Source organism: Deinococcus cellulosilyticus NBRC 106333 = KACC 11606 (assembly GCF_007990775.1).
In the GTDB taxonomy this organism is placed as follows: domain Bacteria; phylum Deinococcota; class Deinococci; order Deinococcales; family Deinococcaceae; genus Deinococcus_C; species Deinococcus_C cellulosilyticus.
Window position 1 is genome coordinate 1 of record NZ_BJXB01000029.1, and the last position, 57671, is coordinate 57671.

A 57671-nucleotide genomic window follows, 5' to 3' on the forward strand; every position below is an offset into this window, starting at 1 on the left:
ACACAGGTTCCATCACCGGACCCCCCTCAACCCGACCTGCACCTTCATCAGCACGTGCACACTGCACATGGGACACACCAGGGCCATGCAGGCCACCATGAAGGGCACGGGCCAGAAATGGTCCAGGAGATGCTGGTCAAAGGCATCCTCTCCCTGATCCTCACTGTACCAGCGGTGCTTTACTCTCCCATCGGGGAGAGCCTGGGCTTTCACGTCATGCCCCCTTTCGGGCTTTCCATGGAGGTCTTCGGGTTTTTGCTGACCACTCCGGTGATCCTGTGGGGCGGGAGCCTCTTCACCCGCAGTGCCTGGGAAGCCCTGAAACACCAGGAAGCCAACATGATGACCCTGATCGCCCTGGGCATCTGGGTGAGTTACCTGTACTCGGTGGCCGCCACCTTCCTCTTCAAAGGAGAAGTTTTCTATGAAGCGGCAGCGATGCTCACCACCTTCTCGATTGCGGGGCACTGGCTGGAGATGCGGGCACGTTTCTCCACCGGGAAGGCCGTGGAGGCCCTGCTCAATCTTGTTCCAGAAACCGCCCGGGTGGTCAGAGGCCACCAGGAATTCACCGTGCCCCTCTCTGAAGTGAAACCCGGAAACACCCTGGTGGTGAAACCCGGGGACCGCATCCCGGTGGACGGTCAGGTCACATCGGGTGAGAGTTACGTCGATGAAAGCATGATCACCGGTGAACCCGTTCCAGTGCTGAAAAAGGGTGGGGACACCGTGGCGGGTGGGACGGTCAACAAGGACGGCTCATTCCACATGCAGGCCCAGAAGGTGGGTTCGGACACCGCCCTCGCGAACATCGTGCGGATGGTGCAGGATGCGCAGGGCAGCCATGCCCCGGCACAGCGGCTTGCGGACACTGCCGGGCGGTACCTGGTGTACGTGGCGCTCCTGGCAGGACTCATCACCTTTACCGTGTGGATGCTCCTCACCGGAAACGTGGTGTTTGCCCTCACTGCTGCAGTGTCAACGATCGTGATCACCTGTCCAGACGCACTTGCCCTCGCCACCCCCACCGCCATCACCGTCGGGATGGGCAGGGCAGCCAGAGAAGGGGTGCTCTTCAAGACGGCCACCCACCTGGAGAACACCGCCACACTCAACACCGTGGTCTTCGACAAGACCGGGACCCTCACTGAAGGAAAACCCTCCCTCACCCGGGTGGTGGCCCTGAAAGGCAGTGAAGACGAGGTGCTTCGCCTGGCAGCCAGTGTGGATCAGCACAGCGACCACCCCCTCGCCAGGGCCATTGTGGAAGGGGCACAGGCAAAAAACCTCCCCCTGCTTGAAGCTTCAGGCTTCCAGAACATCTCCGGGTTTGGGGTGGAGGCCCGGCTGGAAGGAGGGACCGTGCGGGTGGGGAACGTGGATTTGATGCTGCGGGCAAGCATCCCCCTGCAAAACACCGCCCGGATGGCCGAGGAAGCTTCCTTGCAGGGTGAGACGGTGATGTACGTGGCAAGAGGACAGCATCTCATCGGGCTCCTTGGGGTGTCCGATCAGGTGCGCCCCGAAGCAAGAAGGGCCGTGCAGGAACTGCACCGTCTGGGCATCAAAACCGTGATGCTCACCGGGGACAGCGAGCACACCGCCCGGGCAGTGGCGAGGCAGGTCGGGATCGATCAGGTGATCGCCGGAGTGAAGCCTGACCAGAAGCGGGGCCGAATTCAGGATTTGCTGCACAAAGACCGGAAGGTCGCCATGGTGGGGGACGGCATCAATGACGCACCTGCCCTTGCCACCGCCACAGTTGGGATCGCCATTGGGACCGGGACGGACGTGGCCATCGAGACCGCCGGGGTGGTGCTCTTGCAAGACAATCCAGCAGCGGTGCCTGTGGCCATCCGCCTGGCCAGGGCAGTGAAAGGCAAGATTGTGCAAAACCTCTTCTGGGCCGCCATCTACAACGTGCTGGCCATCCCGGTGGCTGCAGGGGTGCTCTACCCCTCCCTGGGCCTCCTCCTGAAGCCTGAGTGGGCAGCCCTCCTGATGAGCATCTCCACCGTCACGGTCACCCTCAACGCCATTTCACTGAACAGGGTGCAGATCAAGAAGGCCTGACCCGCAAGAAAATGAAGGCACCCTGCAGAGGGTGCCTCTTTTGCATCTGACCCCTCAACTGGAAGTGGTTTTCAGTCCCATCATGGCGACCAGCAAGACCACAATGCACCCCACCCGGGCAGCAGAAAGGGCTTCACCAAAAAACACCCAGCCGACCAGCACGGTGCCTGCCGCACCCAGACCCGTCCAGATCAGGTACGCGGTGCCCAGTGGAACATGCCTCAAGGCCCGGGACAGCAGGTGAAAACTCAGGTAGGCGGCCAGCATGGCCAGACCTTCCCTCCAGGAGAGCACCAGGGGGTGCCTGGGGGGGTGCAGGCTGGACAGTTTCAGGGCCACCGTGAACACCACCTCCAGCACCCCGGCCAGGGCCAGATCCAGCCAGGCCCTGTTCATGGCAACAGCCTCAGGCCGACCAGTGCGGTGGCTGCCAGCAAAAGAAAGAAAACCCGGCGACCCCTGCAGCGTTCACCGAACCACAAGGTGCCCACCAGGGTGGTGCCCACGGCTCCCACCCCGGTCCACACGGCGTACGCGGTGCCCATCGGCAATTTCTGCAGGGTGTGGGCCATCAAAAGCACACTGCACAGCATGAAAAGGTAGAACAGCACTGTCGGAATCAGGTGCTTTTGCCCGTCTGAAAGTTTGAGGAAGGTGGTGGCGAGGGTCTCCAGAACCCCGGCCAGCATCAATTGCATCCATGCCATGTGTCCTCCAGGTGGGTCATGGCCCACCAGCCCACACTCTAAAAAAGCCCCGTGACGTCTTGACGACTGATGAAAGGCATTTCTGTGACCGCTAAGATGTGGGGCGTGAAGGTCCTGATCATTGACGATGAACAAAAATTGGGCGGTTTGCTCGCTGAAAACCTGCAGGAATTCGGGCTTGAAGTGAAAGTGTGGCCCACCGGGGAAGGTGCCCTGGAACAGTTTCACCTGTTCAAACCAGATCTGGTGGTGCTGGATGTGATGCTGCCCGGTGTGGATGGTTTCACCCTGTGCCGCAAGATCCGGCAGGAGAGCCTCACCCCGATCATCATGCTGACCTCCAGAAGCGCGGAGAATGACCGCATTGTGGGACTGGAGCTCGGAGCGGACGATTACGTGGTGAAACCTTTCTCCCTCCGGGAACTGGTGGCCCGGGTGCGCACGCAACTCAGAAGACAAGAAGCCCTGCGGCAGGTGCAGGCTTCACCGGGCAGGAGGCTCAGTGTGCTGGACTGCACCGTGGACCTCGATGGGCGCACTGTGCAGGTGAAGGGTGCGCCTGTGGAGGTGACCCGAAGGGAGTTCGAGTTGCTGCACTGCCTGATGGAGCACCCCGGACGGGTGTTCACCCGCAACCAGTTGATCGAGCGGGTGTGGGGCGGGCAGTTTGAAGGTTTTGACCGCAGTGTCGACGCTCTGGTGAGGCGCCTCAAAGAGCACCTCGGCAAAGGCGCCCTGCTGTCCGGTGCGATTGTGGCGGTGCGCGGCGTGGGGTACAAACTCCAGCCATGAAACTGCGGCCACCCCACCCTTCAGAGGGCAGGTTCTCCCTGAGGGACTCCCTGCTCAGGTCCTTTCTGAAAGTGAACCTCACCTTGCTGGGGGTGCTTTTCCTCTTGTTGAGCCTGCCCCCGCTGGGCCAGCGTCTCTTTGCGGAGTCCAGCGAAGCACACCTGAAACGCCTGATGAAAGAGGCCCGTCCTATCGTGCAGGTGTTGCGGGAACTTCCCAGAAAGCAGCAAATGCAGGTGCTGGAGTGGCTGGAACCCAACCAGTTGAGCCTGGACCAGAGGTCACGCGGCTCCAGGGAACTCAGCATGGACATCTACAGCATCGATGTCTCGTTCTTTGCTGGGCAGGACCAGGTGAGCCTGCTGGAAGATGGCAAGGTGGTGTGGAGCCAGCTCCTCACGCCCGGAGATGCCCCTGCAGGCTGGCCTGGGCAGATGCAGCAAGGGAATGCCATCAGCACCGTGAACCTCTCAGCCTGGCGTGAACGCATCAAAAACATGCCCGACTGGCTGCTGAACTGCAGCGCGGGACACACCTGGATCACCCCTCTGGGAGAAGGCCGGCACCTGGCCATCACCACCTTGCATGTGCGCAAGGAATGGCTGGGGATCAGTTCGGTGGTGATGTACCTGCTGGTGTTGCTGGGCTGGTTCATCCTGATGGCCCTCCCGGCCACCCTGGGGGCACTGCTGGTGTCGGGTTTCTTTGCGCGCCGTGAAGCCAGAACCCTCAGTCGGCCCATCGAGGACCTCTCAAATGCGGCCCAGAAGATGGCCTCTGGAGATCTGCATTTGCAGGTGCCGCTTTCCGGACCTGCAGAATTGCGGCAACTGGGTCACGACCTCTCTTCACTGGGGGAAAGCCTGTCTTGCACCCTGCAGGACCTGCAAAACACCCTCGGGCAGCAGCGGGCGTTTCTGCAGGACATCTCCCATGATCTGCGCACCCCCCTCAGTCACGTGCTGGCCTTCAGCGAGGACCTCAGTGACCGTCTGGAGGGGAGCCCTCTGGAGCAGAAAATCACCATCATCCACCACGAGGCACAGGCCCTTCAGCGCATGCTGGATGACCTGTTTGACCTGATGCGCATGGAAAGCCCTGCCTTTCGTCTGCACCTCGAAACCCTGAATGTGGGGGAGGTCGTGCAACACTCTGTGGAAGCGTTTCACCAGCAGGCCAGGGGCCAGGGGGTGGGCCTGCATGCGAAGCTGCCTGAGGGTCCGGTGCTGCTGCACCTCGACCGGGTGCGTTTGCAGCAGGTGCTGGGTCACCTGCTGTCCAACAGTTTGCAGCACACCCCCGAAAAAGGCCACATCACCGTGACCCTCTCTGAACAAGACAGATGGGTGACCTTGATGGTGCGAGACACTGGACGGGGCATTCCTGCAGAGCACCTCCCCCATGTGTTTGAACGTTTCTACCGGGCAGAGCCTGCAGCAGGCGGACGGCATGCAGGACTTGGCCTCACCCTGTGCCAGCAGCTCGTGCAGCAGATGGGTGGCACCGTTTCCCTGAAAAGCACCCCTGGAGCGGGCACCGAGGTGACGGTCAACTTCCCTGCAGCCCGCATGAAAGAAGTCTTCACAGGGACGCGCCAGCAACCATCAGACCCACCTCCTTCTGGGTGACCACCTCAGCCTGCCAGCAAAAGCTGGTGCACTGAACTGGTGTCATTTCACATAAAGATGGCATGTTAAACTGACCATTGATCCTTTCAGGTCAAACGCAATCATAGGAGAAGTCATGAAATCAATGCAAGTGTATGTTCTGGTGTCCTCTGTGCTCGCCCTCGCCGCTTGCAATCCCACCACACCTGCAGGCCCAGCAACTTCCGTGGTGGTGAGTGAAGCACCCGGATTCAAAATCAATGCACAAACCCAGTTGACCGCAACCCTCAAAGACAAAGACGGCAAGGTCACCTCCGGGAACGTCACCTGGACCTCCAGCAACCCGGATGTTGCTGTGGTGGACGGCCAGGGCAGGGTCACCGCCAAAAACTTCGGCACCGTCAAAATCACCGCCACCGTCAATGGAATCAGTGACAGCACCAACGACACCAAAACCTACGGTCTGCGCGTCCTTGGTGGCAGCAGCAACACCGGACAGACCGCCTTCATGTACAAATTCCGCACCCGTACTGGACAGAAGCCTGCGAACCCGACGGCACCCTATCGCATCGATGGACCCGCAAGCTGGGATGATGGCGTCTTCACCAGCAACCTGACCCTCAACAATGCCTCCACCTCTTACTACACCCGCCTGATCACCAGTAAAGGGGTGCCGATCCCCGCGGTGACCGGAGCTTACAAATTCACCCTCACCGTGGATGGTGAAACCTACACAGACACCTTCAACGTGAACATCAACAACAAACTTCCAGCCATCACCGGGGTGACCGCAAAAGCTCTGAGCTTCAGTCAGGTTCTGGTCACCTGGAACGATGTGCCGGGAGCAGAATCCTACCTGCTGCGCATCTACAATGTCACCGACAACAAAATCCTGTCCTTTGCGTATGTGGATGACAGCCTGAACGACAGGGAAGTGACTTTCACCAACCTGACCCTGGATGCCAGCAAAGTCTACGAAATTGAACTCACGGCCTTCACCAGAACCCCGGATTCTGACCATTTTGAGGACGTGCTCACGGGAGATTTCCATTACTCCCAGATCGAACAGACCATCGTGATGCCCTGAGAGGCACCTGCAAAAAAGAGGATGGAGTCAAACCCATCCTCTTTTTTGTGAACCGGTCTTCAGAGAGGCCACCTGGGATCAACGGTTTTTTCGCTGTACTTCGCTGTGCCCACCGTGCATGTCACGGCATCCTGGGGTCATGTGTGGGATCGGCATACATGGGTGGGCAGCCCATGGTTTTCGCCTGTGGGCGCAGCTCAAAATGCCAGGGTTCATTCTGGTAGATCTGGCACAGCCCGTACCTGCTGCCGTGCCTTGAAAGCCAGAGGGCAGCAGAGGCAGGCCCGAGGTCCACGGCCTCGCCTGAGACGTGGGGGGAGGTGTCTGCTGTGGCCACCCAGCGTGCAGCTTCCCTTTCTGATCCGTACCTGCTGATGGCCTCCTCAAGCAACTGGTGCTGGTACTTGCGGGACCGCCATCCACTGTTCACCCCAAAAGTGACCCCTTCTTCAGCGGCATCTGCGGCTGCCTCGCGGAGTGCAGAGCGCAGTTGTGGGCGAAGCCTCACGACGGCAGGATGACGTCCATCAAACAGGGTCAGGTGCCCGTGCACCACCCCCTCTGCTTCACTGGAGGGGTCCTGGTGGAGCCCGGGGGAGGATGGGGAGGTGGATTCAGGAGCCTCTGACGGAACGGGAGTGGTCCATGGTGGAGAAAACCATCCTGTGGGCGCCGAGAGGAAAGCCACCAGGACAGCAAGAAGCCCTGTTCGGACCAGACGGGTGTGGGGGTGTGGGGCGCGTTCATTCATGCCTTCACTAAGCAAGAAAGGATGTTGCAGGCGTGTATGGGGATTTCGATATGCCCACGATATGCAGGTCCCGATAGAATGGAGCTCATGCGAGTGCTGATCGTCGAGGACGAAGCTTACCTGGCAGAGGCCATCCAGCAGGGCCTGCGTCTGGAGGCCATCGCTGCCGACATTGCCCTGGATGGGAACACGGCCCTGGAGCTGCTGGCCGTGAACATGTATGACATCCTGATTCTGGACCGAGACATTCCCGGTCCTTCCGGGGATGACATCGCCAGACGTGTGGTGAAATCCGGAAGTGGCCTGCCGATCCTGATGCTCACTGCTGCCACCCGACTGGACGACAAGGCGTCAGGGTTTGAACTCGGGGCTGATGACTACCTCACCAAGCCGTTTGAGCTGAAAGAACTGGTGCTCAGGCTCCGCGCCCTGAACCGCAGGCGTGCTCACAGCAGGCCCCCGGTGCAGGAGATGCTGGGTGTGAGGCTTGATCCATTTCGCCGGGAGGTGTACCGCGAGGGCCGCTACGTTCCATTGACCCGCAAGCAGTTTGCAGTGCTTGAGGCGCTCATGCTGGCCCAGGGCGGGGTGGTCAGTGCCGAGGAACTCCTGCACAGGGCCTGGGATGAGGGTGCCGATCCTTTCACCAATGCGGTGCGCATCACGGTTTCCGCCCTGCGCAAGCGGCTTGGGCAGCCCTCTTTGATCCAGACGGTGCCCGGGGTGGGTTACCGCATCCACAGGGGAGCAGACGCAGAAGGTGCGGAAGTGGATGGTGAATAGGCCACCCGGACTGAGCGTTCGCCTGAAACTGAAGTTGAGTTACGCCGGGTTCCTCATGCTGGCAGGCACCCTGCTGCTGGCGGTGGTGTGGGTGTTTCTGCTGCGTTACGTGCCCGAAAAAATCCACATTCAGGCCGTGCCCCAGACCGAACGTGTGGCCCCCTCCACGGGGCGACCCTTCCCGGATGCTCCGCGGTCTCTGTTCGTGCCCAACCGTTCGGATCTGGAAGAGGCATTTGTGCCAAAAGCGACCCTGGCACTGGTGTTCTTGCTGGTGTTTGGTCTGGTGGGCGGGTGGATTCTCGCAGGAAGAATGCTTTTTCCCCTGACCCGCATCACCCAGGCCACCCGACTGGCAGCAGAAGGGTCCCTCTCCCACCGCATTGCCCTGGAAGGCCCCTCAGATGAATTCCGTGAACTTGCGGATGCTTTTGATGGCATGCTCGAAAAACTTGAGGCCCACGTTGCCGAGCAGCGCAGGTTCGCCGCCAACGCCTCCCATGAACTGCGCACCCCCCTTTCTGTCACCCAGACCCTGCTGGAGGTGGCCCGCAAGGACCCTGGAAAGCTGGAAGGTGAGCTTGTGGAGCGCCTTCACGAGGTGAACCTGAGGGCCATCCACCTCACCGAAGCTTTGCTTCTGCTCAGTCAGGCAGACCAGAGGTCCTTCACCCGCGAAAGGGTAGACCTTTCTCTCATTGTGGAAGAAGCTTCCGAAACCCTCATCCCTCTGGCCGAGAAAAGAGGAATCACCCTGGAGGTTTCCGGTGACGTGACCCCCACCCCGGGCTCTCCCCTGCTGCTGAGGCAACTGGTGATGAACCTCATGCAAAACGCCATTGTCCACAACCTGACAGCGGGCGGAACCGTGTGGGTCACCACGGGCCGCTCTTCCAGTGGGGTCATGCTCTCCGTCGAAAACACCGGGGAGGTGCTCTCCCCCGAACAGGTGTCCACACTGGTGGAACCTTTTGTGCGAGGCACCGGACGCATCCACTCCGACCATGCAGGGGTCGGTCTGGGTCTGGCCATTGCCCGCAGCATCACCCAGGCACACGATGGGAGGCTTTCCCTCACTCCCAGAGCTGCAGGAGGACTCCACATCACGGTGCAGTTGCCTTCACATCCACATGAACGTGACAAACCAGAAAAAGGCCTCAGGCCCTGAAGACCCGGCGTGTGGAGAAGCAAAGACCCTCCTGAAAATCAAAATCTGCTCTCAAGCACTCCAGTATCCCAGAAGACTTTGCAAGTGCCTCAGGGCACAGGAACAGAAGAGGCTTTTCTTTTGCGGGAACGCACTGCAGCCTGGGCTTTGCTTTTCTTCTTGTGGCACACCGTGCACAGGGTTTGCAAATTCTCCAGGCCGCACTCTCCGCCTCCGTCTTCCACGGCCACAATGTGGTCCATCTGCCAGCCCATCATTTTGGGTGTGTCCAGTCCGAATTCGGTGGCCACTTGCTGCAGGTGGCTTTGCAGGTGCTGTTTCAGTTGCTGAGGACTCAAGATGGCCTTCACCCGTTTTTCTTCGGCCCTGACCTGACGGGCAATCCGGGAGTCGCGGGTGTGGGCATCCACACCACATTCAGCGCACACGCCCCGGTCCCGCTCAAAGACTTTCTTTCTGGCAAAAGACGGCATCGAGCGGATCAGCCAGTGGTCCTGACAATCCTGTGAGCACCAGCTGCGCCTTCTGCCGGAGAGAGGGGTGGAGCACAGGCGGCACAACCGGTTTCCATTTTCATCGAAACGCTCAGCAGGCAACTCGGACTGCGGGGTGAAACGCCGGTACCCGGGGGGTTTCTGGCTGTGGGCCACCCGTGCAGTTGCAGCCTTCTGGCGCTCAGCTTTGCTGCTTTTCTGTTTTTGCCTGAGCACTTTTGGCAGGCGAACTTTTCTCACATTGGGCCTTCTCTTGAACCTCAACCTTGAGCAGTCAGGGTTGAGTCGGGGGTTCTACTTTCAGTGCATCTGGGCCAGCTGGATCAGGTTGCCGCAAGTGTCATCAAATACGGCGGTGGTCACCGGTCCCATGTGGATGGGAGGCTGGGTGAAGTGCACCCCGGCTTTCACCAGCCGGTCATGCTCTGCCTGGACATCTTTCACTGCAAAGGAGGCGCAGGGAATGCCGTCATCCACCAGGGCTTTCTTGAAAGGGCCCACAGCAGGGTGTGCATCAGGCTCCAGCAAGAGTTCAACCCCTCCTCGGTCTTCGGGGGACACCACGGTGAGCCAGCGGTAGGCCCCTGCCGGGACATCGGTCTTCTTCTCGAAACCCAGGATCTCCGTGTAAAACTTCAGGGCTTTTTCCTGATCGTCCACAAACACGCTGGTCACAACAATTTTCATGGGTTTGCCTCCGGGGGTGTGGGTTTCAGCCAGCGTTCCACAATCTGGTTGAGGGGTGCAGTGTTGACGTGATGGTGTTTGTAGCGGCCCTGCCGGGTGACGGTGAGAAGTCCAACCTCTTCCAGCACAGCGAGATGCTGGGAGACAGCTTGCCTGGTCATGCTCAGGTTGGATTTGACGCTGAGTCGGGCACAGATTTCAAAGAGGGTCTGACCGTCCCGTTCACAGAGGGCATCAAGAATTTTTCGCCTGGCGGGGGTGGCGAGGGCTTCAAAGAGGTCCGGCACCCGCCGAGTATAGGCAAGTTGTGACTTGCCTGTCAAGGCAAGACCGCTGGGTGGTGCACCACCCAGGTCAACCTGTAACCTCCACACGATCATTGAGCCAGGCCACCCCCACCACCCGGGCGTCCACCGGTAGGGTTCGGTTTCTGGCTTTGTGAACCAGAACCTGCTCCAGGGCAGCCGCCAGGGGTTCCCTGGGCAGAGGCATTGCCTTGTCATGACCTGGCGGTTCATTCTCAAGAAGGCTTTCCAGCATCTCCGGTGGATTGACCTGCCACTGGCTGCCATCAAAGTGCATCAGCACATACTCTTCCCTGAGGATCATGCCCTGGTCGTTTTGCCAGACCAGCACAGCCCCCACCAGAACCCCACGGCCGTGCAAGGTAGATACGGGTTCCGAAAACTCCACTCCAAGGGCCACCTTCAGCAGATGCCTGAGCAAGGGATGACCGATGTCCAGATGGGTGGTTTCCCTGGAGCGCAGTGCAAGGTTGCGATTGAAGGTCACCTTCAGGTTGTGCCGGATGCCCGTCTCCTTGCGAACCTGCTCGGGAAGTTTGAGTTCCCACACCTCACCCCTGTGAAGGCGGCTCGTAACCTCAATCCCGGTGATCTTGACCATGCCCTCCAGGAAGTTCTGCAGGTGCTCAGGGGTCACCTGCAGCTGATCTTTCATCCACTCCTGACTGAATCCAGAAGCGTGACTCAGAAGTTCTTGTTGCCTTGCGGCGGCATCACGTGCCAGAAACAGAGCCTCTTCCAGCTGACTGCGGGTCTGTTCGCGTGTGGCATGTGCCGCCTGTGCGAGCAGGTCCTCCACCTGCAGGGCAGAGGCCAGTTGACCGAGAATTTCGTCTTGCAGACCGGCCCCGTAATCCCCACTGACCTTGCAGAGGTCCGCCGTCACCTGACTGAGGCTCTCATACATGGTGGAGAGGATTTCACTGTCCAGGGTGTCCGCAGATTGCAGATTGAACACCACCACGTTCCGGTCCTGCCCGTAACGGTACAGGCGACCCACCCGCTGTACCAGCCGCATGGGATTCCACGGCAGATCGTAATTGACCATGATGTGGCAATTTCTTTGCAGGTTCAGGCCCTCTCCACCAGCCTCAGTGGAAATCAAAAACTGGGCTTCGGAATTGAAATCCTCAATGACCTGCCTGCGCTCCTCAAGGGACATTGAACCGTTCAACAACCGCACCTTGCCCGGATGCTTTTTCTCCAGGGCTTTGCAGATGTCTTCCTGGGTGGACCGGTACTCTGTGAAAACCAGCAGCTTCTCGTGAGGGCTTTGTTTCAAAACCTGGGGCAGAACATGCTCCATCAGGGTTTGTTTTTTGCTGTCGGTCGGGACCAGCCTTCGGCCCAGATCAATCAGGTCCTTGAGCAAATGTTCCTCTCCCACGAAAAAGGGTGTGCTGTCGGTCCGGGAGTCGGCCTGTTCCTCTTGCTCCACATAACGCTCATCTTCAACCAGGTTGGTGTTTCTGGATTCATCTTCATGGTTCAGTTTCTGCAGTCGCCTTTCGAGGGCGGAGGTGATCGCTTCAAAGCTGCTGGAGGCCAGTTTGCGGTACACGGTCATCACAAAACCAATGGCCAGACCCTTGTGGCCCAGTTCACGGCTGCGGGCATAACCGTTTTTCAGGTACAGCCTGAGTTGCCGGTCAAATATCTTTTCTGTTTCAGAGAGAGGCACGTCCACCCGGTGGGTGGACTTGTGTTTGAAGAGCAGCTTGCCGTCCTTGTCGGTGACTTCCGACTTGCGGTTGCGGATGATCACATCCCTGAGCACTTCCGGCTGGATTTGCACCCGATCCAGCTGCCGCCGCCAGGCTTCACCGGGCCGCAGCAGTTCCAGCAAGGCCCGGAAACGGTCCATCTTGCCCTGGTGCGGGGTGCCGGTGAGAAGCAGCACATTGCGGCTGCGGTTCCTGAGGTGGCTGGCAAGTTCGTATCGTTCAGAAGCCACAAAACTGTTGCCGTACTGAGAGCGGGTGAGGCGGTGTGCCTCATCGAAAATCACGTAATCCCAGTCGTCGGCGGCCAGCAGAGTCTCCAGGTGATTTTCCTGCTTGGCCCGGTCCAGGGAGACAATCACCTGATTTTTGCCATGCCAGTGCCGGGGGTCCTGAATGAAAAAGTCCTGCCCGTAAATCTGGAAGTCCCTGAGGTTGAATTTGGAACTCATTTCCTCCTGCCATTGCCGGGTCAGACCCGCGGGCACCACAATCAGGAAGCGCCTGAGGCCCCTGGATTGCAGGGCGGTGATCAGCAGGCCCACAGAGATGGTTTTCCCCAGGCCCACATCATCGGCAATCAGCCAGTTGAGGCTTCCCGATGTCAGAATGCGGTGGACCAGAGACACCTGGTGGGGCAAGGGGTCAATGTCCAGTTGACTCAGGGCCCCAGTGTTGTGCTGCCAGTGCTGGATCAGGTGAGCCAGTTGTTGCAACCGGAACCGTTCCGGGTGATGCCCTCTGGGGAGCCGTCCCTTCGCCAGCAGGGTGTAAGGGGAGGTGTTCACCCGCACGCACTGCCAGGGAAACCAGTGGGTGTCGTTTGTCTGGTAAAGGTGGACCAGCACCTGCTCCATTCCTGCAAAAACCCGCTGGGTGATGATTTTGCCTTCACCCAGCCGATCTGAGAGGTTCATGCGGTAAACCGTCACCTCGGCACCCACCATCAGGCCACTGCGCAGTTCCTGCACCGGCAGGTGGCTCACCATCTGGTCGTCCCACTGCACTTTGGCTCTGGGTGTGGGGTGCTGCACCACTTCGAGAACTTTGGCCCGGCGTTCGGGTCGGCTTCGGTGTTTGATCAGGGTTCCGGGAACGGGAATCACATGGCCTCCAGCAGATGGTGAACATACACATTCATGTCGATGTGGGGTGGACAATTGCGGATCAGGTGGATCAGCACAAAACACGCACTGGTCTCTCCCCTGAACCAGGGATGATCAGCGTGCAAATCCAAAATGGCCTGCATGGTGAGTTCAATTTCGGTCATGTCCGGCAGGCCATGGAAGCAGGCCACAAACTTCAAGGCATGGTCCCAGGACAGCAGATGCGGTGTGGCCCTCAGCTCTCCATATTTCTTCCAGCTGTACCAGAAGTGATGAGATTCGCTGACCAGGAGGCGGGTGCGGTATGCCAATTCGATGGCTTCGATGCTGTGTCCAGCCTCAATCAATTTCTGCAGGGTGTGGACCCTTTTCCCAATGATTTTCAGGTCAAGTGCTTCAGCCAGGAAGTCAAAGGCGTGACTGACATCATGCCTTAAAGCCAGGTCAGCAGCCCGCTGTTCAGCGATTCGGGTGGTGGTGAGACGTCCATCATCCACTTCACTGGCAGGCTCTGCCACCCCGGTCTCGTCGTCGAGATCCCAGAGGTCAATGACGAAGACGGCCTTGACCTCTTCAGGGCCAGAATCCTGGATCGTTTCAAATTCCAGATCCTGGAACTCTGGCAGGGGGTCGTGCTGCAACACCGGCCCGTCCATAAAATCCCAGGGCTCAGGGAGGTCCAGATCAGGGTCCACCTCCAGCCCATCCAGATGTTCTTCATCCGTCGGTGAAACCTGAACGAATTGCAGCTCGGAACGCCCGTCCAAAACTTCAACGTTCTCCAGCAGAGCCAATCCCTGAGCATTCTGTTCGAAAACATCTGGGCCCAGAATTTCATGTGGATGGATCATTTCATCCAGATCCGAATGGGCCACGGAACATTCCAGGCCGGCCTGCTTCAGTTCTGGAAGGAAATCCAGGAGCGGTGACTGCCACAGTGCACGCCTGAGGGGTTCAAAACCCATGTGGTTTCTGGGGGTGAGGACCTCCATCCGGTGGGTCAGACCCTGCACCTCTTCTTGAAGGTGGTTTTGCAACACCTGCCATCTGTGTGGGCTGGTTCCAGGAAAGTACTCGATCAGGGCGTCCAGTGCCATCTGAATCAGCTGGAAAGTCGGGATTTTTTCGAAAGCCTGCTGGTACTCCTTCAGCTGTGAGAGACTGTATTTCAGCAGCAGGATGTCCTGTTCACTGGGCATGCAGCTTTCAAGGGCCACCTGCAGGGTCTTTGCAGATGCCCGCAAATGCTCCAGTTTTTTCTGCTGGTCCAGGCAGGCCTGCTGGTGGTTTGTGCATCCCGGTTTCCAGTGCACCTGCAACTGATTGTCCAGCCGACTGAGGGCCTTTTGCTTGCGGGCCAGAATCGTTTTCTGTGTTGCCGTGAGCGGACCCTTTTTTTCCTGAAGTTCTGCCATCTGCTTCTTCAGCAGGTCCAGGGTGCCAAAATCTGACACCCGCGCTTCACATTCCTGAATGTCCTGCAAGATGGATTTGCGTTTCTCAAAGAGGGTCTGCCACACCTGCTGGCGCTGTGCGGCCTGTTGCCTGAGGTGATGCAGGTCTTCATTGAGGCTGCTCCGCAAACCCGTGGGAACATGCACAATGTGCTTGACCGGCACATGCTGCAGATGCCGTACGATTTCTTCAAGCACATTGAGCCGGTTGCTCGCTTGCTGCAGGGCTTTTGCAGTGATCTGCTGGGCCTGCTGAAGCTGTGAAAGCCACCCTGGAGTGAGCAACCTGGAGCCGTCGAACAGTTGCCTGGTTTGTGGGTCCAGCAAAAAGACAGAACCATTGACCGCTGCAGGGTGTGCACGGGTGGCCTCTTCAACCATCGGTACTGGGCTCTCGGTGAGGGCAAGGTCTTCTGAGAACAGACCTGTGTCCTCCACCTCTTCAACTTCAAAAAAGAGGGCCAGTGGGGAAGTGAACGCTTCGCTGTCCCACAGGCCAGGCTGATGAGAGGAGGCAGGTGTTTTCACCTCAGGGATGGGCTGCACGGGCTCAAAGAGCTGCACGGGCTGAAGAAAAGCCTCGTCCAGCAAGTGGTCATCTGATGACTCAACCTGTTCTGTAAATGCCAGGCCCTGTCCTTCTGATGGGTCCAGAAACACCGGATCCAGGTCCAGTTCTGCTGAAGGGGCAGAGGACAAAAGTTCATCAGAAGACAGGTCCAGTGCATCGACTTCAAGGGTGCTTCTTTCTGTGTGAAGGACCTCTGATTCGATGCCCAGCGCATCCAGCTCTGTCACAGCTTGCAACTGGACCGTTTCTGTTTTCTGGTGTTGATCCTGATGGGCCAGCAAAGTGAGACGCATGGCAAGCACCTGCAGCAACTGGTGTTGCAGGGTCACTGAGTCATTTGCCTCCGTAGTCAATTCGGGGGTGTCTTCCCGCGCCGGCTCCACCTGCAAGAAAACATGCAAGCTGTGCTGCGTTTTGGGGAAAACAGGGGCTGCAAACCCTTTATGTTGGTTGGGCGGGTCCAGCAATCTCAGAGCAACAGCAAGACCCGCCACCTGATCTCTGGCGGCGCTGAACTCCTGCTGTGCCTGGGTCAGGGAACTGATGTGTGGAAATTTCTGCTGAATGTCCCTGAGCAAGGCGTCGTGCCTTTCCAGGATTTCCCTGGCCTCAAAAGCCGCCTGGTAAAGTTCACATTGAGACCGGTGAAATTTGAGCACCTGTTGCTCTTCAGGGGTGAGCCGTATTGTGAGACGCTCCCGGTGCAGGGCGTCTTTCTCCTGTTGCAGGCTTTGCAACCTCGTGTGACATCCCTGCCAGCCCTGTTCCAGGGTGGTCGCTCCGAGTTTTGCCAGGAAAGGCTGAAGTTCACGTTGCAGGGTTTCCATTTCCGTCTGCTTGCTTTTGTGTTCCGCCCGGTACTGGGGCAACAGCAATTTCATGCGGTGACCGAAGCCCTGCTGACCGAGTTCCTCTTGCAAGACCATCCAGCGGGTCAGCGCTTGCAGGTGAACCTGATGTTCTTCGATGCTCGCGGTGAGGTGGACCAGGCGGGATTGCATCTGATCAAGATCACCCTTGCGCCGGTGAAGAGTCCTCAGGTCTGCTTTTTGCAGCAGAGGCATCAGGGCCTCAGGAACCACCACCGATCGAAGATCCTCAAGAGACAGATCCACATCTGACAATCTCTCCTGATGGACTTTCCACATGTTGAGCAGGCGGTTGGCCTCTTCAAGCTGTGCCAGGGCCAGTTGATTTGCATTTCGCAGGTGCCAGTGCCTGGAGACTTCAACCCTGAAGTCGGTTTTCAGCAGATCAGTGCACCTCGCGAGTCTTGAGGTGTTGGCGGTCTGCAACGATGTGACGTGAATTGTGGACGGAACTGCGGACAGGGTCATGGTCACCTTTTCATGGAAAACGGAACAGCTGAAATTCTGGCGGCCTCTTGCTTTTGTGTTTTCAGCATACAACTGTTGAGCGACACATAACGTCGCGTGGTTCTTGCATTTTCAGTGAATCCATGTATTGTTAAAAATTTGTAACTTTTTGTGGCAATATGCTTTGATTTGTGTTCAGTTCTTTTCTCTGTTGATGTTTTGCTTGGGCAAATTCCCTGTTTCTTCAAAATTCATCACCAGACTTGCAATGGGCATCCAGTAAGCTGGGATCAGCCCACACATCCTGCGACACTTCCTGACGCACGCATGTGGTTCAATCAAATCAAACTCGCTTCGTGAAAGGTTCCTGCTCATGACCCACCGACTCTCCCAGGCCCAATGGAACACCCAGCATCCCATTCAGGACTTTCCAGGCCTGCAATCCCACCACTACGAGCACCCGGATGACCGCCGCCTGCTCAGCACCGCACGCAACATCAAGGGTTTTGACACGGTGTTCAAGGCCCTTTCGGGAGCCATGTTCGAACGCCAGGGTTACCTGATGGATCTGGCCAACCACATCAGGGTGGGTCCGGTCCAGCACCCACAGCTGTACCGGGTGTTCCAGGAAACCGTCAGGGCCCTGGACATTCCTGAGCCTGAGCTCTTCATCAGCAACAGACCCGGCATCAATGCCTACGCCACAGGCAGCAACAAGCCTTATGTGGTGTTGCACGCCGATCTTTTGCACGTCATGAGCAGCCGGGAAATCCAGTGGGTGATTGCTCATGAGCTCGGTCACATCAAAAGCGGGCATGTGCTTTACCAGTCCATGATGCAAGTGCTGACCTCCGGTGCCATCAACCTCATTCCTGGGATCGGGATCCTGTTCCAGCAGGGCTTGCAGCAGGCCCTGCTGCTGGGACTCATGCACTGGTCCAGGGTGGCCGAATTCACTGCAGACCGGGCCGCTGCCCTGGTGACCGGTTCTCCTGAACTGGGCGTCCAGACCCTGCTCAAACTCGCTGGTGGCTGGGTGGACCCGGACCATTTCAACCTGGACGCCTTCATGAAGCAGGGAGAGGAGTTCAGCAGCATCAGCGACACCTTCAGTGGCAAGGTCTACAACCTGATGTCGGGCGTGCTGGAAATGACCCACCCTTACCCGGTGATCCGTGCCAAAGCCCTGCAGGAGTGGCACCAGTCCAGCACCTATCAGGGCCTGGTGCGGCAGGAGCATCTTCAGGGCCTCGACCAGCACTACAGGCTCTACCCCCATCCAGGTGCCAGGTGTGAAAAGTGCAGTGCTTTTGTGGCTGACCAGCATGCGCAGTGCCCCAACTGCCAGCACCCCAGGACGAGCCAGACCCTCCACATGTCCTTGCCGGATGAAATCAAGTGCACCTGCCACCGCTGCCAGAAAACCAACAGCCGCTATCAGGTCTACTGCTTTCACTGCGGGGAGAAAATTCAGGACCACCTGTTCAAAACCGTCAAACCCCAGGAATCCACCGAAGTCACCCGTGAAGCGGGCAGTGTCACCCCCAGAACCTCAAAAGCCCAGTACAGCACCAGCAAACTGACCGGAGGGCTGGGAAACCTGGTGAACCAGTCCCTGAAGGGGAACGAACAAATTCTGCAAGAAGTGGAAACCAATATGGGGATTGGACTGGCCTTCACCACTGATCGCATTCTGGTGGTTAAAGCCGGGCTGGTGGCTGCAGGCGGATTTGGGAAAACTGTGCAGCACTCATTCTACTACGATAACATCGAAGAGCTTCATTTGAAACGCGGTAAACCCATGCCAAAGCCAGGACAGGACCCCAACACCATCAAAGAACTGGTGGTGTTTGCCATTCATCTGAAAAACAAACCTCTGCCTCAGAACCTTTTTGTGGACCTTCCACTGCTAGAACAATCCAATGTTCTGACCTTGCTCAACGACAATCCCTTTGGCGTGCTGAGAACCTTCCTGAATCAATTTCAGTGGAAAACAGCTCCTCAGGCAGAGCAAACACCTGCAACCCCAGAAGCAACACCTGATCTGATGATGCTGTTGCGCATGCTGGACAGCGGAAAAATCAGCCAGGAGCAATTCACACTGCTTTCCAGCAAACTGCAGGCCTGAACGGTCAAAGGAGTGATGGTCATGAACCCAGCACAACACCCAGAGTATGAACTGGAGAAGAAAGTCCTTCGCCAAACTGCTTTGCTGATCGAAGAGGAAATTGAGCATCACCGCACAGGCCGCATGGAAAGTGGAGGCAACAACTGGACCAACCGCAACCTGAACCTCAGCATCCGCGAAGAGGCGCTGAAAAGTCTGGAGGACAACCAGTACAAACCTTACTTTGCACGGATGGAATTCACCGACAGCACCGGAAAAAGACAGAATTTCTATTTTGGCAGGGCACACATTCGCATGCCTCACATGACGGTGCTCAGCTGGCAGTCCCCTGTGTATTCCCTGTTCATTCAGGGCAATGCAAAACAACAGAGCTATTATGTTCCTGGGACCAAAAAAAACCATCAGGTGAACCTGCTGCTCCGTCGAAGGTTTGAACTGAACCTGTATCAGATCCACTACATGAATGACGAGGTGGATTACCGGCAAACCCATACTGGAACAACCGCCTCAGAAAATTCGTTTTTGATTCGCAAACTTTCACAACGTGGAGATCCTGGCTTGCAGGACATCGTGGAAACCATTCAGGTGGATCAAGACCGCATCATTCGGGCAGACTTGAAACTGCCTGTGATTCTTCATGGGGTGGCCGGAAGTGGAAAAACCTCTGTGGCCTTTCACCGTCTGGCTTATTTGCTCTTCCCCGAGTCGGGTTACAACCTGAAAACTTCAGATGTGCTGGTTCTCGCACCCAACCGTCGTTTTCTGCATTACGTCCGGGATCTTCTTCCTGCCCTTGGGGTCAAAGGGGTCCAACAGGTGACTTTTTTTGACTGGGCTTTCAGTCAGATTCGGGAGGACAGGCACGTGCTTTTTGACGCTGCACAGACCGTGGAAGATCCCCACTTTGATTCTTTCCTGCGCGTTCAGAACAGTCCAGAGCAAAACAGGGCCTGGCGGAGTTCTGCGCTGAAAAACAGTCTGAAATTCAGGAAAGTGCTGGACCGTTATGCCCATCATTTGTACACCCGCATTCAGTTGCCAGACCAGGACGTCTCTTTCGAAGAGCAACTTGGTGCACAAGTGGTTCAGGTGGTGTTCTCACCTCATGCTCTGCAAGAAGCATTGCGCACTGCATTTGAAACCCACACAGGATACGGTGAACGAAGGCAGCAGTTCCTGCAAAACCTGCAAGAAGACTTCATGCAAAAACACATCCAAAAGTTTGGACTGCCCAGGGATGCAGAAGACCGCGCCTATCTGCAAAGCATGACAGCCAAAATCAACACCCACTTTGGGAGGCTTTACCGCAGGTTCAACCTGGCTGGATTTTACAGGGAATTGTTTGAACTGGAGACCCTGCAACAGGTGGCTGCAGGCCTCCTCTCGACTGACGAGATGGCGTGCCTTGCAGCAAAAGCCCCTCGAAAATCACGCAAACCGCAAGATGAAGACCCTGATCAAGAGGTCACCAGCACGAGCCTGGAAATGGCTGATGTGGCACCCCTCTATGCCCTGTTCAGACGCCTGACCGGTGCTCCAGGTCCCCAGTATCGACACATCATTGTGGACGAAGCACAAGACTTCACACCCCTGCAATTTGCGCTGCTCAGGGAACACAACGTTGAAAACTCTTACACCATCGTTGGAGACACCGCACAAAACATCTTCGCCCACCGTGGACTGGACAGCTGGGACACCCTTGAAGAGGTTCTGGGAACCTCGGCCATGCGCGAAAAAATCACCCAGAACTACCGGAGCACCAGAGAAATTGTGCTGCTGTGCAACGCAGTGCAACAGGCCGTCCGGGGGAAACAATCCCTTTCTGCAATTCCGGTGGAGCGCTCAGGCCCAAAACCCGTGTTCCACCAATCTGATCATGAAGATCGACTGCTGCAGGTGATGACAGAAGAACTGTTCCAGCTGGCGGATCGGGGTCGAAAAAACATCGCGGTGCTGACCCGGGACCAGAAACAGGCAGAAGCCATCAGCAGGTGGCTTGAGCAGCATCACATCCCCAACAACCTGCAACTGGAAAACAATCCCAGGGCTGCCGACCAGAACCCCGACAGCATCGTGAGTGTGCTGCCTGTGGCGGTCTCCAAGGGCATGGAGTTTGAGGCCGTGATGGTGTATGACGTCAGTGAAGCCAACTATTCTTCCCAGAACCCGGTGCTGGGGAAACTGCTGTTTGTGGCGGTGTCCCGCGCGCTCCATGAACTCCACCTTTACTCCGTGGGCCAGGCATCAGAACACCTGAAATTGACCCGAGGGGTACGCAAAAACCATTTTCATGACGGCACCAGCCCCAGCAAACCGCTCAGCAAAACCCCACCGCCCCCCCCAGCAAAAGCAGCATTAAAGAAAAACCCATCACCACAGAGCAGCGTTCATCCCACACAAAAACAGCGCACCTCCTATTTCATTCGCCTGAAATCCCATGCCAGACCTTACCAGGACCTGCGCGAACAGGTTCACACCCTCACTGCAGACTTCAATGATGGGGAACTTCAGTACTACCTGCTTCACCGTGCAACATTCCGCGAACTCCTGGGGGATGATTTTGTTGTGGACATGGATGCAGAATCCAGGGACCTTTCTGGCAAAGTCAGTCGTGAACTGCTTTTTCTTTACCAGCTCGGCAAGCGTTGCATTGAATCAGGAACGGTACCCGGGCTCAGAAAGCCTGACAATGTTCCCTCAGACATCTGGCAAGAGTGGCTTTCTTTCCCCTCAGAGTCCCTCAGGCTTCTGCTCGTCCATGAAGTCATCCGACTGAAAAAGGAACTGTACGCCAACCCAGTCTCCGTCAGCCAGGAAACCCTGGATTTGTTGATGGCGTTTGAACCCAGAGGCAACCCAGAACCTCAGCTTGACCCTGCGCCTGCTACACAGGACATCCCACAGGTGAAGCCATTCCAGGGTGCCCTCTTTGCGGTCTATCAGTTGCCAAAGTTTGAATTGCAACTGACCCGACAGCCAGTCCTTATGTCCTCAGGTGAAATGAAATTCTGGTCGAGCAATCAGCGTTTCCTGAACCATCTTCTGGGTGACGGCCTGGTCCAGACGGTCAATCAATTGATTCAACAGTCACCGGAAGGCTCTGGAGGACGCACTGTGGACAGCCTGGTGCGTGATCTGGTGCAACTCGGCATCAACAGCCTCAAACATCAGGTGAAACCCGGACACCACCGGCCACAAAACATTCCTGAAGCCCAGTGGGACATGTGGATGAAATACCGTTCGTTGATTTTGATCTTTGAAACCAACGTCAATGATGCCCAGCACATCATGAGAGAGTTGTACTACAACCGCGATGAGGTGACCGAGAAAACCCTGAAGATCTTGCAGCGGAACATTCAGAAATTGATTGAACATCCAGAGTGGCCGGTTGTTGTTGCTTCCGAAGAGTTCTTCACCGAGTACCTCAGGCTCAACCCAAAAGCCCGCCACAAGAAGCACAAACCTGCAGGCAAACTCCAGGAGATGATCGACCGAAAATACCATCTGGTGTTGATCAAGCATTTCCTGCCAGAAATTTTGCGGTTCAAAGAGATGGGGACCTCAAGTTTCAACTCTGGACTCATGGTGAACAAAATCTCCTCCATCGCCCGGGGGCTGGGGCTGTGAATTTGTGTGATCCCCTCTCTGCACCTCAAACTGCGTCATTCCCTGTCGCCACATCTCTGTAAGATCAGAACGGTAAGATAAACTGCAATGACCAGAGAACAGAGCTACCAGTCAATTACCCGGGGATTTTTGATGCAAGAAACGCTGACTGTGGTGCGTTTGTTGCATGAAGGCAAAAGCTGGGAAACCATCCAGAAGGCCGTGATGGAAGACGACCTGTTTGAGCAATCCAACCGAACCACCCGCAAAAATTCGTTCAGGGAGATCAGAAGGCGACTGAAAAACATCCCTGAAGCATGGTGGGCGGAAATGCTTGACGCCTCGCTGGACAACAAAAAAATCATGAATTACCTGATCGTTTTGCAAGACAATCGTCTGATCCGGGAATTCATGCTGGAGGTGGTGAGGGAAAAAATGCTGACTTTGCAACAGGGGGTCACCCGTCAAGACGTGCGGGGCTTCATGGAGCGCAAACGTCTCGAGTCCGAAGAGGTCAGAGGCTGGACTGAAAGCACGATTGTTCGGACCTCCCGCAATTTGCTGATGATGGCGGTGAGTGCAGGCGTGCTGGAGAAGTCCGGCGATGAGCACCGCATCACCCCTCCCTACATCAGTGAAAACATCAGGAACCTGCTTTTGAAGCATCACATGAGACCGCTGTTGCTGGCTGTGCTGGATCGGAGTGAGGCATGATCCAGATCAACACCGAAGTCAAAGAGCGGCTCGAAAAACTTCCAAAGGTGCTCAGCGACCCGCAATTGCTGTCGGGGAAAGGCATTGGCAATGAAATCGGGTTTTACATCTTCGATTATGACCCCGAGGACGAACCCACCGTGCAGAGGTATCTGCAGAAAGAACTTCAGAAGAAACTGGATTTCCCTGTGCTCGAAATCCATCTGTACCAGCTGGTGATGGAGTACCTGCAAAACAATGAGCTTCTCGAAGCCTGTTTTGAACTGGAACAGACCGAGGGCACCCACGCCCTGGAAGATGCCCTGAAAGACGCCCTGCAGATCGATGGACTGGCCGAGCTGCTTTTTTCCAGGGTGGAAAGCCACCACCAGATGGTGTTCATCACCGGGGTGGGGGCAGCGTGGCCGATGCTGCGCAGCCACACCGTGCTGAACAACCTGCACGACAAGCTCGATCAATTGCCCGTGATCATGTTCTTTCCCGGCACCTACACCGGGCAGGAACTGCAACTGTTCTCCACCTTCAAAGACGACAACTACTACCGGGCTTTCCGTCTGCTGCCCAGATCCTGAATCCAAGGAGACCCCAGAACATGACCCTTTTGATAGAAGAGCTGTTCACCCGCAACATCAACCGCAACATCAATGGCGTGATCAAGGTCGGTCAAAAAGACCAGGAGAACGTCCATCAGGAACTCGATGAGTACGTGATCACCAGTGAACTCAGTGGTTACTTTCACAAGTTCTTTGACTTCTATGCTGGTTCTTTTTCCCAGCCCACCGACAAGATCGGGATCTGGATCAGTGGTTTCTTTGGGAGCGGCAAATCCCACTTTCTGAAGATTCTGTCCTACCTGCTGGAAAACAAAGAGGTGGATGGCAAAAAAGCAGCAGACTTCTTTGATCTGGACAAGGTCAAAGACCCCATTTTAAAAGCCAACATTGACAAAGTGGCAGGTGCTTCTGGTCATACGGATGTGCTGCTCTTCAACATTGATTCCAAATCGAGTGCCAGCAGCAAAACCGACAAGGAAGCCATCGTGAAGGTGCTGCAAAAAGTCCTGGACGACCACCTGGGTTACTTTGGCGCGAATCCCGGACTGGCACAATTTGAAAGGCAACTGGATCTGGATGGCAAGTATGGGGCTTTCAAGGCCCACTACCAGCAGGTGGCCTCAAAAAGCTGGGAAGACGACCGTCACGCCTTCAAACTGCGTCCTGCCCAGTTCAGAAAAGCCCTCTCCCTGACGTTGCAGATCAGTGAAGAGGAAGCCAGACAGGCCATTGACAGCATCAGCCCCACCTATTTCATCAGCATTGACACCTTTGCCAGGGAACTGAAAGCCTATCTGGACCGCAAAGGCAAGAACAGCCGCATCATCTTCATGATCGACGAGGTGGGCCAGTACATCGGGGACAACACCGATTTGATGCTGAACCTGCAAACCGTTGCCGAGGACCTGGGCATCCACTGTCCTGGCCGGGCGTGGGTGATGGTGACCAGCCAGGAGGCCATTGACTCCATCACCAAACAGAGTGCCATGGCCGGACGGGATTTCAGCAAAATCCAGGGCCGCTTCCGGCACCGGGTGAACCTCAGTTCCAGCAACTCTGACGAGGTGATCAAACTGCGTCTGCTGGGCAAAACCCCGGAGGCAGAGGCTGCATTAAAAGCCCTTTACGCCGACAAATCCGCCATTTTGAAGAACCAGATCTGGTTCAGTGAGGGCACCGCAGACATGCCCACCTACACAGGTGAAACGGCATTTGTGAGTGCCTACCCTTTTGTGCCGTACCAGTTCAAGCTGCTGCAGCACTCCTTCACCCAGATCCGCACGATGGGTTCCAGCGGAAAACACCTGGCCAGTGGTGAACGCAGCATGCTGGACGCCTTCCAGGCCGCAGCGCAGCAGGTGGGCAACCAGCCTCTGGGTGTGCTGGCTCCCTTCCACACCTTCTATGCTGCCGTGGAAGGCTTTCTGGACCACAACATCAAACAGGTCATCGAAGGGGCCAAACAGAACAGCAAACTGAAAAGCCTCGATGTGGACCTCTTAAAGACCCTCTTCCTGATCAAGTACGTCAAGGAGATCAAAGGAACGGTCGAGAACCTGACCACCCTGAGCCTGTCCCACATCGATCAGGTGAGACTCGACCTGAAAAAACAGGTGGAAGCAGCCCTCCTGAGGCTGGAAAAAGAAACCCTGATTTCCCGCAACGGCGAGGAGTACAGCTTCCTCACCAACGAAGAGCAGGATGTCGGGCGTGAGATCAAGCAGGTGGATGTGACCAGCGGGGAAATCACCCAGGAACTGCAAAGCATCCTCTGGGATTCCATCTTCACCCAGAAACAGATTAAGGTGGACAACCGTCCGGGGTATCCCTTCACCCGCAAAGTGGATGGACTGAACCATGGTCAGGTGGCAGGAGACTTCAGCCTGCATGTGATCACCCCGGAATACCTCCAGACCCACCTGCAGACGGATGCCGCAGCCATGCTGCACACCGGAAATGGCAGTGAAGTGCTGGTGCGTCTGCCAGAACAGGCCGAGTACATTGAAGAAATCCGGGAGTGGTTGAAGACCAACAAGTACATCAAGCAGAAAAACACCTCTGCACTCAGCCCTTCCATGCAAACCATCATCAACCAGCGGGCCGAGGCCAACAACCGCCGCAAGGCCCGCATTGAAACCCAATTCAAAAACGCGCTGCAAGAAGCGGCTGTGTTCGCCTCTGGAAACAAAGTGGCCGTGGGCTCCAGCGACCCCAGAGAAATCCTGATGGCGGGCCTCAGAAGCCTGATCGAGAACACCTACACCAAGTACGGTTACGTGCAGAGCCACTACCAGAATGACAGCCAGTTGCAGGGTGCCCTGAATCCACAGACCCAGCAGGATTTGCAGGGTGAGGTGGCGAACGAACAGGCCCGCAAGGATCTGCTCAATTTCCTCAATCAGGAACACAACAAAGGGGTCAAAACCACCGTCAAAACCGTGCTGGAGCGCTTCAAGGTGCGTCCTTACGGCTGGAGCGAACTGGACGTGCTCGGGGTGATGCTGGAACTGTGGTGCGACAACAAGATTGAGATGCTGCACCAGATGCAGCCTATGCAGATGCTGCCCGCCCAGAACAAGCAGCTGATCACCAACCTTCAACTGAGCAAAAAACAGGACGAATACGTGGTGCGGCCCTCTGAAGTCACCAACCCCTCCCACATCAAGGTGGCCCGTGAACTGGCCAAAGAAATCTCTGATTTCCCCAACCCCTCCATTGATGCTTCGATCCTCAGAACCCAGTTCCTGACGGTGCTGGGCAACCTGCAAAAATCGCTGGAGACCTTCAAAACCACGGCAACCGCTGGCAACTATCCCTTTCAGGAAGACATTGTTCGCCTTCTTGAGCGGGTGCATGAGCTGCTCAGCACCCCCAACCAGGCCCAATTCTACGCCACCATCGCAGGCATGGAAGAAGCCCTTCTGGATGATCTGGACGTGCTGCACAAGATCCAGACCTTCTTCAAACCTGCCCAGCAGGGTCTCTTTGATGCCACACGCAAGCACCTGTCCGAAATTGGCACCGACGAGCAGTACATTCAGGACGAAGCACTGAAAAATCGGGTGCAAACCGCGAAAAAAGTCCTCTCTCTGAAAGACCCCACAGGAGAAATTCCCAAACTCTCTGGCCTGCTGAGCCCGGTGCTCAGCCACCTGAAAGAAGTGCTGGAAGAGGAACGCAAAGCCGCCCTGACCGCCTGCGACAACGAATCCAGAGGGGCCATCAACCTGATGGATGAACTCGCCAGTCACCGGGTGGATCCCTCCCCGTACACCCGACCCATGCTGGATTTGCGGGACCGCATCGAGAAAGCCCAGAGCATCACCGCACTCAGGGCACAGCTCAGTGAAATCAAACCCATCAGTTACAAGGTCACCGATGCCCTGACCGAGCAGATCAACCTTGCCATGAGCAAAGGCCCAGATGGGGGCGGAGACACTGTGGTGGTCGCAGCGAAACCCATCAAGACCCTCAAGGCCAACACCTACATCAAGAAGGCCATCATCGAAACCCCTGAAGATGTGGAGGATTACCTGGAAGGTCTGAGGAAAGCCATGCTGAAGGAGCTGGCGGCTCTGAATCGGGTGCGGATTGAGTGAGCCGAGAGCCGAGGGCCGAGAGCCGAGGGCAACAGGCAGGGCTGTCCCTGTCAGGCGTTTGGAGGAAGATCCCCCTGCCTGTCGTTGCACTCCAGGCTGTCCCCCTTGACGAAGGGGGATCGATGGGAGTCTTAAAGGGCTGCACTTTAAGTTGACCTACAATCCCCCTTTCTCAAGGGGGAACCGCAGAGCGCCAGCGATGCGCAGGGGGATCTGACCCCAGAGGAAAAAATGAACAGAACAAAAATCAAAAATTTCGCGACCCTGGCCCGCAAGGAACTTCACGAGCAGACCGAGGCAAGGCTGCAAGGTTTTGGCATCACCCGCAAAGGGATTGAGACGGCAAAAGACATCACCGGGGGTCTGGTGATTGGTGGGAAGACCGTCAACCTGAGTTCGCAGGAGAAAGCCCAGTATCAGGACCTGATCAAGCATGTGGCCCAGCATGGGTTTGAGGCCACCGTGACCGAGATTGCCTACACGTGGTTCAACCGGCTGTCTGCCCTGAGGTACATGGAAGTGAACGGCCTGATGGACCATGTGCTGTCCAGCAGCACCTCAGGGGCATACCCGGACCTGCTGGAACATGCAGACACCCTGATTGCAGGGGGAGAATTTGACGGCATCTCCGTGCAGGATCTGGAGGAGTGGCGCGGTCTGAATTTGCCCAACACCGAGGAGTTCATTTACCGGAGGCTGCTGGGGGCCAGAATCAGGCAACTGGCAAAAGGCCTCCCGAGCATTTTTGATTCTGGGGAGAAACCGCACCTTGAGCTGTTCATGCCGCCGAACCTGCTGCACACGGACAGTCTGCTGCGCAAACTGGTGTCTGACATTCCAGAGGAAGACTGGCGGGACATCGAGGTCATCGGGTGGCTGTACCAGTTCTACATTTCCGACAAGAAGGATCAGGTGATCGGGGCGAAAAGCAAGGTCAAGGCAGAGGACATCCCTGCGGCCACCCAGCTGTTCACCCCCCACTGGATTGTGCGTTACATGGTGGAAAACAGCCTGGGAAGGCTCTGGCTGGAGCACCACCCCGAAAGCCAGCTCAGGACCGTGATGCCTTACTTTCTGGAAAATCCAGAGCAGCCGCTGGATGTGCGAAATGAAGTGCTGACCCCGCAAGAACTGAAGGTGCTGGACCCGGCCTGCGGAAGTGGGCACATTCTGGTGTACGCCTTTGACCTGCTGTTCGAGATCTACCGGGAGCAGGGCTACCCCGAGCGGGACATCCCGAAAATGATTCTGGAGCACAACCTGTACGGGCTGGACATTGATGAGCGGGCCGCGCAGCTTGCCAGTTTTGCCCTGGTGATGAAAGCCGCCCAGAAGAACCGCCGGATCTTGCGGAACCCCCCGGAGGTAAACGTCCTGCAGGTGAAACCCACCCGCTTCTCTCCCCTGTTTGGTGCCCAGGCCCCTGCCCGTCCCGCTGTGCAGGGGGCACTGGGATTTGGGAGTGCACCGGAGAAAGACCAGAGCCTGTTCAGTGGGGCGATCAACCCGGTAAACTGGCAACCCCTGCTGTACGCCTTCAAGGATGCCGACAACCTCGGGAGCCTGATCACCCCTCCAGAAGACGTGAATTACCCTCTGCTGCATGAGCAGGTGCAGCGTCTGGAGCAGGAAAGAGGGCTGGGGTCTGATTTGCTCCCGGAACTCAAACACTACCTCAAACAGGCTGATATTCTGAGGTTTAAGTATCATGCTGTGGTGGCAAATCCTCCGTATATGGGCAATCGAAACCTTAATGATACAGTCAAATCATATCTCGAATCAAATTTTAAAGAAGCAAAAGCCGATTTATTTTCATCATTTATACTAAAATGCTGTTCTTTAACTTCGATTAAAGGACACCTAGGCTTCACAACGCCCTATGTATGGATGTTCATATCTTCTTACGAAAATTTAAGGAATGTTTTATTAACGACTAAAACCATCACTACCCTTGTGCAACTTGAATACAACTCGAGCTTTGAAAATGCCCGAGTTCCAGTCTGCGTATTCACAATTAAAAATATGAAAACTCCAAATTATAAAGGTAGTTACATAAAACTTTCTGATTTCTATGGATTTGATATTCAAGGCTTAAAAACCTTAGAAGCAGTAAAAGATGAATCGTGTAGTTATAGATATAAAATCACTGCAGAAGAATTGTTATCTATACCTGGGTCACCAATTGCCTATTGGCTCAGCAAAAAAATGATTGATGTTTTTAGTTCTTCGGAACGAATATCTAATCTATCAGAAACTAAAAAAGGAATGGGAATTGGCAATAATGATAGATTTGTTCGTGAGTGGTTTGAAATAAGTGAACATACAATGTTCATAAACTGTCAAACAAGGATAGAAAATATCGAATCTAAAAAGAAATGGTTTCCTTACAATAATGGTGGGGATTTTAGAAAATGGTATGGCAATAATGAAACGTTGGTCAACTGGTATAATGACGGAGAAGAAGCTAAAGAAAACGCCACGCGAAAGAACAATGGAGGACATTGGTCAAGATATCTAGTTAGTCTTAACTTTTTCTTTTTACCATCAGTTACATGGAGCGCAATTACTAGTGGAAAATTCTCATCTAGAGCATCGCGCGGTGGCGCATTATTCTCAAGCGCAGGCATGTGTCTATTTGGTGACAGGCGTCATGAAGTAATGGCTCTTTTAAACTCGAATGTGGGCCAAGCTTTCTTAAACGCGTTGAGTCCAACCCTTAATTTTGGTGCTGGAGAGATAGGTAGGGTTCCTTTTGTATATCACCAATCTTTCAACCTTTCTAACCTAATTGATAGTGCGATACATATCTCCAAAACCGATTGGGACAACTTTGAAACCTCCTGGGACTTCCAGACCCACCCCCTCCTGCGCTCCAGCCACCCCAGAATCAAAGACGCCTTTTCAGAGTGGGAAAAGCTGTCCAGCGATGCCTTCTATGAACTGAAGCGTCTGGAAGAGGAAAACAACCGGTACTGGATCGACGCTTACGGCCTGCAGGACGAACTCACGCCAGAGGTGCCAGAGGAGCAGATCACCATTCGCAAGGCAGATCTGGGGCGGGACGTGAAAAGCCTGCTGTCTTACGCGGTGGGCTGCATGATGGGCCGTTACAGCCTGGACACGCCCGGTCTGGTTCACGCAGGGCAGCCTTTTGACCCCGGCAAGCACCAGAAGTTCCCGGCAGATGCAGATGCCATTTTGCCCGTCACCACAGAAGCGTACTTTCAGGACGATCTGGTGACCCGCTTTCAGGAGTTCCTGAAGGTGGCTTATGGTCCTGACCGCCTCTCTGAGAACCTGGAATTTGTTGCAGACGCTCTGGGCCGCAAAGGGAACGAGAGCGCCCTGCAGACGATCCGGCGGTACTTCGTGACCGAGTTTGCCTCGGACCACATCCAGACCTACAAGAAACGCCCGATCTACTGGCTGTTCACCAGCGGGAAACGCCGGGCGTTCAATGCCTTCGTGTACCTGCACCGCTACACCCCGGACACCCTGGCAAGGCTCAGGACCGATTACGTGCTGGAACTGCAAACCCGCCTGGATGCCCAGCTGTCCCTGGCAGAAGCAGAAGCGGCCAGCAGCTCAGGTGCCCAGAAAAGGAACGCTGAAACCCGCATCAAGAATTTGAAGCTGGACATCGAAGAGGTGCGGGCGTACCAGCTCAAAGTCCAGCAGTACGCAGACCAGCGCATCGCTCTGGATTTAGACGATGGGGTGGCCTACAACTACACCCGCTTCAAGGGCATCGTGTACGAAGGAACCGACCTCAAGATGGCAGATCTGGAGAAAAAAGCCCAGTGGAAAATGGATCTGCTGAAGGAACAGGGGCTGGGGTAAGCAGGTTTCTGGTGGTAGGGGCGCAGCGTGCTGCGCCCCTTGCAACGAATCTTTGATAAAAAGTACTTACCAAAAACACCCTAAAGAGAGGAATTCCGTGGAAAAAACTACTCCTCAAACCATAGAACATTTGCTGACCTTGCCCTATAAAATTGAACTCTATCCAGAGCCCGAAGGAGGATTCACTGCTCTCCATCCTGAGCTTTCTGGCTGCATGACTCAAGGGGAAACCGTAGAAGAGACATTGCAAATGCTGCAAGAAGCCAAGGAAATCTGGTTGGAGACAGCACTGGAAATGGGGTTACAGATTCCAGAGCCTGATTCAGTGAAACCCAAGTCCAGAAAACAGGGATAATACACCCATGATCGAACGCCTGCGCCTGAAAAATTTCACAGCCTTTGAAGACCTGGAGCTGACCTTCAGCCCTGGGGTCAATGTTTTGATCGGGGGGAATGGAACGGGGAAAACCCATGTTCTGAAGGCAATTTATGGTCTCATTCGAGGACCAAGCAGAAGTGGATGGGGTGCTGATGGGATTCCAGACTCATTCATAAAAATCTTTCTTCCACTCGACAACGACTTATCAAGACTTCAACGCACCCAGGGTAATTCCACGCTCGTAGAAGCCACAATCTCTGGGTATGGCAAGCTGGATTTCCGTTTACCCCTTCCAGATGGATCAGCAAAACTGCGCTTCCCAAATGCAGCCCAAAAAATCACAGGTAAAAATGTTCTTTTCATGCCTGCAAAAGACCTCATTGGTCACGCCAAGGGTCTACGTTCAATTTTGAAGCTTTATCAAACTGCATTTGACCAGACCTACACAGATATTTTAGACATCGCTTTTTTACCAAGTTTACAGGCAGAGAATCAGCTGTTTCAGCCCATTCTGGAAAAATTAAAGCAATATATGGGTGGCGGTATTCCCAAAGTAGAAGAAGATCAATATTTCTTGAATCACAAAGGCAAGGAAATAGAGTTCAATCTGGTCGCTGAAGGCTGGAGAAAAATCGCTGTATTTTGGTATATCCTGCGAAACTATCCGCATCTCAGATCTGGTGATGTCATCCTCTGGGACGAACCGGAGGCCAACCTGAACCCTTCCACCCTTAAAGGTCTCGCAGAGTGCCTGTCGGACCTCTCCAAACTTGGTCTTCAAATCATCGTTGCCACGCACAGCTATGTGCTTCTGAAGGAACTGGAAATTCACGAGGCCAGAGATTTGAAGTTCATTTCCCTGTACACAACGGACCAGCAGGGGGTCAAAGCTTCCGTCGCCACAAGCTATGAAGGCATTGAACACAACCTGATTGAGAAAGAGTTCGAACGCATTTACAGGCTTGACCTGGGTTCCTGGCTGGAGCGTGACAATGACGGTCATCAGGGAAGGTGATCTGGTTTTTGATTTTGGGAGCATCACAGCCCACCTGTTTGATGATTCCAAAGAAGAGGTCAAGACACACGGAGTGTCTGAAATGTGCAAAGTGGACATCATTGCTGAATTTCCTGATTATCTGCTGTTCATCGAAGTCAAAGATCTTGATGACAGGGCCATTTTGGAGGCCAAACGAGAGGAAATAGAGCGCAGTCGACTTGCGAAGTACATAGAAGGGAACGATCTGGCAAACAAATACAAAGAAAGCTACCTCTATTTGCACCTGATGGATCAATACACCACCTTGAAAAAACGCTATGTGGTCTTGATTGCCAAGGAGGAAATTGCCGATGCGCAGCTTGCTCAAGCCCGAAAACGGGTGATAAATCAGACGTTCATGCCTGGACCTTTTGGTCGTGGTTGGGCAGTCTCCACCTATCTTGAAAATGCTGCAGTATTCGACCTGAAAACATGGCGAGAATTCTATCCCGAAATCACCATCACCAGAGTTCCCTGAATCCATCGAGGAGAAAAAGTGACCATCCCATCCAACCTCTCCACCCTTTTCACCGATGACCGCCGCTGGAAGCACGATGGCCGCCGGGTGATCTTCTGGTACGACCCCTCTCAAGAGTTCCAGCAGGAGTTTGATGCTCTGGAATTGCCAAAAGTGCGCAAGTGGCAGGTGAAGGACAACTTCTTCACCACCAAGCATGAACTGTTTGCCCATGCAGAAGACGATTTCCTGCTGTACCTGCCTTTCCCTGAGCCTGCTGCCAGAGAGAACTGGCTGCTGGATTTGCAGAAGTCTGGCCTGACCTTCAGTGCAGACCGGGCAGGTTTGCTTTTCACAGAGTTGGGCCTGCACGACAAGAACTTGCAGGATGTGCTGCGCAGGCATGTGCGCTTCTTTGACAGCAAGACCCGCAAGGAGCGCCTGCTGGCCCTGAACATTGAGCCTTCCATCAGTGAACAGAACCTGCTGCTTTCCATGATGTGCGTGCTCACGGACCTGAAAGTGCGAGACGAACAACTCCTGATTCGCAAGGTGCTCTCTGCTGGCCTCAGTGAAGACAGCAATGAACTCTGGAGCAGGCTTCAAAAGCACGGTCTGGAAGAGGCATTCTGGGAGCAGGTGAAACTCACCCTGGGGTACCAGAACAAAACCGTGAGCCTGCGCCGCCTGATGGTTTCCCTGCTGGCAACCCACCTGCAAAACGGCTGGTCCACTGCGCCAGCAGAAATCACCTATTTCGGGATTCAGCCAGCACACCGTGCAGTTGTCTTCATGGACCAGTGGAAACAGCACAACCAGGACTCTGCCCTGTGGCAGACCTTCAGTGATCAACTTGCAGAAGATCTGGATGTGCAAAAGTACCTGAAAGGGATTGACCCGCGCAATTACCAGCAAGCGGACACCTTCCGGGCTCTGGATTTGCAGATTCTGCAAGAAGCAGCTCTGGCCCTCACGGGGACAGCACCGGATTTCCGCAAGTGGAGTGAACTCCTCGCAGGGCGGGCAAGCAGCATCTGGTTTGAAGACTACCAGGCGGCTTACCTGGCTCTTCAGTCTGCTGTTGATTTCTTTCAGGCCCTTCATGGACTGCCAAAAACGTTCCCAGATCAACCCGAGGTGCTCTTCCAGCAATACATCGACAAATACCACCGGGTGGACCGGGCGTATCGCACTTTCGTGGAGCATTTCCAGCAGGCAGAGCTGGAGGAACTCAAGCCCCTGTCTCAAGCCATCGAGAACTTCTACACCAACCGTTTCCTGGCAGAGCTGGGCAGCCGCTGGAGTGATGTTTTTGGAGCGGATGTTGCCAAAAAGCTGGGGTTCAGGGCGCAACAATGGAGTTTTTTCAAATCCCATGTGGAGCCCCTGCTTTCAGACCGGGTGTTCGTGCTGATTTCGGATGCCCTGCGTTATGAGATTGCCACGGAACTTTCTGAGGAAATTTCCCGCGAATTGCGGGGAACGGTGAACTTGCAGGCCGCCCTGAGCACCCTGCCCAGCAAGACGCACTGGGGCATGGCTGCGCTTCTGCCAGGAAACACCCTCAGTGTGGATGACAAAGGGAGTGTCCTGAGAGATGGAAGATCCACCGAAGGACTGGAGGCACGCATCAAGGTGCTGCAGCAAGCCTCGGGAGTGGAGGCCACTGCCTTCAAACTGCCGGACCTTTTAAGCATCCCCACCGAAGAAATGCGCAACCGCATCAAGCCTTACCGCCTGATTTACGTGTACCACGACGTGATTGATGCCACTGGAGACCACGCCAGCTCTGAAAGTGGAACTTTTAAAGCCGCGAGAGAAGCCATGGGGGACCTCCTGAAAGCCATCAAACGTCTGGTGAACCGCCTGAATGCCCAGAAGGTGCTGGTCACGGCAGACCATGGTTTCCAGTACCAGCGCCGACCCATCGAGGCCTCGGACAAGCTGCAGCTTCCCAAAGTCCCTGGTGTTTTTGAAACCGACCGCAGGTACGTGCTGTCCAGCACACCCCTGCAACTGGAAAGTGGCAATGTGCAGGTGGACCTGAGCGCGTACCAGAAAGTGGAAAATGTGCAGTATTACAGCCCCAGGGGACACCTGCGTTACAGCATCTCTGGATCAGGCGTGCAGTACGTGCATGGGGGCATGAGCCTGCAGGAGATGGTCATTCCGATTCTTTCTTACCAGCACCAGCGGGCCACCAAGGGAGATGGAGGGGTCAGCCGCAAGGTGAAGGCCCTCATCACCAGCACGGACCGCACCGTGCGCAACAACACCTTCACCGTGATGGTGGTGCAAGAAGAACCCGTGACCGATAAAATCAGGCCCAGAAGGGTCAGGATTGGTCTTTACGAGAAAGAAGGCAGGATTGCGGTCACCAACGAAGTCTTGCTCGACCTTGCCAGTGAATCTTCCTATGCCACCGAGCGGGAATTTCCGGTGAAACTGATCATCGGTTCTCGCAAAACCAGCAGCAGCACCCCTTACCTGCTGGAGGTTCGGGACGCCGAGGACGACACGGTGGTGACCAGCGAGGAGTGGCGGGTCAACATCCTGTTCTCCAATGACTTCGATGCTTTTTGAACGCTTGAGGAGACACTCTTCTGCTGCCATGGGAGGATCAAAAAATCCCGCTGTAAACTGTGAACTGTCCACTGTGAACTCCTTCAGACTTCCCATGCCTTCTGCTGAAAACACCCTCATCCCTTCAAGGACACCGCTATGAACCACGACCTGAACCACAAACTCAATTACGCTTTCCCCGGCAAGGTGGTGCGCAAGGACCTCACCCAATCGATCAAGGAGGGAGCCAACGTTCCGGTTTACGTGCTGGAATACCTGCTCGGGATGTACTGTGCCACCAACGATGATCTGGCCATCCAGGAGGGGGTGGGCCGGGTCAAGAAGATCCTCTCTGACAACTACGTGCGCCCAGACGAGGCCGAGAAAGTCAAAAGCAAAATCCGCGAACTGGGCCGTTACACCATCATTGACCGGGTGACCGTCAAGCTCAACGAGAAAGCCGACATCTACCAGGCGGAACTGATGAGTCTGGGGGTGTCCGGCATTCAGGTGGACCCGGATTATGTGCTCAAGTACGAGAAGCTGCTGGCGGGAGGCATCTGGTGCATTCTGCGCATCACCTATGAGGCGGGTTCTCTGCCCAGTCCGTTTGTGCTGGAAGAACTCAAGCCCATTCAGATGCCAGCCATCGACATGCAGGAGCTCTTTGAGGGACGCAGGTTTTTCAACCGGGAAGAGTGGATGGATGTGCTCTTAAGAAGTGTGGGCCTGGAGCCCACCGCGTTTGAAGAAAACGCCAAGTGGCACCTGATCGCCCGCATGATCCCCCTGATCGAGAACAACTACAACTCCTGTGAACTCGGGCCGCGCTCCACGGGCAAGAGCCACCTGTACAAAGAGGTCAGCCCCAACGCCGTACTGATTTCGGGGGGCCAGACCACCGTGGCAAACCTCTTTTACAACCTATCGCAACGGCAGGTGGGCCTGGTGGGATTGTGGGATGTGGTGGCCTTTGATGAGGTGGCCGGGATCAACTTCAAAGACAAAGACGCCATCCAGATCATGAAGGACTACATGAACTCGGGCTCTTTTGCACGGGGCAAGGTGGAGATCACCGGTTCTGCTTCGATGGTGTTCGTGGGGAACATTGATCAGAGCGTGGAGGTGCTGCAGAAAACCAGTCACCTGCTCTCTCCTTTCCCCACATCCATGATTGATGCCGCTTTCTTTGACCGGTTTCATGCCTACATTCCCGGCTGGGAAATCCCGAAGTTCTATCCGCAGAGCTTCACCAAACAGTACGGCATGATTGTGGATTACCTGGCCGAGTGGTTCCGGGAAATGCGCAAACGCACCTTTGCCGACAGCATCGAAAAGCACTTCAGACTGGGCAACAACCTCAACCAGCGGGACACCACCGCAGTGAGAAAAACCGTCTCGGGGCTGCTCAAACTGCTGTTCCCAGATGGGAGCCACACCAAAGAGGACGTCAGGGACTGCCTGGTTTACGCCCTGAAGGTGCGCAGGCGCATCAAGGAACAGCTCAAGAAAATTGGTGGGATGGAGTTTTATGCGGTCCACTTCAGTTACATCGATCAGGAGACTTTGGAGGAGCACTTCGTCTCGGTTCCTGAGATGGGCGGTACAAGCCTGATTCCAGATGGCCCTTCTGCACCCGGTCATGCGTTTTCTGTACAACTGGGAGACGGAGGATTGCAAGGGGTCTACCGCATCGAACTGCAGGCCGCGCAGGGAAATGGGAAACTGGTGCGCACTGGCCTTGCCAACCACACCAGCCTCAGTGACGCTGCAAGGGTGGCCTTCACATACTTCAAGGCCAACAGCAACCGCATCAGTGGAACCATCTTTCCCGAAGGCAGCGATTACCTGCTGCACCTCTCTGACCTGCAGGGCACGGGAGCTGCACGGGCACTGGCTTTACCCCTTTTCATCAGTTTGTGCAGCGCCGCCCTGGGCCGCAGCATCCAGAGCCAGATGGTCATCCTGGGGGACATGACAGTGGGGGGAACGATCACCAGGGTGGAGAATTTCGCCACCACCTTGCAGGTGGCTTTTGATGCAGGCGCCAAACGCATCCTGATTCCCATGTCCAGTGCTGTGGACATTGCCAGCGTCCCACCAGAGCTCTTCGCCAAATTTCAGGTGTCTTTTTACAGCGATCCGGTCGATGCTGTTTTCAAGGCACTGGGTGTGCAGTAAGTTCAGTAAGTTTACTGTTAGAAATCCAGGTTTATTTTGAGCAAAGAGCATGCCTCTTTGCTTTCATTTTGATCCACTTGCGTCAATACCTGTCGCATCGTCATGCCACACTGAAGCACATTCATCTTCAAGGAGAGTTGTTTATGCCTCAACCCATTCCAGACTGGCAAGACATCCGCAAAGCCCTGAAACAGGAAATGGAGGATGTGCCCTCTCATTTTGACTTCAAGGTCAGAAGCAAATATCGGGATGGCTCCATCTGGAGTGTGGAGGTGGACACCGAACTCACCAGAAGAGGGGTGGCGCTCGATGAAAGCCTGGAAGGGGCCACTGCCTGGTGGACCCTGAATCAGGACCGACCAGGAAAACAGAAGTCAGGTCAGGCGGATGTCCTGGCTGTGGACAGTGAGAACCACACCCTGCATTTGCGGTTTTGCACCCAGCAACCTCCAGAAGCAGGAGAAACCCTGAGGATCTATCCAGCAAAGTACCTGCAGCAACTGGCCGCTTACTGGGACAGTGAGGTTCATGCCCGGCAATCCTTGAAGTGGCTGGAAGATTTTCGCAACCAGCAACCTGACCGCAATGCTTCTCTGAGACCAGAGCATTATCCTCTGTTGCGTTCAGGTCAGAAAGTTGCGTTCGAGGCTGTGCAGTGGAAAGGGAGTTTTCTGTGGGGGCCTCCTGGCACGGGAAAAACGCACACCCTGGGCCGTTTTCTGGCAGAGCTGCTGCTTCAGACCCAGAAAAAAGTGCTGCTGCTGTCCAGCACCAACACAGCAGTGGACATCGCCCTGACCGAACTGGACCGTGCCCTGCAAAGCATTCAGGATTCAGTTCCCCAGGCAGAAAAAATCCGGCGCAAATGTTTCCGCATGGGAAGTCGTTTTGTGGCTTCCATGTACCAGGAGCGCAAACACCTGATTCCTGCGGCCAACAAGAATTTGATTGATCAATTGATTGAGCTGGAGAAAAGACGACCTGATCCAAGTGAACCCAGAGCCTACGCAGATTGGAAAGACAAAACCGATGCCCTTCGCAAAGCCCTCAAAGAGGACACCCGTGCACTGGTTTCAAACAGCAGGCTGGTGGCCATGACCACCACGCGGGCCATTTTCACCAGGGATGAACTTCCCACAGGTCATTTTGATCATGTGGTCTTTGATGAAGCGAGCCAGGTGAGTTGCACCCACGCCCTGTCTCTGGTCAGCCTGGGGAAGCAGGTCCTGTTTGCAGGCGATCCCCAGCAGCTGGCCCCTGTTTGCGTCTCCAAACAGGACCTGGCCCGACGATGGATGGGAACGTCCATGTTTTGCTTCAGTGACATGAATGACCGACATGTGTTTTTCCTCAGTGAACAGTCACGCATGGCCCGTCCCATCTGTCAGGTGATCAGCCGCACGTTCTATCAGGGAAAACTTGAAGTGGCAAGGGTCTTGCCTGAGGGCTGGGAACTGCAACGCCGTCCCTATCTGACCCCCATGACCCCCCGGAAAGAGCACTTTGGTTTTGTACCTGTTCGAGGTGAGGCCCACTGGGTGAAAGGCATGGGTGGGCTGGTCCGGGAGACCTCTGCATTGACTGCCGTGGATCTGGCTGAAGCCCTATTGCTTGCCGGCTGCCCTATGGATGAACTGGTGATCCTCACCCCGTTCCGGGCACAGCGCCTGAAAATCAGGATGTTGCTCAGGCAGCGCAGACTGGAAAAGGTGATGGTCTCCACGGTTCATCGTGCCCAGGGCAGTGAACGCCACTCTGTGATTTTTGATGTGGTGGATGGGTCCAGTGGTTTTTTGCAGCCAGACAAAAACCCAGATGCAGAACGTCTGGTCAATGTGGCGCTCAGCCGTGCCAAAGGTGCTGCCTATGTGCTGGCTTCTGGGACGGATCTGCTGAATCCAGTGATCCAGCAACTGAAAACAGCCGTGGAACTGTTGCAACCGAGTGAACTGGAATATGTTCCAAGACCCAGGGTCAGACAGCGAACTGCCTGACTTTTTCGAAAAGGCAATGCATGATAAGGCATTTCCCTGTTGACAAAGTGGAAATGCCAAGGTCAATCCTCCAGGCAGAATTCATATTTAAAACATTGTCTTAATCTCTCCGCGACAGGATTTGACGCACCTCAATGCTGCATCATATGTATCCTTTTTGTAACTGAAATTCGATCTGGCAAGAAAATTCACAACCTTCAAATGAACTTTGTATGATGTAAGCAACCATGACCACTTCAAACCTGCAACATGTGATGTCCGGCTTTCAAGGGAATGAAGAAGACCTCAGAGCCTTTCAACAGTGGCAGCAATTTCGTCGAACCAGAGGCAGTCGGTGGCAGGGATTGGTTCACCAGCTTGAGCGCCAGTTGCAGACCACAAAAGTTCAGACAGAAAAAGCAGAGCAGGTGGCAGAACTTTCCAACCGCATTGGTGCTCTTACCCATGGAATCGACAATCTGGCCTTGCACCTGATGCAAAACCCAGCACTGGGGGCAGAGCTTGCAGGCTTGTTCAAGGACCTGCAGGCAGCACAGCAGGAACTCGAAGAAGCCCGCAAAGTCCCCATTTATCCTTCCCTGACCTTGCATGAAGATGTCACAGTTCAGGATTTGCAGGACCTGCTGTTTCTGCTGGGTGGAACACCTGCCAGTGAAATTCACCCAGCAAGCCCAGAGCCTGCTGGAGCAGCAGAAGTCCAGCTGCCTGTTGAACCGCTGCCTGAGGAAAAAGCAGGCGAAGAGGGAGAACTGTCCGAAGAGGTTCCCGAAGCCCCAGGGGAACCTGCTCCTGAAGAAGCTGATCCATCTGAGATCCCTGTTCAAATCCCAGACCTGCAACAGGTGGCCCTCGCCACCCCGAACCTGCAAAGGGAAGTTCAGCGCTTGCTTGATGCCCTGCTGCCCCAGCCCAGAGAAGAACTGCTTTCTCTGATGCCCAGAAGTGCAGACCCGTGGGAACAGGTGGACACCCACTTCAAACTGCGCACCCTGCTGAACAAACTCAGGCTGGAGCAGCCCACCGAGGAGGCCACCGCAAACCTCACCCGCTGGTATGCCTCCTTCCGACACCGGGAAGTGCAGGTCCTGGAGCTCATCGACCCTGATCTGGAGGGTGAAAAAGAGCTGGCGTGGCTGGTCTTTGCAGCGTTTCTGCATTCTGTGCATCGCTGGGAGCTTCCCACCGGGACAGGACGTTACCGGGTGTACTTCAAAAATCCGCGAACGTGTGAGCGCATCGAGCAGTTCCTCAGGCATGCCACCACCCCGGTGACCGTGCAGGAGATCAACCGGGTGTTGATGCTGCAGGAAGAGCAACTGGAAGCTGCCCTTTCCCTGCTGCCCTTTGCACAGCGGTTGCCCGATGGACGCTACAGGTACGGCAAGACTGCAGATGCTCCCACTGCAACCCCACCCTCCACAAGACCATCCACCGATGAGAACTGGTTCCTGATTCTGGAGGTGCTTGATCCCCGCTGGCATGCACTGGCACACACTCTGGCAGGTGCTGGCCTCCCTGCACCCGATGACTGCCATGTGGACCTGCATGATGGGGTGCAGGTGACGGGAAGCCAGGCCCTGCTGCTGTGGAGCGCTGCAAAAGTTGCCGTGGTGGAAAGCAGTGAGGTCACCTCTGCAGCCCACCGGACCTTCCCGGTGAACCTGCCTGATCTGGCCCACCACCTGCAAAGGGCGCTGGAGGGCAGATGAGTTACCAGTTCGTGGTGACCCAGACGTACTACCAGGCCCTGCAGCAACTCGACCACCAGAGCCAGAAAATTGTGGGCCTGTCCATCCAGGACTTCCAGAAGGACCTGATGCTGATGCAAAGCAGCAAAAACGGGGACCGCCTGCATCCCCTGAAAAACACCCACACCTCCAACCTGTACTCGATTTCCTGCAATATGGACCTGAGGGTGATCCTGCTGCGGGAGAAAAACACCTTCGTGTACCTGCATGTGGGGCACCATGACGCCGCCTACCAGTGGGCACAGAACAAGAAATTCAGGGTGGATTTTGAGCAGAATCGGGTGCAGATGTTCACGGTGCAGGAAAGGCCAGTGCTGGAAGCAGCAAAAGAGGAAAAAACAGGACAGGTTCCTGCGTCTCCGCAGGTTCCAGCAAGCCCCACCCCTTTCAAGTTTCTGGACAACAAAACACTGGAGCAGCTCGGGATTCCAGAAGGACTCTGGCCCTACATTCGAGCGCTGCCCGAGTCGCAGCTTCCTGAGATGATCGACCACCTGTCTGAGGATGCAGCAGACGCCCTGATCCGCATTTACTCCGGGGAAAAACTGCCTGACGAGAAAACCCTGATTGGCATGCCCATCAAGGTCGCAGATGGGCAGATTGAAGGGGCGCTGGGCAGTGATTTTCAGACCTGGATGGTTTTCCTGCACCCCGCGCAGGAAAGGCTGGCCCAAGCCACGCCCTCCTCTTCCATGCGGATCACCGGAGGTCCAGGCACAGGCAAGACGGTGGTGGCCCTCCACCGGGCGGCTTTCCTGGCCAGAAACCACTCGGACAGGTGCGTGCTGCTGACCTGCTTCAGCAAAACGCTTGCTGAAAGGCTGGAGCAGCAACTTCCTTTTGTGATTCCCAGAAATGACCCGGCCTTCAAAAACATCGAAGTGATGAACCTGCACAAAGCGGCCAGAGAACTCTACAAAGGCCCCGAAAAAGCTGTGGATTCGGGTCAGATTTTTCCCCTGCTCGCGGAGGTGTACCACGACAGGGGCAGTGCTTTTGACTTTCCCTTTGTGCTCAGTGAGTGGCAGCAGGTGATCGAGGCGCAGGGCCTGTGGACCTTCGAGGCCTACCGCAGTGCCAGCCGAACTGGACGGGGCACTCCACTCGGGGCCATGCAGCGAAAACAACTCTGGACCCTGTTTGAAACCCTGCTCAACAGGCTTCAGGAGCGGGAGATGATCAGCTTCACCCACCTCCTCACCCGAACGGCAAGGCAAATCCAGGAGAGTGGCAAAACCCATTACGACTTCGTGATCGCCGATGAAGCGCAGGACCTCGGGCCAGCAGAACTGGAATTCCTGCGGGCACTGGTGCGGCCCGGCCCATCGGACATCACCCTGGTGGGGGACCCACAGCAGCGCATCTTCAAGGCGGTGGGCACCTGGCTCTCGCACGGCATTAACATCCGCAACAACACCTTCAAACTGAAAGTGAACTACCGCACCACCCGACAGATCCAGCAGCTTGCCGAAAAAGTGATGGGCATGAATGGGGAGATCACCCTCTCCAGCATGCAGGGTCCACAGCCACGCATTGTGCAGTGCATGAGCGATCAGGAGCAGGTGGAGACGATTGCTGCTTTCATCCGTTCACTGATCCAGAAAGGCCACCATCCTGGTGATGTTGCCGTTCTGGAACGCACGGCACAACTTTCCATCGCTTCACGGGTGGCAAAAGAGCTCGGGCTTGAGGTTTTTGACCTGAAACAGCAGGGGAACGTGCCCAGAAACAGGCTTCCTGCAGGGTCTTTGCACCGGGCGAAAGGCCTGGAGTTCCGGGCGGTGGTCATTGCCTCTGCCGGGAAAAGCCACCTGCCCTCTCCAGTCGCCATGAAAGAAGCCCAGGACGAAGCGGATCGAAACCGCATTTCCAGCATGGAGCGGCAACTGCTGTATGTGGGGATCACCCGTGCCAGAGAGCAACTGCTCATCACACACACCGGTCACCCCTCTCCCTTCCTGTCATTTGCTGTCGCCCACTGAACCTACACTGGAGAAACCATGCCTGAGCGCACCCTGCTGATTCATCGTGATGTCACCGCCCTTGCGGATTTTGTTCGGGAGAACCATGCAGGTTTTCCCACGGTGATTGCCACCAACCTGCTCTCCATGCGCTTTGTGCGCAAGACCTCAGGTGCAGGCCTGAAAACCACCACCCTCAAGCAGCTCTCCCAGCGCATGCTTTCCAGGGAGGGGGTGCGGGTGATGTCGGAGTTTGAACGGCGCAAGGTGTTGCAGCAGGTGCTGGAAGGGGTGTCCCTGAATTACCTGCCCCTCAGCAGACCCACCCTCAGGCAACTTGGCCGCATTTTTGCGGAACTCATGCATGCTGCGACTCCACCTGAAAAGCCCCTCCTGGTGGCCCGCACGGCCCGAGAAAAGGACGTGGCCCTCACCTATCAGGCTTACCTTGAGCACCTGCAAAAACACAAACTGGCGGACCCTGCTGCTGTGGAATTCTTTGCCCTTTCCTACCCCGCGGAAAACACACGGTACCTGGTTTACGGTTATCCTTATTTTGACCGGGCACAGGTGGAATTGCTGAACCGGGTGTGTGATGCAGGAAGTGTGGTCACCCTCACCAGTGACAGCCACCGCGCCCTGCGCAAAGGAAAAAACGCTCAGAAAAGTCTGGAGCAGCTGGGCTGGACGGTGGTGCAGGCCAGGGATTCGGTGCGTGAAACGGTGGGCACCCTGGCGGTAAACCACCTGCTGAACGGCACGGGAGCTGTTCCCGAAGGCATCACCCACACTGTGCTTCCCAGTCCAGAAGCAGAAGTCAGGCATGTGATGGGGCACATCCACCACCTGTTGAAAAAAGGCACCCCTCCTGAAGACATGGTGGTGGTGGTGCGCGATCAGGACACATATTTGCCATTGATGCGGGAAATCAGCAGGCGGTACCACCTGCCGATCCTGTGCGGCCAGATGCTGCCCCTGCTGTACACCCATCCGGCAAGGCTGGTGCTGTCGCTGATCCGGGCGAACCAGAAGCACTGGGAGCACCACGCTGCGCTGGAAGTCTTGCAGCATCCCCTGAGCCGCTTTGCAGACGAGGTGAGCCTGAAGCGAAAACGGCTGCAGGTGCCCCCTCAAACGCTCTCTGGCTGGCAACTGGGGGAAGAGGCAAGTGTCTTGCTGTTGCCTGGCCAATCTTCGGGAAAAACGTATGGGGAAGCCATCCTCGAGGCCCTGGCTTTTCTCGGCCTCAGCCGCACGGTGCGCGGCACCCACCAGACCGCTGTTGCCGTGAGCCGTGTGCTGGACATTCTGGAATCCCTGTCCAGCGTGGGGAACCTCACCCTGGAGGAGCTGCGTCTGGAGCTAATTGAGGACTTCATGGACATCGGTGTGCCCACGGTGTACTCCCAGCGCGGGGTGCGGATTGCCGGACCCCTTGCGCTGAGTGGCCGCAAATACCCTCATGTTTTCGTGCCTGGCCTCAGCGATGGGATGTTCCCTCAGCGGCCATCTGCAGATGTGCTCCTCGACGATCACATCCGGGAACGCTGGGAGCGCTCCGGGGTGGAACTCATCCGCCAGGGGGAACGCATGCATGCCGAACGGGCGTACCTCCATGCCTGTCTGAATGCCGCCAGCCTGAAGCTGCACCTTTCCAGGCCCCTTTTTGACCTCAAAGGGCGTGCGCTGGAAGCGTCTCCGCTCAGCCGCATGTTTCATTCGGCTCCCTCACTCCCTGAGCCCCTCCCCGTTACGGAAGTGGAGGCTGGACTGGCAGGAAAACCAGATGAAGTCGTGCAGGTGCGGGCCAGTCTGGAATTGTCCCGTCAGAAACTGCTGTTCTCGCACCACCACGGGCAGGTGCAGGTGGATGTGCCACCAAACCAGGTGTGGAGCCCCTCACAGCTCGCAAAATTTGGGAACTGCCGCTTCCAGTGGCTTGCCGAGAAAGTGCTGGGACTTCTTCCCTTTCCTGAGGTGGAAAAAACCCTGCAGCGGTCCACCGAGGGCACCTTCTATCACAAGGTCCTGGAGGAACTGCTCAGGCCCCATCTGGGCACCCATCCTGACCCCAAAAGCCTGCTGACAGAATTGCCAGAAGCGTTTGACAGGGCTGAAAAAGTCCTGCTGGAAAACTGTGAGCTCCCGCCTCTTCCCCACTGGCCGTTTCAAAGGTGGGAACTCCTGGAGAGCCTGAGAAACTTCGTGAAAAGCCATTATTTCATGCTGCAAGGCAGCATTCCTGCAACACTGGAGGTTCACATCGAGCATACCCTTCAGCTGAAAAATGGCCCTTTCACCTTCCGGGGCATTGTGGACCGCATCGACCAGACCAAACATGGGACCACCGTGATCGACTACAAGAGCCGCAGGTACATCAGTGAAGTGCGAAAGGCAGATGGCAGCAAGCTTGAATTGCAACTCCCCCTGTATTTGATGGCCGTGAAGGGCAACCTGGGCCGTTACCTGAGCATCCTCAACCGTGAAAAACACCTGCTCAGAAGTGTGGGACCAGCACACTCGGAGAAAGGTTACGTGTGGGAAACCCACCAGCAGGAAGTGATGGATTTTCTGGAGGACACTGTGAAGCAGCTCTCTCAGGGAGACTTTCAACCGACCCCCAGCGATGGGGCGTGCAAATTTTGTGACTACGGGGCCCTTTGCCGGGTGAAAGTGGGGCAGGCATGACCCAGCTCACCCCCAGGCAACGCCTTGCCGTGACTGCTCCTGGCAATGTGGTGATCCAGGCCGGGGCAGGCTCTGGAAAAACCCACGTTCTGGCCGAGCGCATCATCCACCTGCTGGAACAGGGCCTCAAACCCAGGGAACTGTGCGCAGTGACCTTCACCGAAGCTGCAGCCCGTGAGCTGCGCAGCCGTGTGGAGGCCTACCTGGAACGCAAACTTCCCGAGAATGAAGCCTACTGGGGAGAGGTGCTGGATGACTTCCCGGAGGCACAGATCTCCACCATTCACAGCCTGTGTGGACGCATTGCCCGCGAACACCCGCTGGAAAGCGACGCCAGTTTCAACATGCAGGTGCTGGAAGAGGGGGCCTTTCAGAACTGGCTGGACAGTGTGTTCCCCGAGATTCTGCAGGTGCTGCACCCTGAAACCCACGCAGACCTGCCGTATTCCCTGCTCTCTGAAGCCCTGAGAACCCTGCTCGGTGATCCCCTCACCGCAGAACTGGCCCTGGGCAAGGTGGAAACCCTCTCTCCTGAAGAGCTGGAGCAGATGCAGCTTGCAAGGCTTCAGGCCCTCTGGGAAGAACATGTTGATGCCAGACTGCACCGACTGAAGATGCTCCAGACGGCAACTTGCAAGGACCTCTCAGATCCCCTGTATCCCACCTATACCCTGCTTCTGGAGGTGCTGGACGTGCAGGATGCGAAGGTTTTCAGTGAACGCTTCTTTGGCATGCCTTACTCAAAAAGTGCAGGTCGCGCACCCAACTGGACAGGCTCTGGAAAGGTGCTGGTGCATGACACCGTGGCCTGGCTCAGGGAAACCTTTGCTGCAGCCAGAATCCGTGAGGAGGAGCAGTGGCACCACCGTGCCCTCTTTCAGCTGAAACAGGCCTACCGCAAAACCCTCAAGAAACGCTATGCCCTGTCGGTCAGGGACAACGTGATGGGCTTTGCCGACCTTGAGTACCACGCCCGGCAGGCCATGCAGCACACCCACGTGCAGGTGTACTACCAGGACCGCTGGAAGGTGCTGCTCATTGATGAATTTCAGGACACCAGCCCTGCCCAGTGGACCATTTTGCGCAACCTGCTCTCAGAACGCACCCTCTACACGGTGGTCGGGGACGAAAAACAGTCGATCTACGGTTTTCGAGGGTCAGACGTGCGCCTGATCCAGCAGCTTTCAGACCACACCCGTCAGGCAGGAAGCGTGGTGGACCTTGACACCAGTTTCCGCACCCACCACAGTCTGGTGGAGGTGGTCAATCGGGTGTTCGAGGTGCTGTTTGAAGGTCACAACCACCCGAGCAGCGTTGAGATGCGCCCCCTCAGGGCCGCCAGACAGCAGAAGCCCGAAACCGAACAGTGCAGTGTGGAAGTGCACGTGATTGCCGGAGAACGGGTCGGGAACCTCAGAGACGCCGAAGGCCGTCTGATGGTCCTGCGCATCCAGGACCTGATCCGCAGCCGGTTTAAGGTGTACGACAGGAAAGCGCAGGTTCACAGGCCTGTGCGTTTTGAGGACATTGCTGTGCTGTACCGGGCCAAAACGAGTCTGGACACCTACCTCAGATCCTTCAAGAAAGCCGGAATTCCCCACGTGGTGGAATCGGGAATGGGCCTCTTTGACCGCCCAGAAGTGCAGGATCAAATCACCTTCCTGCGGTTTCTGGCCAGTCCGTTTGATGACCTCTCCCTCGCTGCCCTGCTGAGAAGTCCGTGTTTCACGCTGAGTGACCCTGAGGTGTACAGGCTGACCCGCAACATGCAAGAGAGCCTGTGGCACACCCTGCAGGCCGACCCTGCATCCCGGCACATCGTGCAGGTGCTGCAGGAAGTTCTGGCAGAACGCAAAGATGGCAGCCCTGTGGAAGTGCTGGAAATGCTGCACGAAAAAACCCGTTACCCCCTGGTGCTCTCCCAGCTCCCGGAGGCAGAGCGGCGGCTCCTGAATGTCTCGCGTTTCAAGGAGGTGCTGCGGGACCTTTACAGACAGGGCCACACCGACGTGTTCAGTGCCACCCAGGCCCTGCAGCACATGGCTGAAGCTGGCGTGGAGGTGCCTGAAGCCGTTCCCCCCTCCCTGAATGCGGTGCGTTTCATGACCATCCACAAGTCCAAAGGGCTGGAATTCCCTGTGGTCATTCTGCTGGACAGCCTGCACGTCGGCACGAACTTCAAAGATCCGGTGCTGATCGACAGTGATCTTGGGGTGGCTCTCCGGCACCCGGACGACACCCTGGAGCTTCCCGAAGCCTACCTCAAACTGCACGAGGAGCAGATGAGGCGCAGCACCCTGGAAGAAATCCGGGTGAAGTACGTGGCTTTTACCCGCGCAGCGGACCTCCTGATCCTCGGGCTTCCCCTCACCCAGAAACAGGAACGGCCCTATTACCAGCTGATGAAGGCCCTCTCGGGCACCGACCACGAGGTGTACAGCTATGAGGCCCACCACATCCCCTCCCTGGACCCCATCGAACCCCTGATTGCAGGTCCCTCCTCTTCAGAAGCAGGTTCTGGTGGTCCCCTGCCCTTCCTGCTGCCAGAAAGCCTTCCTGTCACGTCCGTGGGGGTCTACCTGAAATGCCCCAGGTCCTTTGAATACCAGTACCTGCGGGGCATCCTGGGAATCAACCTGCAATGGAAAAGCAGGGCTGAACAACCCCGCGTTCTCAGAGGAAAAAGCATTGGTGGCCTGGTGCACACCGCACTGGAGCAGGACTGGACCAGCTTTGAGGCCATCCAGAACCACTTTGTGGGAGAGCACCCTGCGGTCATCCATGAGGTGTACCGTCTGGTGTCCAGCCTGCAAGACGAGGCGTTTCAGGAGCTCAAGAACCTGCCTTTCACCCGTGAGCAGGCCTACAGCATCCCTTACGCTGGCATGACCTTTGAAGGGGTGATCGATGCCTTCACGGACGGCTGGATCATCGACTACAAAACCGATTCTTTCATGGACCCCGAGCACCACCTGCCTCAGCTCGCCCTGTACAGCCACCACCTGAAAATCCCAAAAGCCTCGCTGGTCTACCTCAGGCACAACACCCTGCACACCTTCGGGGCAGAGGAACTGGCGAGAGGGCTGCAGGACATTGACCGGATGCTTGCGAATTTGCGCTCTGGCAAACTGGACCCAACACCGAGTGCCTTCAGCTGCCGTTTCTGCCCGCACCAGAGCCACTGCCCGGATGCGGTGGGTCTGGAAGAGGATCTGGAAGCAGCATCCAGGGAGAAAAACCCATGAACCTGCCCATGCTGGAAATTCGTTTTGATGCTGTAGCAGATACCCTGTACGTGAAGCTTCGTCGACTGAAGGTGTACTCCACCTTTCAACACGGCTCCCATGTGGTCAATGTGGCCAGAAACCGCAAAGTGGTGGACATCGAAATCCTGCATTTCCAGGCCCACCTGCAAAGACACGGGAAAATCACCATCCCACCCCGGTTTCTCACAGATGGGCCTGTCGTCCCCATGGACCCTGCAAAAAAAGCCCGATTGCGCAAAGCCATTGTGGAAAGTTCTGGCATTATAAATGACGAAGAAGCTGAAGAATGGCTTGCCCTGATCAGCCAGTGGAGAGGCAGGCCCTTCACCGCACCAAATGGCAATCCTGGCGAAACAGACCATGAAAACGATCCACCAGTGGAGTGAAATTCCAGATTTTGAGACTCCAGAAGAGGAGGCAACCTTCTGGGACACCCACTCCCTCTCCCCTCAACTCTGGAATCAGGTTCGCCCTGGGGACCCAGAACTGGATGAATTTCTCAGCGAAATCCAAAGCATCACTGTTGTGGGTGCTGAAGAATAAACCTCATGCCAAAAACCCGCCGGGCTTGCAGCCCTTGTATCTTGACCAACAAGAGGAGAACAGCAATCTTGATCAGACTGTGGATGTGTTTGCTGATGGCCTGTGGTGTCATCGCCCATGCTGAGGTGCTCAGTTTGCTTCCTGACACCCGTCCCCTGGCAGAAACCAGTGAGTACAAATCCGTGTATCAGCTGGGGCACCCCAAAGGCCTCGTGCGGTTAAAAGACATGGGGGACACCCTGATGGTGTCAAAATTCCTGCCCTCCACTGGACACTTTTCAACTCCTGCGCAGGTCTCCGGGAAACTCTACAGGGCCTACCCAACAGCACTGGTGCTGGAACGTGAAGGAGAGGGGGTGCTCCTTGACCCCTGGGACCTCAGCATTCTGGGATCACTCAAAACCACAGAACAAGAAACGCTGTGGGCAGAAGAAAAGGCAGGGTGGGTGGTGGTGTGGACAGAGCAGAAAGCGCTGGTGCTGGATGACCACCAGCGACTGTTGCCCGTGAAACTGCAAAGCTGTGGCCGCTGCTCTTTTTCCTTTTTGCAGGACCAGAAACACACCCTTCTGGTCCGTGGGTACACCGAGGTGAGTTCTGGTGCAGTGCAACACATCGATGAGCAATCTTACCTGCTGATCAACCCTGTGAATGGACAGCAGGTGCATGTCCCCAACCGTCCGGTGGCGTGGGTGGACAACCTGCTCTTCATGGAGGTGGTGCCTTCTCACAATGTGGGGGACCTGCAGTTCGAACTGACCAGTGTGGACACCGGGTTTGCTCCAGAAGTGTTTGGCAAGCCAGCACGCAAACTGCCTCGCCCAGAAGACTGGTTCGTGGTCTATCCATCGGACGATGGACAGATGCAGGTGGCTGCAGTGGCTTTCTTTCAAGAGCACTGGGCCCTTTTCCAGGGGCAGACAGGTCCGCTGTATGGCACCCATCAGGATTTGACCCACCAGCAAGCCCTGCCCCTTCCCACGCCTGACCAGCTGGTGAAAACCCTCCCAGAAGCCGCTGTCTTGCAGGAGGTGTACCATCAGGCCGGACTGCTCAGCTTTGTGCAGTGCCCCTCGTCTGTGGTGGTGTTCGATGCCCTGTGGAAAACCCTTACGGTGTACCCTGAAAACAGCAAGAGAAGGGGATACGTCCTCTCTGATGAACCTTTGCTGGGCCAGCTGCGTTACCTGGATGCCTGCAGTGGGAATCCAAAGACCCTGTACCTCAGTTCAGATCTGGGGGTCCTGCGTCTGCTCCTCTAAGAAATAAACGATTTAAAGGACAGATCAGTTTCTAGAAACATAAATGCTCCTGTGGCTTTTCGGAGCTTTCATGAACGATCTGAAGTGTCCGTCCCAGCACTGGCCCCTGGCTCTGACAGAGCCTACTGGAACGCAAGACTCTTGTGCTTCCCATCCTGATACCATCAAGTCATGAACGCCCGCCGCACCCTGGCTTTCCTGCTCAGGCAGGAGACCAAGACCAACACCTACAAATTTGCCCTGGTGCGGGCGCTGAACGATCTTGCCCTCGGGTACTGTGCCCTCAGGGTCCCAGAGCCTTACATTGCCATTCCCCTCAGGAAAATTGCTGAACTGTGGCTGTCGTATTACTGGGCGTTCTGTGACCCACAGAAACCTGTTTTGCAGGGACCTGTGACCGTGCGCGATGGCGTGGTCAGGCAGGACATCTCTTTTCGCAGGTCACTGACGGACCTCAGGCATCTGGTGGAAAGCCATGGACTTCTGGGATCTGACCCGGCGGGAGGGTATCTGGTGCACCAGATGGTGCAGGTGGACGCCAGGCACACGGTTCCACGTCTTGCCCTCCTCTACCAGCAGGTTCTGAAGGACCTCATGGTGGCTGTCAAAAAGCCCATCGAATATTCTGGCGTGGGCGAGTCCCATTCGCTGTTCCTGAAGCCTGAGAAACTCAGGGGCCTCCAGCAGGTCACCCCATTCCCTGAAAGCCATCCCACGGACACCTGTGTTCCAGTGCCAGCAGAAATCTGGAGCGAGTTGCAGGAGAATTCCATCCTGATTGGAGCCCTCACCCTGCAGGAATGGGCAAAATTTGTGGGAGAAATGCGGCAGGAACCCTGCACCACCGGAGATGCGTTCAACCTGCTGATGGTGACCCCAAGTGAAAGAACCAGCCTGTCTTACGAACGCAACCAGTTGAGGGTGCTGATGCTGGAAGGTCTGCTGGACCGCTGCCCCTGGTCCAGAAAACCTCTCAAACCCGATGATTTCGACGTGGATCACCTGATTCCCATGTCCATCTTGCCGATCAATGAGTGGTGGAACCTGCTGCCCGCAGACCCTCATTTCAACCGTCACGTGAAGCGGGACCGCATGGTGAACGTGCAGGATCAAGAAGTTGTCCAACGGCGGTTACAACACCTCTTTGAAGCGTACTGGGAAGGGGAAAACGTAAGCCGCCAGGTGGAACAAGATGCATTGAAACGCTTCGGGCTCACCCGCTGGGACACAGGCAGACTTGCCGCAGAAGTCACCCACATGAGTTTGCAGGTGGCGGACTTCCGGCAGGCAGAGCGCTTCAGGGTGCTGGTTTAGCGGTCAGCTTTCAGCCTTCAGCTGAAAACGTTGTCTGGGAAGTTCACAGTTTACGGTGGACAGTTACAGCGAGCCAGAACAGGTGATCTCAAAGAAGGGCTGAGCGGCCCAGCACCTCCATTTTCAGGGTTTCCACAAACCCCTCCACCTCCTGAAATGAAGTGCTGCGGCCCAGCGAGATCCTCAGTGCCCGATAAGCCTCCTGCACCGTGTACCCCAGCGCCTGAATCACGTAAGAAGGCTCCAGTGCGCCGGTTCGACAGGCAGACCCATTACTGAGCGCATAATTTGCGAGGTGGGCAATCAGAACTTCGCTGTCCAGATCTGGCAACATGAGGTTCACAACACCGGGAAGCGAGTGAGCGGGATCACCATTGATTTTCAAGCCGAGTCCATGCATTTGAAAAAGCAGGTGAGACCTCAGGTTTGCAAGATGGGTGCGGATCTCTTCCCCTTCCAGACGGGTGATTTCTGCTGCCTTGCCCAGACCCACCACCCCGGGCACGTTGGTGGTTCCTGAGCGCAGGTTCCATTCCTGCCCTCCACCGTAAATCAGGGGCTCGATGGGGATGCCGGCAGCCCCTCCCCGGATGAACAGGGCTCCCACGCCTTTCGGTCCATACAGCTTGTGCCCGCTGAGTGAAAGCAAATCCACATCCCAGTCGATCACGTCCAGCGGAAGTTGTCCCACATACTGCGTGGCGTCGGTGTGCATGTAGGCCCCAGATTCGTGGGCAAGTTCTGCGATGGCAGGAATGTCCTGTAAAGTCCCGATTTCGTTGTTGGCGGCCTGCACACTGACCATCAAAACTTCGTCTGAAAGGTTGGCCCTGAGAACTTCGAGGTCCAGGCGGCCTGTGCGGGTGACGGGCAGGGGGATCAGCTCAAAGCCTTCACGGGCCAGAGGGGCAGCAAGGTTCAGAATGGCCTTGTGCTCGATGGTGGTGGTGAGGATCTTGCGGCGCTTCCCAGTGTGTTTTCTCGCCACCCCCAGCAGGGCCAGGTTGTTGCTCTCGCTGGCCCCACTGGTGAAGATGATTTCGCTGGCAAAGGCCCCGAGCAGTTCAGCCACCTGCTCACGGGCCGTTTCCACTGCTTTTTTGGCCTGCCTGCCTGCCATGTGCAGGGTGCTGGAAGGATTGGCGTACTGCTCCGTGAAAAAGGGCAGCATCCTCTCCACCACCCTTTGATCACAGGGGGTGGAGGCACTGAAATCCAGGTAAACCGTCACAGGTCCCTCCTCATCGGGGACAGGAAGTCTTCCAGTTCTTCAGATGACATCAAGGGGGCCTGCAATCTGGTCACCTTGCCCGAAGCCTCCAGGTACAGCATGTCCCCATGGCCGACCAGGTTTTCTGCTCCGGGCTGGTCCAGAATCACCCGGGAGTCGATGCTGGTGGTGACTTTCAGGGCGACCCGGGTGGGCAGGTTCGCTTTGAGGACGCCCGTCACCACATCGGTGCTGGGCCGCTGGGTGGCCAGAATCAGGTGCAGCCCCAGTGCGCGACCCACCTGGGCGAGGCTCATCAGGTCCTGCTCGAAAGCCTTGCGTTCTTTGTCGGGAATGACGGTCAGCAGCTGTGCGTACTCGTCGATCACTGCAACGACCATTGGGAGGGCCTCTTCTGGGAAACGACGGTTGAATTCCTGAATGTTGAAGACCCTGGCCTTCCCGATGATGTCCTGTCTGCGGGGCATTTCCTCATGGATCAGGGCAAGGAGTCTTTCCTGGGCGACCCGGGCATCGAGCAGGACCTTGCCCTCGTTCATCAGATGGGGCAGCCCTCCGAACATCGCAAAGTCGGTGCGTTTGGGGTCCACGATCATCAGTTGCAGCTGCTCGGGGGTGTGTTTGGCGGTCAGGCACACAAGCAGGTTGCGCAGAAAGACCGATTTCCCTGATCCGGTCACACCGGCAACCAGCAGGTGCGGGAAGGTGGCAAGGTCTGCAGTGACCATCTGCCCATCGGGTTTCTGTCCAAGGACCACCGGGAGGGTCCCAGGCTGACCTGAGGGCAAAGTTTCCAGCAAAGGCAAAAACGGAATGGTTTCTTTTTCTGCTCTGGGAATGTCGATCCCAATGAAGTGCGTTGAGGGCACATTGTCGATGAAGGGGATGGAAGGCAGGGCCATTTCCCGCTGCAGGTTCACCGCCTGCTTCTGCAATTTGGCAAGGTCCTCTCCAGGGCGTAGGCGCACCTTGAAGCGCACGATGGCCGCGCCCACATCCGCCTCTTTGGGGTTCACCGGGAACACCCCGAGGTTGTAGTCCCTTAAGAGGCGTTGCAGTTTGCGGGCCTGTTCTTCCAGCCACACCTGCAGGCGTTCCTGGGCAGGGTTCGGGGTGTCCTGCACCTCCTCCATTTTCACGACTTCAGGGGGAGGCATCACCATCACGGTGGTTTCACTGGCCCTGAAAGGTGCAGATGGCGTAGAGACAGCCTCATGAACTGCAACTGGAATGGGGAGGGGGTCAGGTTCCCAGGCAGACTCTTCGACAGGTTCAGGCTCCACCTCGGGGGTCCGCTCCAGCCTTTCCCACAAATGCTCTTCAATGTCGATGTTCCGGGTGGCGGCCATCTCACGCAGGGCTTCCCGGAGGGCCGTTCGGCTGTAATGGCGGGCTGTGAAGGTCACCCCGAGGGTGCTGGCCAGTTGTGTCTCGAAGTCCTGTTTCGAGGTCTTGAATTCTGCAAGTTTTGGGTTTCCAGGTCCGTTGTGGCAGAAAATCCAGGTCTGTCCCTGCACTGAGAGTTCAAAGCGTCCGGTCCTCAGGGCCTCGCGGAAGTCCTCCCACAGGGAGAGTTCCCTGCCGGTGATTTCCATGTTGCCAGCGAGGGCCTGGTAAAGCTGGTTGTACCAGTACGCGTGATCCAGATGGACTTTCTGGGGCCGGAAGATCTGCAGGATGCGCTCAGTCCCACGGGCCACCTGCACCTCGGCGTCCCTGGCCTCCCGGTCAAAGTGGTCGGTGCTCACGCATTTGGTTTCCACCACCCGCATGGACAGTTTCACCTGTCTGTCCACAGTCTGGTGGAGCCGCACATGCAGCAGATCAGGCATCTTGTCCCTGAACCAGTGCCTGAAGTCATCAAGGTACAGCCAGGTGTCGAGATGGATCTCCTCTGCGAGGCCGGCAAGCTCCTGTTCGATGCGGAATCGAGCGGTCACCAGTCCAATGATCTCGTTGAGGTACGCACCAGGGCCTGCAGCACGCAGCACGATGTCTCCGGACACATTGCGGGCATAATCCACCATCGCTTCTGCAAGCTGGGTGAGGGTCCCTCTCTCGAAGCCAGAGAGCAACTGGTGCCCGAGGTTGCTCCCAAGCCTGCGGACCACCACGTCCCTGACCTGTCTGGAAGATGAAACGGTCATCTTGTGCTGTTTCAGTGGACCGAGGCCCAGCGAGTACCGGATCACCTGCACGGCCTGCGGGAAACCCCGTTCCAGCAGGTAGCGGTCCACAGTGGTGTCATAACACACCACCCAGTTGAAGTGCTCATGGAGCTGTTTCAGTTCAGTTTCCCAGTTTTCCAGGGTGATGCGCAGCTGGAAATCCATGCCCTCTCCCCAGAGTTTGCCGCCCTTGCGGTGGACCAGATGCTGCATGCGGTAGAAATCCAGCAACAAAGCTGTTTTCCAGCGGGGGGTGAGCTGCACCTGCCGGTCCAGCTCGTCCCGGTTCACAGGCAGGGGCTGACTGGCAAACTGGGGGGCGTATCCAGAGAGGGCCAGGATTTCAGTGTCCTGGTCCTGAAGGTCTTCCACCTTCTGGCCTTTTTCGGAGAGCACATCGGCCAGGATGGCCAGATCGGTTTCGGTCAGGCCCTGCACGAGGTCCAGGAGAGGCCCTTGCACCACCCGCAGGTTCACTGCCGGGAAATAGCTGCCAGAGAGGGGAACCGTCTCCTCATCGTGTTCTGCGATCCACTCGTTCACCGCCTGATGGAGCCTCACCCCGTTGTCCAGGGTGTGCACGGTCAGGTTGAATTTCAGGTTCCATTTGCGTTTTTCGGAGAGCTTCAGGAGCTCATCTGCCAGCACTCCGGGCAGGGCCGCATTGCTGCACTGCAAGAGGTAGATGTCCACCCCATCTCGCACAAAGGGGTAGGTTTCCAGGTAATCCTCGATCACCTTGATCAGGGAACGGGTCGCCATCATCGCATCCACACGGGTGTCCGAGCGCCGGGAAAGCCTCTCTCCCTGCAGGGGACTGTACAGCTCAAACCCCATATGTTCCTGCATGGACACCAGATACTCCGAATTCAGCCTTCCTTCTGGCAGGTGGGCCAGCACTGCGGGTGAACTGGCTGAAGCGTGCAGGCGGTCCAGATCTTCCCTCATCCCTTTGAAATCCACGGCCTCAACAGGCTTGTGGGGGTCAAGGAGCTTCCAGATCAGGGTGTGCAACTGCTGGTTTCTTTCCACCCACCAGTGGAGTTTTAAAGGGTGCAAAAAGGGCATCACCAGTTGCCCGCTGTGGTCCCTGAGTTCCACCATCCATGCCCGGTTGAGCCAGGGAAAAGCCTGACGGGAAGCCAGCGTGTGGCGCGACAGGTGCAAAATGGACAGGCTGAGGAGCGTTTCGTAAGCTTCCAGCAGGCGGTACACATTGATGCGCCTGAGGCCCGACTGCAAAGTCAGGCCCACAAAAGCCTTCCACTGGTCGAGCAGGTGCAACATGGCGTCCTGCAGGTCCACAGCCCCGGCATTGTGCATGCCGTAATGCTTTCCGAGCACCTCCTGCACAAAAGGCTGGTCGATGGACGTCCCGCTGGAAGCGTAATTTCCCAGGCTTTTCAGGGGAGACTCCAGGTCGATGCCCTGTCCACCCGTCGTTCTGGGCACGGTGTAGGTCGGAATGAACTGCTGCTGGTGCTCAATGATGTGCAGCAGTTGCCCGTGGGTGGTGGCATTCACATCGTCTGGCTCGTACACCCACACCAGATCCATGGTCTGCCCTTTTTCCCCACCTGGACCTTTCACCTCCACCTTGAACAGCAGTTCAGAACGGGGAGGTTCCGGATCTTTGGGATCGAGTTCCTCATTCCAGACCGGGGTGATGTCCCAGAGGGCTCCCAGATCCCAGGTGATCGCAGGCAAAGCCTCGTGGATGTTCCCGTACAGGGCACGGAACGCCTGCAAGGCCCGTCTGGAGGGTTCCTTCTTGCCTTTTTCGGGTTTGAAGGAGATTTTGAGGGTCAGGTTCTCCCC

The 57671-nt window shown here is 56.2% G+C and carries 36 protein-coding genes (1 of these 36 running past the window's edge); 26 read left to right on the top strand and 10 right to left on the bottom strand.

Translation table 11 applies throughout. The annotated features are described in order from the left end of the window. Positions 1–2073, top strand: a 2073-nt coding sequence (locus tag DC3_RS23495; protein WP_222594824.1) for a copper-translocating P-type ATPase, incomplete at its 5' end; no start/stop codon positions are given. Between the two features lie 54 nt (positions 2074–2127). Here DC3_RS23495 and DC3_RS23500 read toward each other — a convergent pair. Together DC3_RS23500 and DC3_RS23505 are read right to left on the bottom strand one after the other, a co-directional pair. Then, the gene (locus DC3_RS23500; protein ID WP_146889158.1) at positions 2128–2469 is read right to left on the bottom strand and encodes a DMT family transporter; all 342 of its coding nucleotides are present in this window, start codon (positions 2467–2469) and stop codon (positions 2128–2130) included. Beyond that, positions 2466–2780: a DMT family transporter gene (locus DC3_RS23505; RefSeq protein ID WP_146889161.1), complete on the bottom strand. Its 315-nt coding sequence runs from the start codon at positions 2778–2780 to the stop codon at positions 2466–2468. Before DC3_RS23505 ends, DC3_RS23500 begins: the two co-directional genes overlap by 4 nt. Positions 2781–2849: 69 nt before the next feature. Between DC3_RS23505 and DC3_RS23510 the strand changes: the two genes are divergently transcribed. The 3 genes from DC3_RS23510 (at position 2850) to DC3_RS23520 (ending at position 6266) form a co-directional block, all read left to right on the top strand. Further along, the gene (locus tag DC3_RS23510) at positions 2850–3572 is read left to right on the top strand and encodes a response regulator transcription factor (RefSeq protein WP_146889165.1); all 723 of its coding nucleotides are present in this window, start codon (positions 2850–2852) and stop codon (positions 3570–3572) included. Continuing rightward, positions 3569–5200 (top strand): sensor histidine kinase, encoded by a 1632-nt coding sequence (locus tag DC3_RS23515; RefSeq protein WP_146889167.1) that lies wholly within the window; start codon positions 3569–3571, stop codon positions 5198–5200. Before DC3_RS23510 ends, DC3_RS23515 begins: the two co-directional genes overlap by 4 nt. A 115-nt stretch (positions 5201–5315) precedes the next feature. After that, positions 5316–6266 (top strand): Ig-like domain-containing protein, encoded by a 951-nt coding sequence (locus DC3_RS23520; protein ID WP_146889170.1) that lies wholly within the window; start codon positions 5316–5318, stop codon positions 6264–6266. A 121-nt stretch (positions 6267–6387) separates the two neighbouring features. Here the strand turns inward: DC3_RS23520 and DC3_RS23525 are convergent, their stop codons facing one another. Continuing rightward, the gene (locus tag DC3_RS23525; RefSeq protein WP_146889173.1) at positions 6388–7017 is read right to left on the bottom strand and encodes a M15 family metallopeptidase; all 630 of its coding nucleotides are present in this window, start codon (positions 7015–7017) and stop codon (positions 6388–6390) included. 87 nt (positions 7018–7104) lie between these two features. Here DC3_RS23525 and DC3_RS23530 point away from each other — a divergent pair, with 87 nt between their 5' ends. Then, complete coding sequence (locus DC3_RS23530) at positions 7105–7800, top strand: response regulator transcription factor (RefSeq protein WP_146889176.1); 696 nt, start codon at positions 7105–7107, stop codon at positions 7798–7800. After that, entirely contained in the window at positions 7790–8968 is a 1179-nt protein-coding gene (locus DC3_RS23535; protein ID WP_281292594.1) for a sensor histidine kinase, read from the top strand. Before DC3_RS23530 ends, DC3_RS23535 begins: the two co-directional genes overlap by 11 nt. Before the next feature lie 89 nt (positions 8969–9057). Here DC3_RS23535 and DC3_RS23540 read toward each other — a convergent pair whose 3' ends face one another. From DC3_RS23540 to DC3_RS23560, 5 genes are all read right to left on the bottom strand, one after another. Further along, entirely contained in the window at positions 9058–9702 is a 645-nt protein-coding gene (locus DC3_RS23540) for an HNH endonuclease (RefSeq protein ID WP_146889179.1), read from the bottom strand. A gap of 60 nt (positions 9703–9762) precedes the next feature. Next, on the bottom strand, positions 9763–10149 hold the full coding sequence (locus DC3_RS23545) for a VOC family protein (protein WP_146889182.1): 387 nt from the start codon (positions 10147–10149) through the stop codon (positions 9763–9765). Then, on the bottom strand, positions 10146–10436 hold the full coding sequence (locus tag DC3_RS23550) for an ArsR/SmtB family transcription factor (protein WP_222594825.1): 291 nt from the start codon (positions 10434–10436) through the stop codon (positions 10146–10148). Before DC3_RS23550 ends, DC3_RS23545 begins: the two co-directional genes overlap by 4 nt. 67 nt (positions 10437–10503) lie before the next feature. After that, positions 10504–13281: a DEAD/DEAH box helicase gene (locus tag DC3_RS23555; protein ID WP_146889188.1), complete on the bottom strand. Its 2778-nt coding sequence runs from the start codon at positions 13279–13281 to the stop codon at positions 10504–10506. After that, the gene (locus tag DC3_RS23560; protein ID WP_146889191.1) at positions 13278–16643 is read right to left on the bottom strand and encodes a hypothetical protein; all 3366 of its coding nucleotides are present in this window, start codon (positions 16641–16643) and stop codon (positions 13278–13280) included. Before DC3_RS23560 ends, DC3_RS23555 begins: the two co-directional genes overlap by 4 nt. A gap of 352 nt (positions 16644–16995) precedes the next feature. Here DC3_RS23560 and DC3_RS23565 point away from each other — a divergent pair, with 352 nt between their 5' ends. The 20 genes from DC3_RS23565 (at position 16996) to DC3_RS23660 (ending at position 52454) form a co-directional block, all read left to right on the top strand. After that, positions 16996–18750, top strand: coding sequence for a M48 family metalloprotease (locus DC3_RS23565; protein WP_146889194.1), 1755 nt, complete (start codon positions 16996–16998; stop codon positions 18748–18750). A gap of 21 nt (positions 18751–18771) precedes the next feature. Continuing rightward, positions 18772–22377 carry a HelD family protein gene (locus DC3_RS23570; RefSeq protein WP_186816217.1) on the top strand — a complete coding sequence of 1202 codons (3606 nt, stop codon included), beginning with the start codon at positions 18772–18774 and terminating at the stop codon, positions 22375–22377. An 87-nt stretch (positions 22378–22464) separates the two neighbouring features. Beyond that, positions 22465–23070: a DUF1819 family protein gene (locus DC3_RS23575; RefSeq protein WP_146889200.1), complete on the top strand. Its 606-nt coding sequence runs from the start codon at positions 22465–22467 to the stop codon at positions 23068–23070. After that, positions 23067–23642, top strand: coding sequence for a DUF1788 domain-containing protein (locus DC3_RS23580; RefSeq protein WP_146889203.1), 576 nt, complete (start codon positions 23067–23069; stop codon positions 23640–23642). Before DC3_RS23575 ends, DC3_RS23580 begins: the two co-directional genes overlap by 4 nt. 20 nt (positions 23643–23662) lie before the next feature. Continuing rightward, entirely contained in the window at positions 23663–27223 is a 3561-nt protein-coding gene (gene brxC / locus DC3_RS23585; protein ID WP_146889206.1) for a BREX system P-loop protein BrxC, read from the top strand. A gap of 231 nt (positions 27224–27454) precedes the next feature. Then, positions 27455–31063: a BREX-1 system adenine-specific DNA-methyltransferase PglX gene (pglX, locus tag DC3_RS23590; protein ID WP_146889209.1), complete on the top strand. Its 3609-nt coding sequence runs from the start codon at positions 27455–27457 to the stop codon at positions 31061–31063. Positions 31064–31160: 97 nt separating this feature from the next. After that, positions 31161–31418 (top strand): type II toxin-antitoxin system HicB family antitoxin, encoded by a 258-nt coding sequence (locus DC3_RS23595; protein ID WP_146889212.1) that lies wholly within the window; start codon positions 31161–31163, stop codon positions 31416–31418. 7 nt (positions 31419–31425) lie between these two features. Further along, positions 31426–32457 carry an AAA family ATPase gene (locus tag DC3_RS23600; RefSeq protein WP_146889215.1) on the top strand — a complete coding sequence of 344 codons (1032 nt, stop codon included), beginning with the start codon at positions 31426–31428 and terminating at the stop codon, positions 32455–32457. Continuing rightward, positions 32435–32956 carry a hypothetical protein gene (locus tag DC3_RS23605; RefSeq protein WP_146889217.1) on the top strand — a complete coding sequence of 174 codons (522 nt, stop codon included), beginning with the start codon at positions 32435–32437 and terminating at the stop codon, positions 32954–32956. Before DC3_RS23600 ends, DC3_RS23605 begins: the two co-directional genes overlap by 23 nt. An 18-nt stretch (positions 32957–32974) precedes the next feature. Continuing rightward, complete coding sequence (pglZ, locus tag DC3_RS23610; protein WP_186816219.1) at positions 32975–35518, top strand: BREX-1 system phosphatase PglZ type A; 2544 nt, start codon at positions 32975–32977, stop codon at positions 35516–35518. A gap of 138 nt (positions 35519–35656) precedes the next feature. Further along, positions 35657–37678 carry a protease Lon-related BREX system protein BrxL gene (brxL, locus tag DC3_RS23615; RefSeq protein WP_146889223.1) on the top strand — a complete coding sequence of 674 codons (2022 nt, stop codon included), beginning with the start codon at positions 35657–35659 and terminating at the stop codon, positions 37676–37678. Between the two features lie 143 nt (positions 37679–37821). Next, positions 37822–39672 carry a DEAD/DEAH box helicase gene (locus DC3_RS23620; RefSeq protein ID WP_146889226.1) on the top strand — a complete coding sequence of 617 codons (1851 nt, stop codon included), beginning with the start codon at positions 37822–37824 and terminating at the stop codon, positions 39670–39672. A 227-nt stretch (positions 39673–39899) separates the two neighbouring features. Continuing rightward, complete coding sequence (locus tag DC3_RS23625; protein WP_146889229.1) at positions 39900–41381, top strand: hypothetical protein; 1482 nt, start codon at positions 39900–39902, stop codon at positions 41379–41381. Next, positions 41378–43402 (top strand): 3'-5' exonuclease, encoded by a 2025-nt coding sequence (locus DC3_RS23630; RefSeq protein ID WP_146889232.1) that lies wholly within the window; start codon positions 41378–41380, stop codon positions 43400–43402. Before DC3_RS23625 ends, DC3_RS23630 begins: the two co-directional genes overlap by 4 nt. A gap of 18 nt (positions 43403–43420) precedes the next feature. Continuing rightward, the gene (locus tag DC3_RS23635; RefSeq protein WP_146889236.1) at positions 43421–46069 is read left to right on the top strand and encodes a PD-(D/E)XK nuclease family protein; all 2649 of its coding nucleotides are present in this window, start codon (positions 43421–43423) and stop codon (positions 46067–46069) included. Further along, positions 46066–49314 (top strand): UvrD-helicase domain-containing protein, encoded by a 3249-nt coding sequence (locus DC3_RS23640; RefSeq protein ID WP_146889239.1) that lies wholly within the window; start codon positions 46066–46068, stop codon positions 49312–49314. The genes DC3_RS23635 and DC3_RS23640 overlap by 4 nt, the downstream gene beginning before the upstream one ends. Beyond that, positions 49311–49721: a DUF2283 domain-containing protein gene (locus tag DC3_RS23645; protein ID WP_146889242.1), complete on the top strand. Its 411-nt coding sequence runs from the start codon at positions 49311–49313 to the stop codon at positions 49719–49721. The genes DC3_RS23640 and DC3_RS23645 overlap by 4 nt, the downstream gene beginning before the upstream one ends. Then, positions 49696–49878 (top strand): hypothetical protein, encoded by a 183-nt coding sequence (locus tag DC3_RS23650; RefSeq protein WP_146889245.1) that lies wholly within the window; start codon positions 49696–49698, stop codon positions 49876–49878. The genes DC3_RS23645 and DC3_RS23650 overlap by 26 nt, the downstream gene beginning before the upstream one ends. A gap of 68 nt (positions 49879–49946) precedes the next feature. After that, positions 49947–51140, top strand: coding sequence for a hypothetical protein (locus tag DC3_RS23655; protein ID WP_146889248.1), 1194 nt, complete (start codon positions 49947–49949; stop codon positions 51138–51140). Between the two features lie 171 nt (positions 51141–51311). Then, positions 51312–52454: a DUF8808 domain-containing protein gene (locus tag DC3_RS23660; RefSeq protein WP_146889251.1), complete on the top strand. Its 1143-nt coding sequence runs from the start codon at positions 51312–51314 to the stop codon at positions 52452–52454. Positions 52455–52542: 88 nt separating this feature from the next. Here DC3_RS23660 and DC3_RS23665 read toward each other — a convergent pair whose 3' ends face one another. Next, positions 52543–53685 (bottom strand): cysteine desulfurase family protein, encoded by a 1143-nt coding sequence (locus DC3_RS23665; RefSeq protein ID WP_146889254.1) that lies wholly within the window; start codon positions 53683–53685, stop codon positions 52543–52545. Then, positions 53682–57671, bottom strand: the 3' portion of a protein-coding gene (locus DC3_RS23670; RefSeq protein WP_146889257.1) for a DNA translocase FtsK. 1203 nt of this gene lie beyond the right edge of the window; the window shows 3990 of its 5193 coding nt (coding positions 1204–5193); the start codon falls outside the window, past its right edge; it ends in the stop codon at positions 53682–53684. The genes DC3_RS23665 and DC3_RS23670 overlap by 4 nt, the downstream gene beginning before the upstream one ends.

Coding starts and splice junctions, on each gene's coding strand:
- DC3_RS23650 (WP_146889245.1), top strand. CDS start 49,696: ATGAAAACGATCCACCAGTGGAGTGAAATTCCAGATTTTGAGACTCCA.
- DC3_RS23580 (WP_146889203.1), top strand. CDS start 23,067: ATGATCCAGATCAACACCGAAGTCAAAGAGCGGCTCGAAAAACTTCCA.
- DC3_RS23530 (WP_146889176.1), top strand. CDS start 7,105: ATGCGAGTGCTGATCGTCGAGGACGAAGCTTACCTGGCAGAGGCCATC.
- DC3_RS23640 (WP_146889239.1), top strand. CDS start 46,066: ATGACCCAGCTCACCCCCAGGCAACGCCTTGCCGTGACTGCTCCTGGC.
- DC3_RS23510 (WP_146889165.1), top strand. CDS start 2,850: ATGAAAGGCATTTCTGTGACCGCTAAGATGTGGGGCGTGAAGGTCCTG.
- DC3_RS23535 (WP_281292594.1), top strand. CDS start 7,790: ATGGTGAATAGGCCACCCGGACTGAGCGTTCGCCTGAAACTGAAGTTG.
- DC3_RS23575 (WP_146889200.1), top strand. CDS start 22,465: ATGACCAGAGAACAGAGCTACCAGTCAATTACCCGGGGATTTTTGATG.
- DC3_RS23630 (WP_146889232.1), top strand. CDS start 41,378: ATGAGTTACCAGTTCGTGGTGACCCAGACGTACTACCAGGCCCTGCAG.
- DC3_RS23635 (WP_146889236.1), top strand. CDS start 43,421: ATGCCTGAGCGCACCCTGCTGATTCATCGTGATGTCACCGCCCTTGCG.
- DC3_RS23560 (WP_146889191.1), bottom strand. CDS start 16,643: ATGACCCTGTCCGCAGTTCCGTCCACAATTCACGTCACATCGTTGCAG.
- DC3_RS23565 (WP_146889194.1), top strand. CDS start 16,996: ATGACCCACCGACTCTCCCAGGCCCAATGGAACACCCAGCATCCCATT.
- DC3_RS23545 (WP_146889182.1), bottom strand. CDS start 10,149: ATGAAAATTGTTGTGACCAGCGTGTTTGTGGACGATCAGGAAAAAGCC.
- DC3_RS23605 (WP_146889217.1), top strand. CDS start 32,435: ATGACGGTCATCAGGGAAGGTGATCTGGTTTTTGATTTTGGGAGCATC.
- DC3_RS23620 (WP_146889226.1), top strand. CDS start 37,822: ATGCCTCAACCCATTCCAGACTGGCAAGACATCCGCAAAGCCCTGAAA.
- DC3_RS23520 (WP_146889170.1), top strand. CDS start 5,316: ATGAAATCAATGCAAGTGTATGTTCTGGTGTCCTCTGTGCTCGCCCTC.
- DC3_RS23505 (WP_146889161.1), bottom strand. CDS start 2,780: ATGGCATGGATGCAATTGATGCTGGCCGGGGTTCTGGAGACCCTCGCC.
- DC3_RS23525 (WP_146889173.1), bottom strand. CDS start 7,017: ATGAATGAACGCGCCCCACACCCCCACACCCGTCTGGTCCGAACAGGG.
- DC3_RS23600 (WP_146889215.1), top strand. CDS start 31,426: ATGATCGAACGCCTGCGCCTGAAAAATTTCACAGCCTTTGAAGACCTG.
- DC3_RS23515 (WP_146889167.1), top strand. CDS start 3,569: ATGAAACTGCGGCCACCCCACCCTTCAGAGGGCAGGTTCTCCCTGAGG.
- DC3_RS23645 (WP_146889242.1), top strand. CDS start 49,311: ATGAACCTGCCCATGCTGGAAATTCGTTTTGATGCTGTAGCAGATACC.
- pglX (WP_146889209.1), top strand. CDS start 27,455: ATGAACAGAACAAAAATCAAAAATTTCGCGACCCTGGCCCGCAAGGAA.
- DC3_RS23500 (WP_146889158.1), bottom strand. CDS start 2,469: ATGAACAGGGCCTGGCTGGATCTGGCCCTGGCCGGGGTGCTGGAGGTG.
- brxL (WP_146889223.1), top strand. CDS start 35,657: ATGAACCACGACCTGAACCACAAACTCAATTACGCTTTCCCCGGCAAG.
- DC3_RS23660 (WP_146889251.1), top strand. CDS start 51,312: ATGAACGCCCGCCGCACCCTGGCTTTCCTGCTCAGGCAGGAGACCAAG.
- DC3_RS23570 (WP_186816217.1), top strand. CDS start 18,772: ATGAACCCAGCACAACACCCAGAGTATGAACTGGAGAAGAAAGTCCTT.
- DC3_RS23625 (WP_146889229.1), top strand. CDS start 39,900: ATGACCACTTCAAACCTGCAACATGTGATGTCCGGCTTTCAAGGGAAT.
- brxC (WP_146889206.1), top strand. CDS start 23,663: ATGACCCTTTTGATAGAAGAGCTGTTCACCCGCAACATCAACCGCAAC.